Raw genomic sequence first — 57,671 nt, 5'->3', positions numbered from 1 at the left:
GAGATATTGAAAATCATCCTGGTGCCGGGCATTTCCCTGCTGGTCATGGTGCCTGCCGTCTATCTGGTATTTGGCCCGGTGGGCATTTACATTGGAAATGCAATCAATTACGTGTATACGGGCATGATGGCCTTAAGCCCGGCCCTATGCGGGGCTTTCATCGGCGGGATGTGGTGCGTGTTCGTCATATTCGGCGCCCACCGCGCCCTGGTCCCCATTGGGATTAATGATGTGGCGCGGTTAGGACGGCAGAACCTGCTGGCCTTTGCAGGGGCGGCTAACTTTTCCCAGGGCGGCGCTGCCCTGGGGGTGATGCTGAGGACAAAGGACAGGAACCTGAAAGCAATTGCCGCCTCCGCGTCCCTGACCGCCTGGGTGTGCGGGATTACGGAGCCTGCGATTTATGGCTGCAACTTACGGCTTAAGAAGCCCATGGTATACGCCGTTATCTGCGGTGCGGCGGGAGGGGCAGTCATGGGGATTGGCGGCGTGTATGGGGATGCATTTGCAAATAATGGCGTGCTTACGCTGGCAACCTATGGGGCGTTCGGAATGAGGAATTTCCTCTTCTATCTGCTGGGAATCAGCATTTCCTTTTTTGGGGCGGCATTGCTGACATGGGTGTTGGGATTTGAGGAATTGGATGAAGGGGAGAATAGAGGATGAGGACAATAGAGGATGAGGACAATGAAAAGGAGGATTCCATGAGTAAAAAAAGCGCGGATGGAACAGCAGGTTCCGTCAGACGTCCAACCCTATTCCCGGAACATTTCCTCTGGGGCGCATCCTCCTCCGCATTCCAGATAGAGGGCGGATGGGATGAGGGGAAGAAAGGCATGACCGTGGCGGATTACAATTCCTTCCGGCGTTCCGGTATCCAGGCAGACACCAGGACGGCCAGTGATTTTTATCACCGCTGGAGGGAGGACATCGGGCTGATGAAGGAACTGGGGCTTAAGATGTACCGCTTTTCCATGTCCTGGGCCAGGATCATACCGGATGGGGACGGGGATGTGAATCAGGATGGAATCAGGTTCTACCACCAGGTCATTGACTGTCTTTTGGAACAGGGCATTAAACCCTTTGTGACCCTGTATCACTTTGACCTTCCCTATGCCTTGGTGGAAAAATACAATGGCTGGGAATCCAGGCAATGTGTGGCTGCCTTTGAGCGGTATGCCGGAATCGTATTCCGTGAATTTGGTGACAAGGTGATGTACTGGCAGGTCCACAATGAGCAGAACCTGATGGTCAGGGTGGATGAACGGATGAATATCAAGGCCGGGGATGCGTGGGAGGGCGACCGTCTCAGGGCGCAGATGGATTATCACATGTTCCTGGCCCATGCCCTTGCCGTAAAGGCGTGCCATGAACTGGTTCCCGGGGGAAGGATAGGCCCGGCGGTTTCCTCCACCTGCACCTATCCCCTGACCAACCGGCCGGAGGACGTGTGGGCTGCCAGGATGAATGACTGGTTCAAGACGGATTATTGTCTGGACATGTACTATGACGGTGAATATCCGGGATATTATATGAGATATTTAGAGGAACGGGGCATTGTGCCGAAGACAGGGCCTGACGACAGGGAGATACTGATGGGCGCGCGGATGGATTATATTGCCGTCAACTATTACAGGACGCTCTGCGTTTCACATCTTCCGGCAACCGAGGGGCATGCGCCTGGGGAACGGTCATTTCCAATCAACGAGGTGGATTTTGACCAGTATGGATATTTCCGGCATGTTAAGAATGAATATCTGGAAACCAGCGCATACGGCGCGCAGATTGACCCTATGGGGCTTAGGACGGTGCTCAATCTGTACTACCGCAGATACAGGCTCCCCCTCATTGTCACGGAAAATGGTCTTGGGGCCGGGGACGTGCTCACGGAAAACGGCAAGGTCCACGACTACTACAGGATAGACTATCTCAGACAGCATATTGAGGCATGTTCCCAGGCCATCGGGGACGGCGTGGATCTGTTCGGATATTCCCCCTGGTCTTTTATGGACCTGCTCAGTTCCCGTCAGGGCTTCCGGAAACGGTATGGTTTTGTGTATGTGAACCGGGATGAACATGACTTAAAGGACCTGGCTCGCATTAAAAAGGACAGCTTTTACTGGTACCGCAGGGTAATTGAGACCAATGGGAGGGAACTATAACCGGGAGCTGTAATCGGGGACTGACCGGCCTGTCTGAAGGCCGCAAATGGAGTGGTGTGGACTGGGATTATATGGTAGAATAGACTGTATGATTGAAGCTGATGCACTGAATCATCCGGTGGGTCAGAAGAAGAAAAAATCGGGGAGGAATATCCGTGAAGCTGAAGGTCAACATCAAAAAGATAGGAAAAAGCAAACACCAGGTCCAAGAAGCCGTATATGAGATTCCCGGACATCCGGGGAACGTCAGGGAACTGATTGAAGCCGTGACCACTGCATGTGTGACGCTCTATAACCAGAGGATGGATGATAAGGAGCTGCTGCGCTGCCTGACCAGCGATGAAATCAATGACCAGGCAGCTTCCGGCAGGGTGGGCTTTGGCGTGAATTACGGGGACAGGAAGGCTGATCCGGAATCGGCCGTGAATCATGCAATCCAGTCCTTTGAGGACGGTATATACAGGATTTTCCTGGATGACAGGGCGCTTGAACAGCTGGAAGAGAAGATATTGCTGACAGAAGGGAGCAGCCTTACATTTGTCAGGCTGACCATGCTGGCGGGAAGGATGTGGTGACATGGCTGATTATGATTACAATACCAGAAGGAAGATTACGGAGCTGAGGGACAGGAAGCTGGATGCCAGGACCGGGAAGCTTAAGGGGGATGAGAAGAAGCTGGCAGAGGAGATAAAGTCCTTAGGCAGGGGATACAGGAACGGTGACATACCAATGATTGACAGGGCAGTAAACGGGTACTATGCCGACGATGATAAAAAACCCGGCCAGTGGTTTGAAAAGAAGGGGCTGATACTGCAAAAAAGGGCCCATGGAGGGATTCTGGACGCGTTTGTACTAAAGGAGTACCAGGATTCTTATCTTTACATTATTGATAAGCTGAACCAGTTCCCCTATTCCACGGGGTGGAACCGCAGGACGGTGCGCACCCGCGGGTACGGGCCGCAGATGCGCCGCGCCATAGGACTGCTGAATACATATGAACGGATGTTTTACTGCGGCGTGGACATCCGTTGTCTGATGTTAAGGCAGTTGGATCCGGAGATGCTGGACTACATAAAATCAGAATCTTGTTTCATGAATGGATTTGACCTGGTATACGCGGCTGAAATCGACCGCGGGAACCAGAAGGTCATAGAAACCCTGAAGGAACTAATCCTCAGTGATAATAACACGGCGTACCTGGACCGCCAGATGATACTGGGTATCCTGCGCTCGGATCATGAAGGGCTTCATAAGCTGCTGGCAGACCTTTTGGTTGCTGCAAGATTACAGGAAGGCCTGCGCCAGGCCATCTGCGAGTCCATGGATGAAGGAACCATCCCCGCGTTCCTGCTGCTTCTAAAGACCATAGAGGACAATGACCTGATCCGCTTTGCCTCTGTTAAACGGGCGGTATCCACCTGGATCGGCATATTTGACGAGAACAGTGCGGACCGCATAAACAGTAAGCTGCTGGGGCTTATGGGAAGCTGCCTGAGGGACCCGCGGTCCTGTGACGGACTGCTTAAGACCAATGACGCTGTCGCCATCAGCGTGGCATTGTGGGCAAAGGGATTCCGGGAAATCCATGATGCCATGGATACCATGAAGGCGCTCATTGACCATGGCACGAAACCACAGAAGCTGGCCGCGTCATTTTACAACCAGTCCATGCAGGATGACAGCTATAAAAGCCAGGCCGCGAAAAAGGCAATCCTTGAGCAGGGGGAGGACCTGGAACTGGCTGCCTGTTTCATGCCTGCATTTACCGGCAGGTTTAACAGTGATTTGACCAGGATGTTCACGGACAGCAGCCTTTACGGACGGGAGCTGCTGACACCCAGGAAGCCGGTGCCGGATGACATCTGTGAAAGCAGGGAAGAAGCGGAAAAACTGTATGCCGTGTTTCTGGATATTTATAAAAGGATGCCAAAAAAGGGGCTGGTTTACGAACCCGGCATCTTTCCGTGGTATAAGGTGGAATTAAGCCCGGGACCGGTTCTTAGCCAGCTTGCCCTTCTGGCGTATATCCTGCAGGACGAAGAAAAGATAACATACATGGCAGGCCTTTTAGGGGAAATTACCAGCGCAGGCGGGTATTCCTACAGGAGCCGGCTTATTAACCTGTTGTTATATGAACCAAGGAACCGGAAGCAGAGGGACATCCTCCTGGGATATGTGGGCAATGCAGAAGAATACACAGCCCAAAGGGCTTACGCCATCGTAAGGAAACTGAAGCTTGAGGAAGCGGATTACATGGTCCTTGAGGATATGCTGCGGTATAAGCGCAGCGGACTGAGGGGAAGGCTGATTGACCTTTTGATGGAACAGGATGATGCAGGGCTAAAGGCTTCCCTGACCCGTCTGATGTCTGACAAAAGGGAAGAAAAGCGCACGGCTGCCCTGGACATGATGCTGCGGCTGGGCAAGGCAAAGGACAAGGACCGGCTGTACCAGGAAATAAGGGAACTGCCCCTTGCCATCCAGGCGCCCACGGACAAGGAAAAAATCCTCATAGAGGAACTGACAGGAAAGGCAGGGGACAGGACAGATATATCCAGGGAAAATGGCTATGGGCTGTACAATCCTGCTGCCGGCGCGGTGCTTCCTGTGGGTACCCCGGACCCTCAGGTACTGGGACAGTGCCTTCCCCTTAAGGAAAAGGACGTCATCCTCATCCTTAAGAAGCTGGACAGCCTGGTTGGACAGTATAGGGACTATGAGTACCTTGACAGGAGCGGCGAGGCACGGCTTCTTGGGAACGGATACCATTTCTTAAAGGATGCAAAGGACTATTCCTATCATTTGGAGAATTACCCCCTGGCAAAGGAACTTAGGGAATTCTATGAAACTGAAATCAAAAGCCATGAGGTCCTGATGGAGATGGAAGCGCTGCTTTTCATCCAGGGCCGTGCTTATGATGCAGGAGCCGTATTCTACCGCGCCGTATGGGGAAAGCCCCCGTTTAAGCCGGAGCCTCTGTCCCTCATGTACATGGACCAGGTCAGGTCCATACGCCTGAACTACAGGACGGATTATCTGGACAGGGCCGGCCTGTTTAAGGAGAGCCTGGCAGTCATCCAGGCCCTGTCTGCAGTGGTAAACCAGAAGAACAAGAAGGTCACATACCAGTACAGGGGATGGAACAACAATATGTATGACACCTCCTGCTATATGAACCGCCTGCCTCTTCTGGACCGTTATTTTGAGGGCCTAAGATACTGGCAGACAGACCCGGAATTCAGGCTGGCATTTGAAACAGCATATGGTTTTGAGTTGAAATGCCGTGATTCCTCAGATACCGGCCAGTTCCTCACAGACCGCCGGGAACCCATGACACCCATTGGCATGTCCTGGTTCATGAAGGCGTATCTCATGTCCATGATACCCATGGATATCCTGATCAGGGCAGTCTTTGAATACCTGGACACCACCAGGATTCTTCAGGTATTGACCCAGTTCGTCCACGGCGAATGTGTCATGACAAGGAATAAGTGGAGCGCCATCCGGTTCTTCGGCGAGGAATATTTTGCGAGGATGCAGGAAAAGGGCAATGCCTACATGCTGGAACACACAGAAGAAGGCCGTCTCTGCATGGAGCTTTATGACAGAATCGTGCCTCAGATGGTGGATGTGGAGCTGCGCCGGGGGGACAGCGAAACATGTTATTCCAGGTTCATGGGCGGAATCACCTATATCTGCGGGGCGCGGTACCTGGTCCGTATCCTCATGGCCCTGGGTAAGGACACGCTGGACCGGAATTCCTACTATGGATGGTATGGCGGCAGCCGGATATATACCAAGAAGGAAGTGCTCAGCGGCCTTTTAAAAGCCTGTTATCCGGCCAAAGACGATACGCCAAAGACCCTGGGCCAGCTGCTGGGCGGCACGAAAATCAGGGAAAGCCGTCTGGTGGAGGTGGCCATGTACGCGCCACAGTGGATTGAAATCATAGAAGAATATCTTGGCTGGAAGGGATTGAAATGCGGATGCTATTATTTCATGGCCCATATGGATGAGAATTTTGATGACAGGAAAAAGGCAATTTTCGCAAAATATACCCCCTTAAGCCCGGAGGAGCTTCAGAACGGCGCATTTGACGTCAACTGGTTCAGGGAAGCCTACGGCCAGCTGGGAGAAGAGCATTTTGGCCTGCTTTATGATGCGGCCAAGTATATTTCAGACGGACAGAAGCATTCCAGGGCCAGGAAGTATGCGGACGCGGCAGCGGGACGCGTGGGGGTGGAGGAACTGAAACAGGAGATTGGGGCCAGGCGCAACAAGGACCTTCTGATGAGTCTGGGACTTGTTCCCTTTGGTAAAGACGGGAACCGGGACATGGCAGACCGCTACCAGTATATCCAGCAGTTCTTAAAGGAAAGCCGCCAGTTCGGGGCCCAGAGGCGGGCCAGCGAGGCAAAGGCAGCAGAGACAGCCCTGACCAATCTAAGCGTTAACGCGGGATTTGCGGATGTGATCCGGCTGACCCTTAACATGGAGACCCGGCTCATGGAACAGTTCAGGGAATATATGGAATGGAAACAGGTGGACGATGTACTGGTGAAGCTGGAAGTCGGGGAGGATGGGAAGAGCGGGATCCTTTGCCGCAAGGCAGCGGCGCCAGGGGCAGATACAGGTAAGGCCGCCGGTATGAATCCTGGCCAGGGCAAGGCCCTAAAATCCATCCCTTCCAGGCTGGGTAAGGATACATATATGATGGAGCTGAAGGCTGTCCACAAAAAGCTGAAGGACCAGTATTCCAGGACCAGGAAAATGATGGAGGAATCCATGGAAAGCCAGACACTATTCACTGTGGATGAGGTGTCCATGCTTTATACAAACCCGGTGGCCAGGGCCATCTTGGCGCCCCTTGTGTTTGTGTCCGGGGATAAGATTGGATTCATGGAAGCACAGGAACATGCGGCGCAGGAACCTGGGGCACAGGAACCTGAGGTGCAGAACCGGCCGGTGGACCCAGGCACCTGCCTGGTGTCTTATGATGGGACACGTACGCCCCTGAGGGGAACAGACCTTCTGCGGATTGCCCATCCCCTGGATTTATACCGCCAGGGCGTATGGCATGAGTACCAGAAGCATCTGTTTGACAACCGTATCAGACAGCCCTTTAAGCAGGTATTCAGGGAGCTGTACGTGAAGCTGCCTGAGGAGAAGGGGCAGAAATACTCCAGGATGTTTGCAGGCAACCAAATCCAGCCACAGAAAACAGTGGCCGTGCTCCGGGGAAGGCGCTGGATAGCGGATTATGAGGAAGGGCTTCAGAAGGTCTATTATAAAGAGGACATCATAGCCAGGATATACGCCCTGGCCGATTGGTTCTCGCCCAGTGATGTGGAAGCGCCTGCCCTGGAATGGGTGGAGTTCTCGGACCGGAAAACATTTGAATCCCTTGAGATTGAAAAGGTGCCGGACCTTATATACAGCGAGGTCATGAGGGATGTGGACCTGGCGGTCAGCGTGGCCCATGCAGGCGGCGTGGACCCGGAGACCAGCCATTCCACCATAGAGATGCGCAGGGCAATCGTGGAATTCAACCTGCCTCTCTTTGGCATTTCCAATGTAACATTAAAGGACAGCCATGCAATGATAAAAGGCGCCAGGGGAGAATACACGGTCCATCTTGGCAGCGGCGTCATCCACCAGGCAGGCGGGGCCATGCTCAACATCCTTCCGGTCCACAGCCAGTCCCGGGGCAGGCTGTTCCTTCCGTTTGTGGATGAGGACCCCAAGACAGCAGAAATCATGTCCAAAATCGTGCTGCTGGCAGAGGACAGGAAGATTAAGGATCCTGCCATATTGGAGCAGATTGTCTAAGACTCTATCCGGCCAGGATGGATGTCAGGACACACCTTAGAGCGTGTCTGAAAATTGCTTTCTGCCAGATGTGCGTCCCAATGAATTGTATTTATTTGCCAGCCCCAAATGTCGAAAAACGTCGGAAAGAGTCTTGACTATATCATACAGATACTATAAACTTTAATACATAGTATTGAATACCAGATAATAAGTCCAGGGAGATTGATATGGTCAAGATCATTACAGATTCATCAACACTTTATACAATGCAGGAAGGGCGGGACGCAGGGATAGAGTCCATCCCGCTCTGTGTCAGCATCGGGGACAGTCATGGACGGGACCTTCAGATGGATATGCAGGATTTTTACAGGCGGATTGAAGAAGGGCAGATACCCACCTCATCCCAGCCGCCCATTGGGGATGTGTTGGATGCCTACGAGCAGTACAAGGGCCGCCCCATCCTGAATATATCCATGGCAGACGGCCTTTCCGGCACCTATCAAAGTGCCCAAAGCGCCAGGGAGATGGCGGAAAACAGGGATGATATCATGGTCTTTAACAGCAGGACACTGTGCGGCCCCCACCGTTACATGGTGGACCAGGCCAGGAAGATGGCAGAGGAGGGCAGGACCAGGGATGAAATCCTGACCTGGCTTAAGGCGGCTGCACATAAGACGGAATCCTTCCTGATTCCCCAGGATTTTTCCTTCCTGAGACGTGGCGGCAGACTGACGCCCGTGGCAGCGGCCGTGGGTTCCCTTTTAAAGCTGAAGCCCATTGTCAAGCTGACAGAAGATGGGAAGAAACTGGATAAATTCGGTGTAAAGCGGACCATGTCAGGGGCAGTGGACAGCATCATCAGACATCTGCAGGATAAGAAACTGGGCGCGCGGCACCTGCTGTATATATCCCACGCCGTGGCAGCAGAGGAGGCCTGCCGGATTAAGGACCTGTTTGCAAAAGCCTTCCCCGGTCTGGAAATACACATCCTGGAGCTGAGTCCTGTGTTTGTGGCCCAGGGAGGGCCCAGGTGTGTGGCAATCCAGTATATTGAGAGGTAATGTAATCTGCAAAGCCCTGGGAATGCTCTAAATATGGGGAAATTGACTGAACCACAATTATGATGTAAGATATTAAAAGCATTGGCATGCGCAGATTAAAAATAAAGGAGGGGGTTACGATGTTTGATTTAGGAAAATGCATCCTGGTCACCAACAATGACCGGGCCGCGGAAAAGTGGGGGGGAAGCGTGGACCAGGTGTTCATGATGGATTCCTATGAGGCGGTGCTCAAGAAGGCCAGGGATTTAATCCACAGGGGGCATAAGCTTCTGACCCATCCCCAGGCGTCCAGCTTAAAGCCCAACCAGACGCCCTACAGGACAATACTGCTGTACGGCGGATCCGGGGCCGCTGACGGGGAGGATGTATGTCTCATAGAAAAGGCGGTTGAGACCTATGAGAAATGGAATTCCATTAAGAAAGTCCCTGAGTATGACGAAAAGATAGCCTATGACTACAAGACCATTGACTTATCAATGATTGAAAATGTCATCCCCAGGCTGTAGGGACGGACAGGGAGGGGAGTGTGAGGGAACGATGAAGAAGAAATCAGGAACGTCCTATTTTAAGGATTTAAGCAGAAAAGATTATGTGGAATTGGCCAGCAGGATCATCAAGGAAGAAGGAGTGGGAGCGGTCAGCATACGCCGTATGGCAGCGGAACTTGGATGTTCATCCGCCAGTATGTACCGGTATTTTGACAATCTGGACGAGCTTTTGTTCTATGCACAGCTGGATGCCCTGAATGAATACATCCTGGACCTTTCCATCCGGGAAAAGGAATGGAAGGACATATGGGATGTACATTTCGGCATATGGCGTTCCTATGCAACCGAGGCTTTCCGCAATCCGGAAGCCTTTGAGTCCGTGTTCTACCGCAATATCAACCGGGACCTGGGAGAGGCGCTGAAGGAATATTATGAAATGTTCCCGGATGCCATCATACGCGTCAGCCCCATGATAAAGGAAATGCTGGAAATCCCAGGGTATTATGACCGCGACTACTATGTCTGCAGGCGTATTGTAAAAGAGGGGAAGATTACAGAGGAAAATGCAAGGAGGCTGAATCATATTCTTTGCACCCTGTTTCTGGGATATTTTAAATTTGTCCAGGAGCATGGGGTGGAACCTGAAACAATTCCGGGACTGGTGGACCGGTTCATATCGGAAAGCAAGGAGATAACCCAGCTTTATGCCAGCGATTTTATCCCCAGATAGACCCAATGGTAAATATGTACAAAAACAATGTCAAAAATATAACAAAATGACGAAAAAGAGGAATACTACAAAAAGTAACAAAAGGTTTCAATAAAACCATTGATAATCGCGATAACATATGCTATATTATAGCCATAAGTTATCGCGATTACTACTTTAAATGTATCATTTTTACACAAACACTAAAATTGTCAATTGTAAAAATGCTGTCATTTCGCCGGAGTGGGTGAAGTAATGCCGGCGGGCGGCAGTAAAATATAAAGAAGTGGGAGGTATTTCATATGAAGCTTGAATTGGGAAAAATCTTTATAAAAGATATCCGATTCGACGACAAGACTCACGTGAAGGACGGGGTCCTTTATGTCAGCAAAGAGGAAGTTGAAAAGCTTGTACTGGAAGACGACAAGCTGGCTGGCTGCCATGTTGACATTGCAAGGCCAGGCGAGTCGGTGAGGATTACACCGGTAAAGGATGTGATTGAGCCAAGGGTAAAGGTCAGCGGAGGCGGAGAGATTTTTCCAGGTGTGATTGGGAAGGTAAGCCCTCAGGTGGGCAGCGGACGGACCCATGCACTGGAGGGATGCTGTGTCATAACCGCTGGTAAGATTGTTGGATTCCAGGAAGGCGTGATTGACATGAGCGGTCCTGCCGCGGATTACTGCCCGTTCTCCAAGACCAATAACCTCTGCGTGGTGGTGGAACCGGCCGACGGCCTGGAGACACATGTGTACGAGAAGGCGGCGCGCATGGCCGGGTTAAAGGTAGCGGCTTATATCGGGGAAGCCGGAAGGAACTTGGAACCGGACGAGATCATTACCTATGAGACAAGGCCGGTTTTTGAACAGGCCGCCATGTATCCGGACCTTCCCAAGGTGGGATATATCCATATGCTGCAGTCCCAGGGGCTTCTTCACGATACATACTATTACGGAGTGGACGCCAAGCAGTTCATACCCACCTTCATGTATCCAACGGAAATCATGGACGGAGCCATTGTTTCCGGCAACTGCGTGGCGCCCTGCGACAAGGTTACCACCTACCACCATTTCCACAATCCGGTCATTGAGGACTGCTTCAAACACCACGGCAAGGATATCAACTTCATGGGCGTCATCCTGACCAATGAGAATGTGTTCCTTGCCGATAAGGAGCGCCATTCCGATATGGTTGCCAAGCTGTGTAACTGGATGGGACTGGACGGTGTCCTGATTACGGAAGAGGGATACGGCAATCCTGATACGGACCTGATGATGAACTGCCGCAAGGTGGAGAATGCAGGAACCAAGGTGGTCCTGATTACCGATGAGTTCCCGGGCAAGGACGGCAAGTCCCAGTCCCTGGCGGATGTGTGCCAGGAAGCGGACGCGCTGGCATCCTGCGGCCAGGGCAATGCAACCCTCATGTTCCCGGCCATGGATAAGGTCATCGGCACCCAGGAATTCATCGAGATGCAGATTGGGGGCTGGGACGGCTGTAAGAACCAGGACGGCAGCTTTGAGGCAGAGCTTCAGATCATCATAGCCTCCACCATTGCCAATGGCTTTAACAAGCTGGCGGCAAGAGGATATTAAATCAATCAAAGGAGATGGAAACATGGCGAAATATAAAGTCGTACATTATATTAACCAGTTCTTTGCCGGTATTGGCGGCGAGGAAAAAGCCGACCACATGCCTGAAGTCCGTGAAGGCGCCGTAGGGCCCGGCATGGGGCTTAAGGCTGCATTGGGAAGCGATTATGAAATTGCGGCCACCGTTATCTGCGGTGACAACTATTTCGGGGAAAACCTGGACGCGGCAACAGACGCAGTCATAGAGATGGTAAAGAAGTATGGACCGGATGTGTTCGTGGCCGGGCCTGCATTTAACGCGGGACGTTACGGCGTGGCCTGCGGCACGATCTGTAAGGCCGTGGAGGAACGCCTCATGATACCGGTCCTCACCGGAATGTATGAGGAGAACCCGGGCGTGGATATGTTCCGCAAGGACCTTATCATTGTGGGAACCCCTAATTCCGCAGCAGGCATGCCAAAGGTGCTTCCTGTGATGTCAGCCCTGATTAAGAAGCTGGCTGAGGGACAGGAAATCCTGGGACCTTCAGAGGAGGGGTATCTTGAACGGGGAATCCGCGTCAACTACTTTGCTGAGAAGAGAGGTTCTGAGCGCGCGGTTGAGATGCTGGTCAAGAAATTAAAAGGCGAGCCATTTGAGACAGACCTGCCCATGCCGAAGTTTGACCGGGTAGAGCCTGCCGCTCCCATCATGGATATAAGGAAAGCCAAAATAGCGGTTGTTACCTCGGGCGGTATCGTGCCCACAGGCAACCCTGACCATATCGAATCAAGTAATGCCACCAAGTGGGGCAAATATGATATTACCGGTATGGACCGGCTTTCAGCCGATGATTTCACATCCATCCACGGCGGATATGACCGCCAGTTTGCCATCGCGGACCCCAATGTGGTGGTTCCGCTGGATGCGCTCAGAGAGCTGGAAAAAGAAGGCGAGTTCGGCGAACTTGTCAACTATTTCTGCGCTACTACCGGTACCGGGACAGCAACCGCGTCAGCGGCCAGGTTCGGGACCGAGATTGGAAAAATGTTTGTTGATGAACATGTGGACGGGGTCATCCTCGTCTCCACCTGAGGGACCTGTACTCGTTGCGGTGCAACGATGGTTAAAGGTATCGAAAAGTATGGCCTTCCTGTAGTTCATATGGCAACCGTTGTTCCTATCTCCCTGACAATCGGTGCCAACCGTATCATCCCTGGCATAGGTATCCCCTACCCACTGGGCGACCCGCCCCAGGGTGAGACTGACAGCTACAAACTCCGCTTAGCCATGGTGAGGAGGGCGTTAAAGGCCCTGCAGACACCGGTGGAAGGACAGACAGTGTTTGAAAAATAATTGCTGAAGGCTGCTGCGGCGTGGCAGGAAGCAATGTTCAGACACGCTCCCGGGCACGGTCAAGGCAGCCGTGCCCCGGGAACTGCCGTGCCCCTGCGGCAGCCAGGTCTGCTAAGAGGAGAAGGCATATGGAAAATGAGAATAAAGTTAACTGGGGCCGGGTAATGATACTTGCGGGGGCAGTCATTGCATTTACCATCGGCTCAGGATTTGCCACAGGACAGGAAATCATCCAATATTTTACTGCATACGGGGTGCAGGGAATTCTGACGGTATTACTATTTGCTGTCTGCTTTGTCTATTACAATTATAATTTTGCAAAGGCAGGCGCAGAGGAAAGATTTGAAAAAGGGAATGACGTTTACAAATTCTATTGCGGAACATACATTGGGACATTCATGGATTATTATTCAACTGTTTTCTGTTATATGTCATTCTTTGTCATGGTAGGCGGGGCTGCGTCCACCCTGAACCAGCAGTATGGCCTTCCCTTTGTGGTGGGAGGCGTGATCCTGGCAGCCCTGGCCATCTTTACCGTGGTAGGCGGGCTGAATTCGCTGGTAGACAAGATTGGTATGGTAGGACCGGCCATTGTTGTACTTTGTATCGGAATCGGTGTGGTAACCCTATTAAGGGACGGCGGCCAGGTTGGCGCCGGGCTGGATATCATACACAGCGGCGCCTTTGCACAGGCGGGCGGCGAAACCATCAAGAACGCAGGACCTAACTGGATGATTTCCGGTCTGTCCTATGCGGGATTCGTGCTTTTGTGGTTTGCCAGCTTTACGGCGGCCCTGGGGGCCAACAATAAAAAGAAAGATTTGGAATACGGAGTTTATCTGGGGACACTGGCTGTCTGTGTGGCCATCATCCTGATCATGTTTGCCCAGATTGCCAATATCAATACCTCCGGCATCAGCAACAACGGGATTTTTGTTTGGAATGCAGATATCCCCAACCTGATTCTGGCAGAACGGATCTGGAAACCATTTGCCTCCATATTCGCGGTCGTGGTATTTGCAGGCATTTATACGACAGCAGTCCCTCTTTTATATAACCCATGCGCCAGGTTTGCCAAAGAAGGAACTGCCTGGTTTAAGGTTTTAACGGTTATTTTAGGCGTTGCAGGGCTTCTTGTGGGACTCTTCCTCCCGTTCAGGGTCCTGGTCAATGTGATTTACGTGCTCAATGGATATGTGGGCGCGGTATTGATTTTATTCATGTTGTGGAAGAATATAAAAGATACGTTCATACATAAAAAATGAAAATCTATCTGATAGACTGCGACAGTTATTCGCGCAGGGAACTGACCCGTATGATTGAAGGGGAGGCGTTGGGGGAGGTGGCCGGCGTATCAGCGGGCTGGGACGATGCGTGCAGGCGGATTCCCGGAATACGCCCGGATGTGATCCTGGCGGACTTACCCCTTCCCGAACTGAAGGTCATCACATGTATTTGCAGGATAAAGGAGGCGCTTCCGGCAGCGTCCATCATCATGCTGTCACAGGCCCATGATATGGAAACCGTCCAGAGGGCGTATGAGGGAGGCGCTGAACTGCTTCTTCACAAACCGGTGAACATGGCGGAAATCAGGAACACCCTGCGCAGCATGGAAATGGTAAAGAACATGCAGTGGATCCTTAAACAGGCCAGGAGCGGCGTCATGGGGACCCCGGACCCGGACGGGGAGGCAGGACGGTCAGGAGCGCCCGGCAGCGCAGTAAGCTTAAGCCTTTCCATCAGGCATCTGAAGGAAATCCTACAGGCAATCGGAATCCTCAATGAGGCCGGAAGCAAGGATATCATCCGGATTGTCAGCCATATGATTGAACAGGAGCTGGAGTTTGGGGATATTACAATCCGGGAACTGTGCACAAGGATGAAACAGAATTCCAAAAGCGTGGAGCAGCGCATCCGCAGGGCTGCCTCGGAGGGCATGTACAACCTGGCCCTCAGGGGGCTGGACGATTATGCGGACCCTGTATTCAATGAATTTGCAGGAAGGCTTTACAGCTTTGAACAGATGAAAAAAGAAATGAACTATATCCGCGGGAAAAGTGAGAAGCATGGCAATGTCCGGATCAGGAACTTCCTTGGAGGCCTGCTGGAATGCTGCCGGGAAATGTAGGGCAGGCATGCTGCCCATACATTTGGGATAAGATTCCGGTCCCGGGGCGGCGGACAAAGGTCATATGACCATGACCGGATGACCGCAATCCCGCTCCACATGCCCTATGGCAGCGGCCTGAGGGCATACCTTAAGGATGGCTTCCATGACGCGTCCTGCTTCTGGACGGGCAACGCTGTATAGCAGGCCGCCGGATGTCTGCGGGTCAAAGAGCAGGTCGTGGATGTTGGCGGCAAGACGGTCTGGAAGGGAGACCTTTTCCTTCAGGTATCCCATGTTCTGGTAAGCGGCGGCAGGAACCAGTCCCATGGACGCAAAGGTATCCGCCCCGGGGAGCAGGGGTACCCTGGAGCTGTCTATGACAGCGGTAAGTCCCGTGCCCGCGCACATCTCGAAGCTGTGTCCCAGCAGGGAAAAACCAGTGACATCCGTACATGCATGGATACCGCCGAGACTGCGCACTGCGTCCGCAGCATACTTGTTCAGGGCGGCCATGGATTCCACCATGGAATGGCGCGCTGCCCGGCTTAAAAGGCCGCCCCGGTCAGCGGTTGTCAGGATACCGGTGCCCAGGGGTTTTGTGAGGATCAGCACGTCCCCTTCCCGTACCGTGTCGTTGCGGAGGATACGGCTGGGCGAGACCAGGCCCGAGACACAAAGGCCATACTTGGGTATGTCATCCTTTAACGTGTGGCCGCCCACCAGGATGGCCCCGGCCTCGGCCACCTTATCACATCCGCCCCGTAGTATGGCATTGACTGCCTGGGGAGGAAGGGAATCCGGAAACATCAATACGTTCATGCACAGCCGGGGTTCCCCGCCCATGGCCCATACATCGGACAACGAGTTGGCGGCTGCAATCAGGCCGTATTCGTAAGGGTCGTCCACGGCCGGGGGAAAGATATCCACGGTCTGGATCAAGGCCAAATCAGGGGAAAGCTCATAGACAGCGGCATCATCCGCAGTGTCATACCCCACTAACAGCCGTTTATCGTGAAAGGTTGGTAAACCGCGCAGGACCTGCGCGAGGGCGTCTGGCCCTATCTTGGACGCTCAGCCGCCGCAGGAGCCGGTGAGCTCTGTAAGTTTAATGTCTGTCATGGGCAGTACTCCTTATGTTTTGTTAATATCTGTCGAATGCTGGCAGATTCTATTTTCTATCATATTCGATTCCGGCATTTTGTCAAGGACATTTGTCTGGATTACATTAAGTTTCAGGAGGCAGGGAAAAATGGGAACCATATATGATTTAATCATCCTGGGCGCAGGACCTGCAGGTCTTGCGGCAGGCCTTTACGGCGGCAGGTACCGTCTGGACACCCTTTTGATTGAGAAAAGCCAGGACGGGGGGCAGATTGCCATCACATCGGATATTGAGAATTATCCGGGCCAGATGGTTGAGGAGGAGGAATCCGGGGCAACCCTGATCCGGCGCATGACAAAGCAGGTGGAGAAATTCGGCGTGCACAGGGTCAGCGCTGCCATTGAAAAGACGGAGCTTGAAGGACCGGTAAAACGGCTGATTGATTCCAAGGGCAATGTCTATGAAGGGAAGACCGTGATTATTGCAACCGGTGCCCATCCAAGGCCCATTGGCTGTAAGAATGAAAAGGATTTCCTGGGCAAAGGCATTTCCTTCTGCGCCACCTGCGACGCCAATTTCTACGAGGATATGGAGGTCTATGTGGTGGGCGGCGGCGACTCAGCCATTGAGGAAGCCATTTATCTGACGAAATTCGCCAGGAAGGTAACGGTGATCCACAGAAGGGACCAGCTCAGGGCTGCCCAGTCCATCCAGGAAAAGGCATTCAGGAATGAGAAGCTACATTTCATGTGGGACAGTGTGGTGGACGAGGTAAGCGGCGACGGAATCCTTGACAGGATGGTGGTAAGGAATGTGAAGACCGGCCGGCTCACCGAGGTCCTTGCAGACCCGGATGACGGGATGTTCGGGCTTTTCGGCTTCATCGGATATCTGCCCAACACCGGACTTTTAGAGGATAGCGGACTGGCCATGGAAAATGGATACATCCGGACGAATGAAGACATGCATACCAATATTGAGGGAGTGTATGCGGCCGGCGACGTAAGGGTGAAATCCCTGCGCCAGGTGGTGACGGCTGCAGCTGACGGCGCCATAGCGGCATGTCAGGCCGAGCACTATGTGGCTGATATGCAGTAATGGATGGGATTGGTGGAAAATCTGCGGAAGTACTTGATTAAACACGGATGTCCATGTATAATATAGACAAAAGTTATCGCGATTACATATAAACGGTATCAATGCAGCTGAATGATATGAATGCAGTGCAGACTGAAAAAGGAGGATATGAACGTGACCGATTTGACAAAGGAAAATTTTGAGGAAGAAGTGCTGAAGGCAGAAGGATATATCCTGGTGGATTTTTACGGCGACGGGTGCGTGCCCTGCGCAGCCCTTATGCCCCATATCCATGGATTTGAAGAGGTGTATGGCAGTACAATTAAGTTCTGCTCCTTAAACACCACAAAGGCAAGAAGGCTTGCCATATCCCAGAAGGTCCTGGGACTTCCGGTCATCGCCATCTATAAGGATGGACTGATGATTGACTCCAGGGTAAAGGAGGATGCAACACCTGATTCCTGTGAGGAAATGATTAAAAAGTATGCTTAAAGCCAGCAAAGGCTTATGCATAAATAAAATGAAATAGGAGGAAATGATATGGCAGTTTTAAAAGACAAGTACGCGATTATCATCGGTGACCGTGACGGCGTACCGGGACCGGCCATAGAAGAGTGTGCGAAAACAGCCGGCGCAAAGATAGCCTACTCCTCTACGGAATGCTTTGTCTGAACGTCCGCGGGTGCTATGGATCTGGAAAACCAGAAAAGGGTTTTAAAGTTAAGTGAGGAATACGGACCGGAGAACATCGTTGTTCTTCTGGGCGCTGCAGAAGCAGAGGCAGCCGGCCTGGCCGCTGAAACCGTTACGGCAGGCGACCCCACTTACGCAGGTCCTTTAGCAGGAGTCCAGTTGGGACTAAATGTATATCACATTTGCGAAGATGAAGTAAAGGCAGAGGCAGACCCTTCTGTTTATGATGAACAGGTGGGAATGATGGAGATGGTTATGGACGTTCCGGCAATCCATGAGGAAGTGGAGAAAATCCGCAAGGACTACGGAAAATACTGATCCGCAGCCTGTCTGAGGATTGCAGGAGCGTATCCGGAACAGGACGCGCCGCGAAAGATTGCGGCGCCAGCCTGTTCCCATCCCGACGGGCGCTGCCTTGCTGGCGCCTGTATCATACAGGAGTCAGGGAAGGGACAGGACGGTCGGTACACAGGTTGTTCATGAAAATTGGGGGACTTACAGAATGAAAGGTTATCCGGTTATTAAGGGGACCAGCTATACATTGGCTGCCACCCCGGATATGGTTATATATAACGGCACCACGCAGACAACCGAGCGGGTTGTGAACCCGGACTCCGGGTATCTGGTGGAACTGCCGGAACACCTGAGGGAATATGAGGACGTGCTTTCCTATATCCCAAACCAGGTTTACATAGGGAATGCGTCCCATGAGGAACTGGGGAAAACACCGTTCCCATATTATGATAAAAAGTGGAATGAGCCAAAGGAAGAAGGTCCTTTTGGCTGCATACTCCCTGAAGATGAATTTTACGGGGTCATGCACATCTGTGATGTGTTCGAACTGGTCATGCTGGAGGAAGGGTTCGCGCGGACTGTGAAGGATAAGCTGGAAAAGCGCGGCATGTTCACACAGCAGCAGCTGGAAGGGCTTCTTAAGAATAACGGGCCAAGGGAAGAACTGGAACGCCTTGTAAGGGAAGAGCATTCCGAGGGGCTTTATATCCACAGGAAAGAACTGGCAGGCGTTGTAAAGCGCGCCCATGATGTGGATGTGAACCTGTCCGCCCATGTGATGCTGGAAAACCTGGTGTCCAAGGCGTCCAACGTCCTCTCCCTGATTGAACTGAAGCTTAAGAACGGGTTCAATCCCGATGATGTGGAATATGTGATTGACTGCTGCGAGGAAGCCTGCGGGGACATGAACCAGAGGGGCGGGGGAAACTTTGCCAAGGCATCGGCTGAGATAGCCGGATATAAAAATGCCACGGGCTCCGATGTGCGCGGTTTCTGCGCAGGACCCGCCCATGCCATGATACATGCAGCTGCCCTGGTCAAATCAGGCACATTTAAAAATGTCATTGTCACGGCCGGCGGATGTACCGCCAAGCTGGGCATGAACGGCAAGGACCATGTGAAGAAAGGACTTCCAATCCTGGAAGACTGTATTGCAGGATTTTCCGTACTGGTATCCGAGGACGACGGAATCCATCCCCGGATACGCACGGATATAGTGGGATGCCATAAAATCGGAACCGGCTCAGCGCCTCAGATGGTCATCAGCTCCCTGGTGGCGGAACCCCTTGAAAAGGCTGGGCTTAAATTCACGGATATTGACAAGTATGCGCCGGAACTTCAGAACCCGGACATCACCAAACCCGCGGGGGCAGGGGATGTGCCGGAAGCCAACTATAAGATGATTGCTGCCCTGGCTGTCATGAAAAAGCAGATTGAACGGGCCGATATCCCGTCCTTTGTAAAAAAACACGGAATGACCGGCTGGGCGCCCACCCAGGGCCACATTCCATCCGGAGTCCCGTACCTGGGGCCTCTTGTAAAGGAATGTATGGAGGGCAGGACGAAACGCGCCATGATTGTGGGCAAGGGCTCCCTGTTCCTGGGCCGCATGACCAACCTGTTTGACGGGGTATCCTTTGTGGTGGAAGCCAATGAGGGGAATTGTACAGCAGGGGGCGTGAAGGACAAACGTGCAGACGCCGGGGATATAAATACCTGGGAAGCAAAAACAGGAGAAGTGAAGGCCGGGGAAGTAAGGGCGGAACGTACGCAATCCGCATTGGCACGGGCTGTGTCCTGCTGCGGCGCAAAGGTGGTATTTGCACTGGAGGGCAGCGAGCACGGGCGGGAGGACATGGATCTGGCCCTTGACCTGGCTGCCAGGAAGGGGATTGAGGTAAGGGTCTGTGACGGCCCGGATGCCCACAAGGACATGGAAGAGGCCCTGGCGTCAGGAGATGCCCAGGCAGCCGTGACCATGCACTATCCATTCCCCATCGGTGTGTCAACCGTGGGCAAGGTAATAACCCCTGCAAAGGGAAAGCCCATGTATATTGCCAATACCACAGGGACCTCGGACACGGACCGGGTATCTGCCCTGGTCAGGAATGCCATTGCAGGAATCATTGCAGCCAAGGCTGACGGTGTCCCAAACCCGACGGTGGGGATTGCCAACATAGACGGCGCCAGGGCATGTGAAAAGATTTTAAAGGCCCTTAAGGAAAATGGATATGATATCCGGCTGGCAGAATCCGCAAGGGCGGACAAGGGCGTGGAGATGAGGGGCAACGACCTTTTGATGGGCACTGCGGATGTGGTTGTGATGGATTCCCTTACCGGAAACCTGATGATGAAGATGTTTTCCTCCTACACCACCGGCGGCCAGTATGAGGCATCCGGATATGGCTACGGACCGGGCATCGGCGAAGATTATGACAAGCTGGTCATGATTGTATCCAGGGCTTCCGGCGCGCCTGTGGTCGCAGGGGCCATGGAATATGCGGCCAGCCTGATCGCAGGCGGCTGGAGGGAGGTTGCGGCCGCGGAATATGCGGCTGCCAGAAAGGCCGGACTGGATACCCTCTTAGCCAAGAACGCCCCGGCCAAGCAGGAGGAGGCAGGGGAAGCGGCCTGCCCGCCCAAGGAAGTGGTGACAGCGGCCATCCCGGGAATCGAGGTCATGGATCTGGATGACGCGGTGAGGGCGCTCTGGAAGGAAGGCATCTATGCGGAAAGCGGCATGGGATGCACAGGACCCATTGTCCAGATGTCCCAGGCCAACCTGGAAAAGGCAGCAGGGATATTGAAGAAAGCAGGATATATAGATTGATTTAAGGTTCATGGGATGTGTGGGGGAGAGGGCGCCATTCCCCCGCCCGCCACATTTCCCATGGACCGCATCCCATGGAGGATTTTTAATTATCAGGGAGAAAGTTGGGTAGCTGGTGCGCCCCGCGGTCTTCAAAACCGTTGTGTGGAGTTAGGAGCTTCACGGGTGGGTTCGATTCCCACCATCTCCGTTTGGGTGTGTTTTGCCTTAAGTGGGCGCATCCATGTCAAAGTATACAACTGAATCATATCGCTTTATAATTGGGAGGAAGTTGGGTAGCTGGTGCGCCCCGCGGTCTTCAAAACCGTTGTGTGGAGTTAAGAGCTTCACGGGTGGGTTCGATTCCCACCACCTCCGTTTTGCTAATTATGCAGCAGGTGCCGTGGACGGGCAGGACTCAGCCCGTGTTCAGGTACAACCAAGGAGGTAGACCGATGGAAGACAGACAAGTGCTTCTGCGCGGGCTTCCTAAAGTGGACGAGGTGCTGCAGGATAAGCGCCTCGTCTTATTTTATGAAACCATGCCAAGGCCATTGATTGTGGAAACAGTAAGGGATGCAGTGGGGGACATGAGGACGGCCGTTCTGAAGGGGACAATTGACAGGGTCCTGAGCCGGGACGAGATCATGGACAGGATAACCGCCATACTGGCGGAAAAGAAGAAAAAGCCCTTAAGACGGATACTCAATGCAACAGGGGTAGTGCTCCATACCAATCTGGGGCGGGCCAGGCTCAGCAGGGAGGCGTCACAGGCAGTGGCGGATGTGATGGATGCATACTGTACCCTGGAATATGATCTGAAGTCAGGGACAAGGGGAAGCCGCCACCTGATTGTGGAGGACATTGTAAAAAAGGTGACAGGGGCCGAGGCAGCCATGGCCGTGAACAATAACGCGGCAGCCACCATGCTGGTCCTGGCAGCCATGGCCAGGGGAAAGGAAGTGGTTGTCTCCAGGGGGGAACTGGTGGAAGTGGGAGGTTCCTTCCGGATTCCCGATGTGATGGGAGAGTCCGGCGCCATCCTCAGGGAGGTGGGGGCCACCAACAAGACCAGGATATCCGATTATCGGAATGCATATGAAGAAGGGGTGACCGGCTGTTTCATGAAGGTCCACACATCCAATTACCGGATAGTGGGATTCACGGAGGATGTGGGTCTTAAGCAGATGTCGGTCCTGGGAAAGGAACTGGGCCTTCCTGTGATTTATGATATGGGCAGCGGGCTTATGACGGATTTAAGATGGTATGGGCTGGATGAGCCGACGGTGACGGATGCCCTTAAGGATGGGGCGGATGTGGTCCTGTTCTCCGGCGACAAGCTCTTAGGCGGCCCCCAGGCAGGCATCATCATCGGGAAAAAGGAATACATAGACAGAATGAAGGAACACCCTCTTGCCAGGGCATTCCGGGTGGATAAGATGACCCTGGCAGCCCTGGAGGCAACCTTTTCACAGTACATTGACCAGGAGGCGGCGGTAAAGGAAATACCGGTGCTTAAGATGATCTGCGCGCGGCCCCATGAACTGAAGGAAAGGGCCGGACAGCTGGCCGACATGCTAAAAGCCGCATGCCCGGGTTTTCATTATGAGATAGAATCCTGTACGGACCAGGTGGGCGGGGGGAGCGCCCCTGCCTGCGTGCTTAAGGGATATGGGATTGGGGTATGGAAGGAAGACCTGCCTGCCCAGAAGCTGGAGCGGAAGCTGAGGAAGGCCCCTGTCCCCCTGATTGTGCGCGTAAACCATGACAGGGTGCTGGTGGATGTGCGGACCCTTGCGGATGAGGAATTTCCTCTGGTGACCGAGGCCTTTCTGTGGGCGGCAGAGGGCGCGCCGGCCGATGGGGCAGGGATTTTTCCTCACATGAAAGGCGGTGAAGGGTAATGCAGAATATCATTGTGGGGACAGCAGGCCATGTGGACCATGGAAAGACCTGCCTGATAAAGGCGCTTTCCGGCTTTGACACAGACAGGCTGAAAGAAGAAAAAAAGAGGGGGATTACAATTGACCTGGGATTTGCCAATCTGCCCAATGATGCCGGACTTCACATCGGGATCATTGATGTGCCGGGCCATGAGAAATTCGTGAAGAACATGCTTGCAGGTATTGGGGGAATCGACCTGGTACTGATGGTCATTGCAATGGACGAGGGGGTCATGCCCCAGACCACGGAACATTTTGAGATATTAAAAATGCTCCACATCCCACAGGGAATCCTGGTACTGACAAAAAGCGATATGGTAAATGAGGAGTGGGCTGAAATGGTGGAGGCGGATGTGGAGGACATGGTCCGGGGCAGCTTCCTGGAACATGCCCCGGTCATCCGGGTTTCATCCTATACAGGGGAGAACATTGAGCTTCTCCATGATACAATCATCCGTATGGTCTCAGACCTGGGAAGCCGGAGCACGGAACCGGAACTGTTCCGCCTTCCCGTGGACCGGGTGTTCACAACAGAAGGGTTTGGGACCGTGATTACAGGAACCCTGCAGGAAGGGATGGTACAGACAGGACAGGAGGTCATGCTCTATCCACGGGAACGCCTGATTAAAATCAGGGGAATCCAGTCCCATGGCTGCCGGGAAGACGCTGCATATGCGGGACAGCGCACGGCCCTGAACCTTTTGAATGTTAAGAAGGAGGAACTGAAAAGAGGGGATGTACTGGCCTATCCAGGCTCCCTTGTGACGTCCACGCTGGCGGATGTGAAGCTGTCCATTTTCCAGACCAGCGACAGGGAGCTTAAGTCCGGGGACAGGATTCATCTGAACTATGGCGCGGCACAGACCATTGCCAAAGCGGTCCTGATGGACAAGGACCGTGTCGGGCCAGGGGAAAGCGCCTATGCCCAGATCCGGTTTGACGAGCCGGTGGTGCTTAAGAGGAATGACCGGTTCATCATCCGGTTCCTTTCTCCTGTGGAGACATTCGGAGGCGGCATTGTGCTGGATGCGTCCCCTTATAAACACAGAAGGGGGGATGAGGAGGCCATAGGATCCCTGCATAAAAAGGAAACAGGCACGGACCAGGAGGTCATGGAGCTGATGATTAAGGAAGAGAGCAGGCGTTTCCCGTCCGTGGACCGGATAGCGGCAGATATGGATATGCCAAAATCCCGGGCCTGTCATATGATCGGCGCCTTAAAGGACAGTAAGCGTATCCTGCTATTGTCCGATGAGTCCGTCATCCATATGGATTACTGGAAAACAATCGCGGATTATGCGGACGGTCTGCTGTCAGGGTATCACAGGGAGAACCCAATCAACGAAGGCATGGATAAGGAGGAATTCAAATCCAGGCTCAGCGAGGAATTCCGGCTGAATGACATGAGGAAGGGCGCCGTGCTGCTGGCAGAGCTGGTCAAGCGCATGGTGGTCAAGACACAGGGGGCCTATGTATCCGGCAAGGATTTTTCCACCCAGTATTCCAGGGAGTTAAAAGGCATGCTGGAGCAGATAGGGACCATATACGCCCAGGCCGGAATCGAAGCGCCCCTTACCGTGGATGTGCTGAATCAGTTCAAGGATAAGAACCGGGCAAAGCAGATTATTGCCGATATGCATAAGAACGGGCGGCTGGTGAAGCTGAACCCGGCGTCCTATATGGACAGCGCTGCCTATGGACAGGTGCTTGCAAGGCTTAAGGATTATCTTGCGGCGAATGGGGAGATATCCCTGGGCGAGTTCCGGGACATGTGCGGCACATCCCGTAAATACGCGGTGCAGATGCTGGAGTTCATGGATAAGAAAAAGATAACAAAGATGATGGGGGAGAAACGGGTCCTGATATCCTGAGATTGTAACCTTACCGGATATCCGCAGCGAAAGGAGACAGGAAAATGATTTATCTGGATAACGGGGCAACCACTTACCATAAGCCTGAGGCAGTCATCCAGGCAGTGGCGGATGCCATGCGCCATATGGGAAATTCGGGCAGGGGAAGCCATCAGGCATCCCTGGGAGCCTCCAGGACCATATATGATACAAGGGTCCTTGTGTCGGAGCTGTTCGGCCTTGGCAATCCCCTTCAGGTGGCATTTACGGCCAACTCAACCGCCAGCCTGAACATGGCTGTCCAGGGCATCTTTTCACCGGGCGACCATGTGATTACCACCATGCTGGAACACAATTCCGTGCTCCGTCCCCTGTATAGGATGAGGGAAAACGGCGTGGAGCTGACCATTGTCAGGGCCGACAGACTGGGCAATATACGGTATGAGGACATGGAGGCAGCCATCCGGCCAAACACAAAGGGGATTATATGCACCCATGCCTCCAACCTCACAGGAAACCTGGTGGATATTGCCAGGGTGGGGGAAATCTGCAGGCGGGCATCCCTGGTGTTCATACTGGACGCATCCCAGACAGCAGGGGTATTTGACATAGATATGGGGATGATGGGGATTGACGTGCTCTGCTTTACCGGCCACAAAAGCCTGATGGGCCCCCAGGGGACAGGAGGGATATGTGTAAGGGAAGGCATTTCCATACGTCCCCTGATGGCTGGCGGGAGCGGAACCCACAGCTATTCGGAACTCCATCCCTCAGACATGCCGGAAGCGCTGGAGGCAGGCACGGTGAACGGACATGGCATTGCAGGGCTTCACGCGGCCCTGGAATTTATAAAAGAAACCGGGATGGAGTCCATCCGGAACAGGGAACAGTTGCTGATGAGACGTTTCTACCAAGGGGTTTCGGATATCCGGGGAGTCACCGTGTACGGGGATTTTTCCCGTATGGACCTTCATGCGCCGGTGGTGGCGCTGAATATCCGGGACCATGATTCAGGTGAGGTATCGGACGGACTTGCAATGGATTATGGGATTTATACCAGGGCAGGAGCCCACTGCGCGCCGCTGATGCACCAGGCGCTGGGAACCGTGGAGCAGGGGGCTGTCCGTTTCTCCATGTCCTATTATAACACGGAGGAAGAGATGGACCAGGCTGTGCTGGCAGTGAGGGAAATGGCTGAATCAATATAAATCTCAAATCATAAAATAGGGGGATATATACCATGGGTAACATTGATTCCAAAAGAAAACTGATGATGTTTGGCGGAGTGCTGGGAGTGTTTGGGGCGCTGCTGGCATGGATGGGAAATCCAAAAAATATGGCAATCTGCATCGCCTGTTTCATACGTGATACGGCAGGGGCCATGAAGCTCCATCAGGCAGCGGCTGTGCAGTACGTAAGGCCGGAAATCGCAGGCATTGTGCTGGGGGCGTTCATCCTATCCCTGGTAACAAGAGAATACCGCTCCACAGCCGGTTCTTCCCCCATGATACGGTTCCTGTTGGGAGTCATCATGATGATAGGTTCCCTGGCGTTCCTGGGATGTCCCTTAAGGATGGTCATCCGTATGGCCGCCGGCGACCTGAACGCATATGTTGCGCTTATAGGCTTTGGGCTTGGGACTGTTACCGGCACCCTGGCCTTAAAGCGGGGATTCAGCCTGGGGCGCGCTTATGGGACAAGGTCGTACAGCGGTTATATCCTGCCCTCTATCCTGGTGGTAATCCTGATTGCCAGCATTGTCACGGGAGCCATGGCGGTCAGTGAGAAGGGACCGGGAAGCATGCATGCGCCGGTACTGATATCCCTTGCAGGAGGCCTGGCATTCGGTATGGTGTCACAGCGCTGCCGGACCTGCTTTGCAGGCGGTTTCAGGGATTTATTCCTGATGAGGAATTATGACCTGCTTACCATCATTGGCGGTTTTTTTGTGGTCATGCTAATCTACAACATGGCATCAGGCGGATTCAAACTGTCCTTTGACGGCCAGCCGGTGGCGCATTCACAGCATCTGTGGAACATCCTGGGAATGTATGCAGTGGGGTTTGCAGCGGTATTGGCAGGCGGATGTCCCTTAAGGCAGCTGATCCTGGCAGGACAGGGTTCCTCGGATTCCGCAGTGACATTCTTAGGGCTTTTTGTGGGGGCTGCCTGCTGTCATAACTTTGGTTTTGCAGCGGCAGCGGCTGCCACAGAGTCATCCCCGGCAGTGGCAGGAGGACTTCAGGGCGCGGGAAAAGCAGCAGTCATCCTATGCATTGCAGTCCTGTTTGCAATCGGGTTTGTGCCAAGGAAAGAACAGATATAGGAAAGGGGACGTTATTATGATGTATGAAGTAGATGCAAGAGGCTTATCCTGTCCGGAACCCGTCCTTCTGACAGCCAATGCCCTGAAAACCCATGGCAGCGGACCAATCCAGGTCCTGGTAAGCGAAAACCACACAAAAGAAAATGTGAGGAAATACGGAATCAGCCAGGGCAAAAAGGTAACGGTGGAACAGGACGGACTGGGATTCAGGCTGATCATTGAGTAGATGCCGGTGCCATCCGGCACCGGGAAACCGGAGTGAAGCATATGAGGAAAAAAGAACTGAGACTGGTAATAACATTCCATACAACGGCAGAGGCCATTGCCATGGAGACGGTCTGCCGCAAAGAGGATGTTCCGGGACGCCTGATACCGGTGCCGAGGCAGATATCCGCCGGCTGCGGCCTGTCCTGGAGCATGCCTCCTGCATGGCGTGAACACGTGACGGGGATCATGGGCAGGCAGGGATTGGGGTATCAGACCATGGGGGAATATCTGATATAGGGGAAAGTTGTGGGGGGAAAGCTGTAAGGGAAAGGCTGTAAGGGAAAGGCTGTAAGGGAAAAACTGTAAAGGAAAAACTGTAAGGGAAAAACTGTAAAGGAAAAACTGTAAAGGAAAAACTGTAAAGGAAAAACTGTAAAGGAAAAACTGTAAAGGAATGTTTCAATTGTTAAAAGCCGCCGGGAGGCGGCTTTTAACAATTGAAAACTGAACTTATCAGATAGGGCGGGATTACATATATGTTTATAAATATGGAACATCATTCCTTTGAATTTATATGGTATGAATAACCTGAATCGAATTAACAACATTCATTATCAGAAGAAGATGACGGCAGCAGCAGGGTTCCTGAAATCCGGTATATAAAGGGATACATCACAGAAGTGGAATCGGTGCGCTGCCGCGCCCAAGGCCATTTTTCAGATAATATGCCCACAATCAGCCTGTCAACGGGTTATTACAATGTGAAACAAAAAAATCTCGGTTTTATAAATGAATATTTAATATTTCAAGTACTATCATATTGCACGATTATATTTTATAATTCTTATATCACTTACCAATTAGTTGAAGAAAATCCTTATATAGAGAGTTAAATATGTATTCGCTGGTATTATTTCAATGTTAAAAAATAAAGCATCATCATCCGTTAGCAGCGGAGGTGGACCAACAATGGTTTTTGAGATAGGAGGAATGGAATATGACAACATCCAATATTAAGGCTGTTATCCAATGCGACATCCACCAAGTATGGGAAACCGTATCAGCAGTTGAGCGCTATCATACATGGCGAAGTGATGTGGGCAAAACAGAGTTCCTAGATGAAAAACAGTTTATCGAATATTCCCCTAATGGCTATCCCACTACATTTACAATTACTGCGGTTGAACAGTACAGGCGTTGGGAGCTTGATGTAAGGAACAGCCATACAAAAGGACACTGGACCATTGTATTTGCGTCCAAAGGCAATGAAACAGAAATCGACTTTACAGCGTGTGTAACAGCGGAAATGCTTTCCATGAGACCAGTTGGCAAAAGTGTATTTGAACAAACGTATTTGAAGAAGGCGCAGACACAATTTGTGACAGATTTAAAGAAATTTCTCCAATGACAATGTTTGGTTTTAAACGATATGTATATGGGGAACTACTGACTATTAAGTATGAAGTTAGTAGTTCCCTATATTTATAACTAACATTTTGCAGCCTGCATTTTTATGTGAAGGCTATGACCTGATTCCTGCTTTTAGGCCAGCAGGGCCTGGGTGATGGCTGTCTGCGGATGCATGCGGTTTTTCTATTTGCTGAATATCCAGCCAGGTCTGTTCAGTCCTGCTTTCCCGTCCTTTCCTATATTGGGTTTCCCGTGGTATCCCGGATTGTTCCTCCGGTTTATCCGGTATGGTCCAAAATGCATGCTCCAAAAAGAGGCCCTTTTCTGAAGTTGGATTTTTCCAGAACCGGGCGTCCTTTCCATATTGAATTCCCTTCTTAAACCAGGTCTGTCTTCATTTGCAAAAGGCCATACCAAAATACAGGTAAATGTGAAATTAAGATTTCTTAAGATTTCCATGAGGTAATTTCACCGGGATTATTTTTTATCATAGACCCATGGAAAGAGGGATGGAAAAATGAGGGAACATGGAAAACCAATCATATATGTTAAGGATGTGCGGAAGGTTTACCAGATGGGGGACGAGGAAGTGGTGGCCCTTAAAAGGATTAACCTGAAGATTTATAAAGGCGAGGTCTGCTGTATCTTCGGCACGTCTGGTTCGGGAAAAAGCACGCTTTTGAACCAGTTGGCCGGAATGGAGAAACCTACGCAGGGACAGGTGTTCATCCGCGGGAAAAGTATTTCCCGCATGGGTGAGGAGGAATTGGCTGCCTTCCGGCAGGAGCACATGAGCTTTATCTTTCAGTCCTATAATCTGCTGCCGTCCATGACAGCAGTTGAAAATGTGGCCATGCCCCTGATGTTTAAGGGAGTGGAGCGGAAGAAGCGGGAGGCCATGGCAGAAAACCTGTTGAGACGCGTAGGACTTTCACACAGGCTTCACCACTATCCCTCCCAGATGTCCGGAGGACAGCAGCAGAGGGCGGGGATAGCCCGGGCGTTTGTGTCCAGGCCTGAGGTAGTGTTTGCAGATGAACCTACGGGTAATCTGGATACAAAAACAACAGCGGAAATCATGGACATGGTCATGGGGTTTGCCAGAAGATTCAACCAGACCATCATACTGGTGACCCATGACCCGGGCATGTCCAGGTATGCGGACCGGATTGTGACGCTGGTGGATGGAGTCATAACGGGAGATGAAAGGAAAGGACAGTGAGGATGGAGATGAAAGGATTGATAAAAAGAACAGTGGCAGCGGTGATGGCAGCCATTTTGATAATAGGGATGTGCGGCCGCGTCATGGCAGAGGAAACGGACAGCCCGGCGCTACGGGGAAATATAGCCGCCGAAGGAGCCGCTGAAAGGGAAGGGGGCGGAGGGACAGTAGGAATGGAATCCGAAGGAACGGGAGCCGGAGGCGCGGGAACAGCAGGAATGGAATCCGAAGGAACAGTAGGAACGGAATCCGGGGGAACGGGAGCCAGAGGAGCGGGAACAGAAGGAACGGGAACAGAAGGAACGGAAACCGGAGGTGCAGGAGCCGGAACAGGTACAGGAAACGCCGGAAGCGCCGGAACAGGCACAGGAAACGCCGGAACAGGCACAGGAAGCGCCGGAGCAGGTACCGGTGCAGCAACACCGCGGCCAGACAGGGAGATGGGCACTTCAGGCTCTGATTCCGGCGGCGGGGTCCAGAGCGGCGGGGTCCAGGGCGGCGGGGTCCAGGGCGGCAGCGGCCAGGGCGGCGGGTCCCAGAGCGGCGGGTCCCAGGGCGGAGGGTCCCAGGGCGGAAGCGGGGGAGACAACGGCAAACCGGAAGGCTCCCATGACCCGGACCATGAAGACCCAGGAAGCGGCAGCCTGTGGGTGGGCGGATATGATGTTTTTGCACTGGGCGGTTCAAAGGATACCCTGGATGTGCTGCGCAAAGGGCGCCAGGCAAAAGTGGTGGTCAATCTAAGAAGCAATGGAATCAAGACAAGCGAGGTGGGGAAACGGGGGGTAACCGTGACCAAGATGAGTGACAGCTTCCGGAACGGGGAAAACCCAAAGGTGAAAATCACATCAGACAAGGAGGATGACCTGGAGCTGACAGTGACATTTTCAAAGCTTACTTATACGGGAAAGGGGGATATCCTGAGGCTGAAGGTGGGATTTAAGAGTTCGGGAATCCCTCCGGAACAGCTGGAGGTGAACATTTCGGAATGTGAGGAGTCTGCGCCCAGGGAAAATAGGGATACAGGGAGCACCACAGGGCAGCCAATCATAAGAGTCAGGCGGATTTCACCCCAGACCCCTGTGGGACCTGGGGACCACTTCACCCTGGAAGTGGAACTTGAGAACACCAGTAAAGATGCGGACATCGAGGATATGGTGGTAAACGTATCGCCGGGAACCTCGCTGTTTATAGGCGACGATACTAACGCGAGAATCGTCAGCCGTCTGGATACGGGAAAAACTGAGAACGTGAAATTTAACCTGATTGCGGGACAGGATATATCCGGTCCCAGCCAGCTCATTGATTTGGAACTAAAATATAATTACTATTCAGGAGGGCAATTGACGCCGGCCGCCTCTGCCCAGAAAGTCCTTCTGCCTGTCAAAGGAGGCACGGCCACAGGCCAGCCCGTACTGCGGATAGACAGGGGCCCCATGGGCCCGGTTAATTCCGGCCAGTCGTTCCAGATCCTCTTAAAGATTCAAAATACCGACACAGTCAAAGGCATTCGGAATCTTACCGCTGCCTTTGAACCAAATGACCAGATATCCCTTCTGGAGGCAACGGATACACGGCAGATTGGGGAGATAGGCCCGGGGCAGTCCGTGGATGTGCCAGTGAGCCTTAAGGCCGGATACGAGCTGTCATCCGCTGCATCCCAGCTTATGGGGGTCACATTGAAATTCGACTATGATATGGATAAAGGAACCGCCCAGGGCACGTATTCGGAACGGATTGTGGTGCCGACCAATGGCAGGACGGCCACGCCGGGAGCCCCCACGCCTAATATCATACTGACCAATTATACATATGGAGATAAAGTCTCGGCGGGACAGGTGTTTCCTCTGAACATGGAGTTCATGAATACCAGCCAGGGAACGCCCATTGAAAATGTGGTCATTTCCCTGGAAACAGGAGAAGGACTGTCCATTAATTCATCTTCCAATACATTCTATGTCCCAAAGATGGGGCCGGGGGAGAGGAAAAACCAGCAGGTGGATGTCCAGGCATTGTTCCAGACAAAGGATTCCAAGGTGCAGTCCCCTAAGATAACCATATCGTGCAAATACGAGTATATTGACAAGACAGAGAGAAAACAGTCCACGGCAGCTGAAACCATCGCGGTGCCGGTTTACCAGCCTGACCGGTTCCAGGTAAGCCCGCCTTCTTTTGTGGAAGAAATCCGCCAGAATGAAGAGACTACCATCTCCCTTCCCTATGTGAACAAGGGCAGGGGTCAGGTGTACAATGTAGAAGCCAGCCTGGAAGGTGATATCCAGGTCATTGACAGAAGCATGAACCTGGGGAACTTTGATGCCGGAAAGAGCGGAACCATTGATTTTATCGCAACCCCGAAAAAAGCAGGAACCTTTGAAGGCAAAGTGAAGGTGACATATGAGGACGAGGCCATGGAGGTAAGGACAATGGAAATTCCCGTGACATTTGAGGTAAAGGAGGGAGCTGCCGAGGAAACGTCCGGCTTTGATGGAATGGATGGGGAAATGGACGGAGGAAGAGGGGGAGACTGGAAATTGCCGGCGGGTATTCTTACCGCAGCGCTGCTGGCAGGGGTTTTGTGGATAAAGAGGAAGAAATCCAGGGGATTGAACGGCCAGGACAGGAGCCAGGGACAGAATGGATGGGATCTGCTGGAGAGCGGCCAGGAACCGGATGACTGGGATCTGCTGGAGGACGGCCAGGAACCGGATGACCGGGATCTGCTGGAGGACGGCCAGGAACCGGATGACCGGGATGAACCAAAGGATACCCGGTCAGGGGACCGGATTTCAGGAAATGAGGAAGATTAGCCATGAAAACAAAGGACTTACTCACCATATGTATCCAGAATCTGACCCGACACAAGAGCAGGACCTTTCTCACTGTATTGGGAGTCATCATAGGCTGCTGTTCCGTGGTCATCATGATATCCATTGGAATCGGAATGAAGGAGGCGCAGAAGAACATGCTGGCCCAGATGGGGGACCTGACCATCATTAATGTATATCCGGCGGGCAAAGGGAGCCGCTCGGCAAAGCTGGATAACAAGGCAATCCGGCGCTTAAAGGAAATGCAGTCAGTGGAAGCGGTCACTCCAAAACTAACGGCAGAAAACATACCCATTACCCTGTATGCAGGAAGAAACCGCCGGTACAGGTCCACCTACACCACCATTGTGGGCATTGACGTGAAGGCGGCCGGAGCAATGGGATATAAGCTGACAGAGGGTTCGTGGGACAAGGCGGGAAGGGACGGCGTCTTTGTGGGTGAGAATTTTGCCTATATGTTTGAGGATACCAAGAGGCCTTCCGGCAGGAATACGGTTGATATGTACAGCGGATATGATGACCTGGATGAAAGGGGGATGCCTGTGAAGCCCCAGCCGTATTTTGACGCCTTGAACACATCCTATACATTGGATGTCAGCAGCGATAAGGAGGATGATAAGAAAATCACGCGCCAGCTGGAAGCCGCCGGAAGAATGAAGGAGGATTACGGAAAAGGGGAGGAGACGTCCATGGGACTTGTCATGGACCTGGAAATGCTTAAGACCATATTGGACCAGCAGGCCAGGCTGAGCGGTAAGAAGCCGGAGTGGAAAAAAGGGTATTCAGGCGCCCTGGTTAAGGTTAAGGATATGAATCAGGTGGCAGCGGTGGAGGCGGAAATAAAACGTATGGGATTTCGGACCAGTTCCATGGAAACCATCCGCAAACCCATGGAGCAGGAGGCCAGGCAGAAGCAGATGATGTTAGGCGGCCTGGGTGCGATTTCCCTGTTCGTGGCAGCCCTGGGTATCACCAATACCATGATTATGTCCATATCTGAGCGGACCAGGGAAATCGGTGTCATGAAATCCCTGGGATGCTTTGTCAGGGACATAAGGAAGATATTCCTGCTGGAAGCAGGCTTTATCGGATTTTTGGGAGGAGTGACAGGGACTGTATTCAGTTATGCCATATCTTTTATCATGAACATGACTTCAGGAGGCATGGCATCCTCATCCATGGTCATGGGAGGCGCCATGGACGCGGACATGGCGGGCGCTCCTTCCAGGCTGTCCGTGATACCATGGTGGCTGTCCCTGTTTGCGGTCCTGTTTTCCATTGCGGTGGGCGTGGGGGCAGGTTATTATCCGGCCAGCAAGGCAGTGAGGATTTCAGCGCTGGAGGCAATCAAACATGACTGACAGGCAGGAAATAAGGACAGGAAAACTCAGAACGAAATAGCGGGATGAAACAGCCGGATGCATCTGACTGTTTTGGTGGAAGAGACAGCGTATCTGAGCTATAATGGAAGATAGTTTACCAAGACAGGACATCCATGCCAGGAACATGGATACATAATATGCGGATTATGGAGCGTGGTTATGAACCGCAATTATGAAGAGCGGTTATACAGCGGGATTATGAAGAATGGATAGGAAGAGAGGTGCCAGGTTGGACAGGCGGAAGATATTATTTGCAGATGACGATCCGGAAATACGGGAGGTGGTGAGGATCCTGCTGGAGAGCGAGGGGTACCAGGTTATGGAGGCGGAGAACGGGGAGCAGGCAGCGTCCATGGCAGACGATACATTTGACCTGATCATACTGGATGTGATGATGCCGGGACGAAACGGATTCTCAGCCTGCGCAGAGATACGGAGAAAGTTAAATACCCCCATCCTGTTCCTCACGGCCCGTACCCAGGATTCGGACAAGACCATGGGATTCGGGGCAGGAGGTGATGACTATCTGTCAAAGCCATTTTCCTATGCAGAGTTGGCGGCCAGGGTAAAGGCCATGATACGGCGGTACCATGTCTATAAAGGAAAGGAGGAGGACGGAGAGGAATCCATAGCTGTCAAGGACCTGGTGATTCAGAAATCATTTAACGAGGTCATGAAAAACGGCCGGGAAATCCTTCTCACGGATCTGGAATACCGCATCCTTTTACTGCTGGCGTCCAACCGGGGTAAATTGTTTACCATTGAGAACATCTATGAGAGCGTTTGGGGGGAAGCCTATTATTACAGCGCCAATAATACGGTGATGGTCCATATCAGGAATCTCCGCAGGAAACTGGAGGCTGACCCGAAGAATCCCAAGTATATTGTCAATGTTTGGGGAAAGGGGTACCGGATTGAGTAGGAGAAGAAATTTCAGCAGGCTGGGGACAGAGCTTGCCTTGGCGGCAGTGGTGTCGGCCCTTGTTTCACTGGCTCTCTACATGGCCCTTAATGCATTGTTTTTTGGAATCCTGGACAGGGCGTTTTTCAGTGAAGCCAGGATAATCATGAGGGAACAGGCGTGTGTGGGGCGGCTTCAGGCATATGTGACGGAAAACGGACTGTCCACAGATGACAGTAAGATGCTGGACAAGTGGGCGTCAGGAGAGAAAAACCTTCTCATAACCATTTATAAAGACGGCAGGTTCAGGTACAGCAATGACGCCAAGGTGATGGTGATGGTCCCGGAAATGAATGAATGGGAAGATACTTCATGGCTCTATGAGGTGAGATTTGCAGACGGGACAGCCCAGGCAGGAGTCAGTTATTATGCGGAGTACGGCTACTATACTGTGGCCAGTGTGCTGGGCGGCGTCATATCCATGGCAGCATTTGCCCTGATCCTGGTCATGATGATCCGCGGGAAAATCAGGTACATAGATTTGATGGAACAGGAGATACAGATACTGAAAGGAGGGGACCTGGATTACCGGATTACAGTGAAGGGAAAGGATGAGCTTGCCTCCCTGGCATCGGAAATCGATGCCATGCGCTGTGCCATTAAGGAACGGCAGCAGAAGGAGGAGGAAGCGGGAAAGGCCAACCGTGAACTGGTCACTGCCATGTCCCATGACCTGCGCACCCCCCTGACTTCCTTGTTGGGATATGTGGACATTCTTCAGATGGGGAAGGAGGAAGACAGCAAAAAGCAGGAAAAGTATCTGAATTCCATCCGGGATAAGGCATACCGGATTAAAGAACTTTCTGATCAGTTGTTTGAGTACTTCATTGTGTACGGAAGAGAGCGGGAGGCGCTTGAGAAAGAGGAGGTCAATGGGGCTGAATTCCTGGGCCAAATCGTGGAAGAGAGTCTTTTTGACATGGAGAGCGGGGGCTTTGACATCAGGCGCAGTTCCAATGAAATCAATTGCAGGCTTTTGGCGGACATCAATCTGTGCCGCCGGGTATTCGGGAATATTTTTTCCAATCTGTTAAAATACGCGGACAGGAACCGGCCGGTGACCGTATCCTATGAACAGCGGGAAGATTGTCTTATCATCTGTTTTGGCAACTATGTGGCAGAGGATGCAGAGGCAAAGGAGAGTACCGGAATCGGCCTTAAGACCTGCGCCAAAATCATTGAGGACCACGGCGGAAGCTTTTACAGCGGACAGAAGGATGGATTTTTCCTGACACAGATAAGCTTTCCGTTCATCCATTCCAAAAAAGGGCCGGAAAATTAAGTTCGTCCAACCTTATTAAGTATGTCCAACTCCATTTTTCGCGGCCCTACGGCATGTCGATGTTCAGTTTTTGCAAAACCCCTGGCGGGGCATCCTGTAACTTAAATCAGAATGGGTTCCGGCCTCACTCCGCGTACGGCAGATCCACAACTGTATAGGGATGTCCCATGGCAGGCAGTATTTTATCAACTAAATCCCTGGTGCGCAGCAAAATGCTGGACGTATTCATACAGGGATGGCAGCCAAAGAACCCGCTGTCCAGTACATCCTTATCAATCAGCAGCCGGACCCGGTTTTCCTTATCGTTCATCAGGCCCAGGACCGTGACGGAACCAGGCGTAAGGTCCATGAACTGTTCCATGAAATCAGGTTCCCCAAAGGAAAGGCGGGCGCTTCCAATCTGTTTGGAAAGCACGGCGGTCTTGAACTTTTTATTCCCTGGCATGAGAAGCAGGTAGAACTCGGTTTTCTGTGCATTGCGCAGGAACAGGTTCTTGCAGATTTCAGCGCCCAGAAGCCGGTCCACCTCCAGACATGCCTCAATGGTGGGAAGGGCATCATGGTCCACCCGGGTATAAGGCACGCCAAGGGAATCCAGCAGGTCATATGCGCGGATTTCTTTCTCCAGACGGCCGGAAAGGTCAGCCGGACGGCCCTGGTATAATGTATGGTCAATGTGATAGAGCGGGAGTGATTCCGCGGTTTTATTGGTATCTGTCATTTCTGCACCTCTTATTATATGGATTATATGGATATTAGGTTATTTCAGTTGAATGTAAGGACGCAAAAAATCAGTATCATTATAGCACCGGAGGATATGGATGTCCATAAAAACAGAGGAAAAAACAACGTATTTCCAATTGTCCTTGCAGACAGGCGGCATATCTGCTATAATGAATACAGTTGAATGTGAACGCGATAACATAACAAATGCAGGAGGAGGTATTTTAACATGGACATCATCAGTACAGAGAAGGCGCCGGGCGCAATCGGACCGTATTCCCAGGGCTTTGAGGTGAACGGCCTGGTTTATACGTCGGGGCAGATCCCGGTGGATCCGGCTGACCAAACCATCCCTCAGGGAATCGAAGCACAGGCAGAACAGAGCTGCAGGAACGTGGGCGCCATCCTGGAAGCAGCGGGCAGCGGTTTTGATAAGGTATTTAAGACCACCTGTTTCCTTGCGGACATGGATGATTTTGCAGCCTTTAACCAGGTGTATGCAGGTTATTTTGTGTCCAAGCCGGCCAGGAGCTGTGTGGCTGTAAAGACATTGCCAAAGGGCGTGCTCTGTGAGATTGAAGCCATTGCAGTAAAATAGTATAAATAAAAAGGGGTGTTGCAGGATGGCAGCCTCCACCGCGGAATCAGTACCTGCCATGTGGCAGATAAAGCGCAGTGTGGAAGGACCGCCTTTTGCAACACCCTATTTTGGCATATGGATACTATGCAGGGGTCATTTATTTGTGATAATAATCATAACACAGGCCGTAGGGCTGGCATTTCTGCCATTGTCCCCCTCCCTGTCCGCCAACGAACACACCATTTTGGGCCACCAGCCTGCCGCGCAGATATACCTGTTCAGGGCGTCCCTGGATTTCAAATCCTTCAAATGGCTCATAATCAATTCCATGAAGGCTGTCCTTGTTGGTAATCACGCCCTTCCATTCAGGGTCGAAGATGACAATGTCCGCATCAGCGCCCACCCGCAGTTCGCCTTTGCCGGGAAGCCCCACCACCTTGGCGGGATTGGTTGCAAATAATTCCACGAATTTCTGGCGTGTAATCTTTCCCGCACACACACCATAGGTCCACAGCAGGGCCAGACGGTCCTGGACACCGGGGCAGCCATTGGGGACATTGGAGAAATTGGTTCCCTTTTTCTTGGCCCCTTCATAACCGCCGTCCAGGGCGCAATGGTCGGAACCCACGGCAGTAAGCCATCCTTCGCGCACGGCATGCCACATGGCGTCCACGTGCTCCTGGGGCCGCAGAGGCGGCGAACATATGTATTTGGCGCCTTCAAAGCCAGGCTTGTCAAGATAATCAGTGGTAAGGGTCAGATAATGGGTACAGGTTTCTCCAAAGATGGGCCAACCCTGGTTGTGTGCTTCACGGATTGCCTCCATGGCTTCCTTAGCGCTTACGTGAACCACGAAAAGGGGGCAGTCAGCGGCCTTGGCCAGTGCGATTGCACGGCCGGTTGCCTCTTCCTCCGCAATGGGAGGCCGCGCATGATAGTGGTAGACAGGGGATGTTTTTCCCTGGCTTAAATAATGGTTTGTCAGGATGGTTATGATATCTGCATTTTCCGCGTGGACCATCATGGTTACACCCGCTTCTTTGGCGCGCATCATGGCGTTTAAGATTGCCTCGTCGTCGCAGTAAAAAGAAGTGCCTTTGTATGCCATGAACAGTTTCAGTGTGGCCACGCCCACTTCCGGCAGATGCCTGACTTCCTCAAAAACAGATTCCTTGGGGTCCATGATGACTGCATGAAATGCAAAATCCACAGAGGAGATATGCTCCGCCTTTGCGGCCTGCCGCCGGATGGCGTCCAAAAGAGGCACATCCTTTTCCTGCGGTGCAAAGTCCACAATGGTTGTGGTCCCGCCCACGGCCGCTGCCTCGGCGGTTTCAAAAAGCCGTCCTCCAAAGGAGCCGTAGTGGACATGTTCATCCACGCCTCCCGGCAGTATGTATCTGCCTGTGGCATCCACAATCCGGTCAGCATCCGCCTTTAGGTTGTATCCAATCTGTTGGATGGTTTCTCCTTCAATGTAGAGGTCGCCTGTGAATTCGCTGGTAGCTGTGAGAATGGTTCCATTTTTAATCAGAAGGCTCATGTTAACTCCTTTCATGGATGCATGATGCGCCAGGAATCAATCATTACTGGTCCAAGGACCGTTCGTGTTTGGTGTATACGCTGGAATCAATTCCTTCCAGATACCTGACCACCTCGTCAATAGGAACCACGTCCGCAAATTTTGCTTCCATATCAAACAGGTTCCACTCAATCACACCCGGAACACGGTCGCCCACGGTTCCTTCGGGTATAATGGTCTTAAACCCATAACCGGTGGAATCCATGACCGTGTGGCGCACACAGGCACAGGAAGTTGCACCCATGACAATCAGGGTGTCCACGCCCAGGAAATTAAGGGTCTGGGCAAGATGGGTCCCGAAGAAATTCGACGCGTATTTCTTATGGATGACCGGCTCCTCGGGAAGAGGTTTCAGTTTGGGGTCAATCTCCAGCCATTCGGAGTTGATATCCAGGGCGCTCATGGGGATTTTCTCGTCCCAGCGCGGAAGGTCCCACTGCTGTTTTCCGATATATCCTGTGGTAGTATGGAAAATGGGGACGCCAGACTTACGCCCGGCTTCCAATACCTTAAGGGCATTGGCGCAGACCTCTTCGGAATGGTCGCAGGTAAATGGATGACCTTCACTCATCCATGCCCTTGCCATGTCCACGGTGGTGATGGCAGGCGCCTTTCCAAATCCCATCTTGCGCATGAAACCACGCTCTTTATAGATTTTACGTGCCTCAGCAAATGCCTTTTTAAGAAGTTCCTCATCAAACTCATAATGGTCCACAAACTTATAATCCTTATTTTCTGCCATGTAGTATGTACTCCTTTCTTTTTGGGTGCATAGTATTGACACATATCTTTTAACATATATTTTTCACAGATGACTGGCGCGGTGCCTGTTCCGGACCAGGCGCACATGTGGTAAAAATAACGAATAAAAGCCGTTGTATGAATAACGTTTTGTGCATATCGCCGTCATGTCTATAGTATAACAATGTGAAATTCATTTGAAAAGGGATTTAAGGCTTTTGTCAGGCCCTGTACCGTGACAGCTGTCTGCCATGTGAAAACAAAAATATCATGAGGAGGAAATTACCATGACCGAAAAGAAACTGTCAACCCTGGGGTATCTTATGGACAGGCTGGGCCTTTCCACGGCAGGCCTGGCGCGCAGGCTTCATGTGGATGCCAGCCTGGTCAGCAAATGGCGCAGCGGGAACCGCCGCCTGCATGTAAAGTCCGTGTATTTCGAGGATATCTGTGAGATGTTCCTGGAGCAGGACAGGGCAGCCCTGTGCGATGCCCTGCGTTCCCTGATTCCCCTGGAGGAGGCAAAGGCGCCCATGGATACGGCAATCCTCTTAAGGCGGGTCCTGACTGACCGTCATTTTACCGTACCCAGGGCATTTACCCTTAGGACAGAGGCGGTATGTACGGCGGAAATAGCTGTCTATACCAGCACGGAAGGAAGACGGCAGGCAATATCCGACCTCCTGGATGTGGCCGAGGCCATGGAGGAGCCTGGCGAGATGTTATATGTGGATTCTGAACAGAGCCGGTGGCTGCTGGAAGATACTGCCTATGCCAGGACCTGGGTCAGACGGATGCTTAAGCTCTTGGACCGGGGATTTACATTCCGGGCAGCATTGCACTTTTCCGTTTCCGTTGACAGGTTTGTATCATTTTTCCAGATGTGCAGCCCGCTTATATTCCATCGCAATGCGCATTGGTATTATCATCAGTATTATGATGAAAACATATACTGGTTTTCCTTTTTCATCCTGGAACATGCAATGAGTGTTACCGGGATGTCAATGGCCACGGACCAGACCTCCACCACGGTCTTTACGGATGCATATTCCATCCTACAGCACAGGAACGTGTTCCATATGGTGCTCACCAGCTGCCGCCCCATGTTCACGGAACTGACCATTGATATGGAACATGAGACAATCAGCGGCCTGGACTGCCTGGCCCGGGAAGGGGAAAAGCTTTTATCCTATCTCCCGGCGCCTGCATTCATGACAGTGGAAGAATCCCTGATGAATGATATCCTCCAGGAAAATGGGATATCAGGACTGGCCGCGCTGCGGTGCAGGCAGGTGAACCGGTTCCTTCGCCGGATGACGCAAGGGCAGCTGGCGGGGGGACATCCGGCAGCAGGGCGGGGGGAGGAAGGATGCCTGGCAGAAGGGCAGTTGGAGGGCGGGTTTTTGCCGACTCATCCGCCGGGAACAGGGGAGGAAATCATCCAGATCCTGCAGCTGGGTGAAATGAAACGCCGTATCCGGACACGTTTTGTAAGCACCAGCCTGTCACTTATCTGCGGCCGCCAGGTGGTTATTTCCCCGCTTCATTATGCCAGGGGGCTGGAGGAATTAGCCGGCCGTATGGAACAATTCCCTTCCTACCGTCTGTTTCTTGCGGACGGGACGGATGATATCTGCCTGCCGGACATAAACTGCTGGTGCCACGGCACTTCGTGGATGGTCCAGATGGATGCGCAGGGATTTAGGGTCTGCCGCGAGTCCACCCTGTCCGGCGCAGCCTATATCACCCTGGAACAGGGATGGCGCAGGGTCCCGCCTGCCCGCAAGGACAGGGATGCCGTGCTGTCTGTCCTTCGGTCATTGATTGGCTACATTAAGGATTGCTTTTTATAATGCATACTGTTATAATAAGTAGTAATCAATACTACATGTTAAAAACATGGAAAAGAAACCGGAGGACTTTTGTATGACCTACAAAATAATTGGAGACAGCTGTCTTGACCTGACAGACGAGTTAAAGAAGGATTCCAGATTCCAGATGATACCGCTTACACTGCAGGTGGGCACTGCCACCGTGGTGGATGATGAGACATTTAATCAGAAGAAATTCATAGATATGGTAAAGGCCTGCCCGGAATGCCCGAAGACAGCGTGCCCTTCACCGGAGACATTTAAGGAAGCATATGAGGCAGCGGATGCAGAGGGCGTGTTTGTGATTACCCTGTCCGGACATCTGAGCGGCAGTTATAATTCAGCGGCGTTGGCCAAGAAGCTGTATGAGGAAGAGCAGGCGGAAAAAGGCGAACAGGCACAGAAAAAGCAGGTAGCTGTCATAGACTCCTTATCCGCGTCCTCAGGTGAACTTAATATCGGGCTGTTCATCCAAAGCCTTTGTGAAGCCGGGCTGGAATTCAGCCAGGTCCTTGAGAAAGCCCTTGGGTTCAGGGACAGGATGCATACCTATTTTGTCCTGGAGAGCCTGGATACACTGCGCAAGAACGGAAGGCTTTCAGGACTGCAGGCATTTTTCGCAACCGCACTTAATATCAAGCCGGTCATGGGCGCTGATTCAGGCGTCATCATCAAGCTGGACCAGGCCAGGGGAATCAATAAGGCGCTTCAGCGCATGTGTGATATCGCGGTAAAAGAGGCAGGCGATACAAAGGATAAGGTGGCGGTGGTCTGCCATGTGAACAACGCGGAGCGGGCAGAGTATACAAGGGCAGAACTTATGAAGAGAGGGCAGTTTAAGGATGTGCTGATTACAACCGCAGCCGGGGTGGCCACTGTCTATGCCAATGACGGGGGAATCATCCTGGCAATTTAACGCAAGAGGTTTTGAATGGACAAAAGGAACATAATGCTGACAGCTGTGATTATCCTAGGAATCATGCTGGCAGGAATAACAGGATATCTTGTGTGGAGCACTGTACATGACAGATACGTGAAGGCAGAGGATATAGGCGCCTTTAAAGACAGCGCGCCGGATATGGGAGTACCCGGCGGATCAGGGCATGGGGGCCTGGCAGAGGGCAGGCCGGAAGATGGGGACAGCCTGCATGGAAACCGGGGCGGGAACGAACCCTGGGACAGCAGCGGGCCATGGGACCCTGCATCGGACGGACAGCCGGCAGATGCAGGGGACGGACAGGGGCCCGGAACGGCCGGGGATTCCCTGGAAAATGGTTTGGGAACAGCCGGGAGCGGGCAGGACATGGGCGATAAGGGCGCTGGTGCGGATGGGACAGATGATTCCACCATCCATTTTGTATTTGCCGGGGACATACTATTATCAGATCATGTGCTGGGCGCCTATAACAAGGCTGGGGATATAAGCGGTGTGGTGGATGGGACATTCCGTTCCGTCATTGACAGCAGCGATGTATTTATGGCTAATGAGGAATTTCCCTTCAGCAGCAGGGGGACGGCTGCTGCGGATAAGCAGTTTACGTTCCGTCTGCCACCTGAGAAGGTATCCATATTCCAGGAATTGGGAATTGATATCGTGACCCTTGCCAATAACCATGCCCTGGATTTTGGGACCGATGCCCTGTTGGATACATGCCATACATTGGACCAGGCCGGAATATACAGGGTAGGTGCAGGCGCCAACCTGGATGAGGCCAAAAGGCCGGTCATCATGGAAATAAAAGGAAAGAAAATTGGATTCCTGGGGGCATCCAGGGTAATCCCCGTGGGGTCGTGGAATGCAACTGCCAATGGTCCGGGCATGCTGACCACCTATGATCCGGCCCTTCTGCTGGAAGAGATAAGGAAAGCCAAAGAAGAATGTGATTTTGTTATCGTGTACGTGCATTGGGGAATCGAGCGGGATGAACGCCCCCAGGACTACCAGAGGACCATGGGAAAGCAGTATATCGATGCAGGAGCCGACATGGTAATCGGCAGCCACCCCCATGTGCTTCAGGGAATGGAATATTATAAAGGGAAGCCAATCATATACAGTCTTGGCAATTTCATATTTGGCAGCAGCATCCCCAGGACAGCGCTTCTTAAGGCTGACTGGGACGGCGTGACCCTTTCCCTTGAACTGGTGCCCGGCACTTCCTCAGGCGGATATACGCGCGCCATGACCGATGATGCAGAAAAGCAGGGGTTTTACCAGTATATGACCAGCATATCGTATGATGTGGCGGTGGATGAGGAAACAGGGACATTATCCGGAGAATAGTCCGGGAAGCAGTGTTCCCGGAGCAGTCCGGGGGTAGGAAGGCAGTCCTATCCCCGGACTGTTGTCTTGCATCCCGGTCCATTGCTTTCTGTCTCCGTAGGGTTGTTTTGTATGAAAGGAACGTTCGTTTGGTCCGTGATGTGTCCGGGCCTTTTTATTTTGTTCAGGTTTCCCAATCCACTTTCTGACACTATTCTTTCAATTTCATTAAATCCATAGACAGGATCCCTGCATAAGATTACAATGGAAAGGCTGGTCTAGGGTCTGTTTGAAAATTCATTCCCGCCATCTGCGCGCCCCACTTCGCGGCATATTTGGTCCCAATTCGGTCAACGTAGCCCGCTACGCCTCCCTCATCGGGACCAAATCTCCCACAAAGTGGGACGCACAGCTGACGGAAAGCAATTTTCAAACACACCCTAAAGCAGCATGAATTTTATGAATGTGAAACTTTTTGGCATCTAATTCCGTCTAATAAAGTAAAGTGATTAAATTACCCTGTACAGGAGATAAATATAGATGATTTACAACACAAAAAAAAGGGCAGATAAACATGCCGGTGCAAAATCCTTATATAAGAAAAGGCCTGCCGGCTTCAAAACCAGGAGGCGGCCAGGCAGGACACGCCGTGTCGGCATGGGCAGGGAAGGCTTCCATTCAACCCTGCGGTTTGGTGGAACCCTTGCCATTGTTCTGGTGGCAGTGTTCTGTATGGTGCAGTTGTTATATTATGGAAAAAATTTATATGCCGGTAACCGTGGCCTTGCCACATCCGGCTGGACAGCTGTGATTGGGGCAGGCAGGAACAAGGGGGAAGGAACTGGCGGAAACGGGGCTGCAGGGCCGGGTGGAAGCGGTGAGGACAGGAATGGCGGTCCTGACGGAGAAAAGGATATAAATCAGACAGATCCATATGGCGGTGGTTCAGACAGCGATGGTTCAGGCAGCGGCGGTTCAGACAGCACGTATGTAAAAAACGAAGGTCCGTCAGATGGCAGGGGCAATTCCCCGGAACAGGCAGAGCTCACAGGTCCTGGACAGAATCAGACCCTTCCGTCGGTTCCCGGCGTCCTCCAGGGAAACGCTGTTTCAGATGGCGCAGGGAAAGCCCTGGCACCGGACCCTAAGACCATTGAGCCGCTGGGAGGATTGGGCAGTGAAAGCGGGCCGGCCGTGGCCGCAGGCCCGCCGGCAGCCGCATCCTCGGCAGGAAGCGTTGATATGGCAGGAAAACTGTCATCCATTCCAGGGCCTGTGGATGGGACAAAACCCATGATTGCATTTACCTTTGACGACGGTCCTTTTACCAAGGTGGATCAGAGAATCCTGGATGTATTGGATACGTATGGAGGAAGGGCCACGTTCTTCATTGTGGGAAGCCGTGTCAATGATTATAAAGATACCCTGAAACGGATCCACGATTCCGGGTCCGAGATCGGTAATCATACATATAACCATAAAAACCTGGAAAATCTGGCTCCGGAGGAAGTCATTTCCCAGATTGAGATGACCAATGACGCAGTGGAGGCAGTGACCGGCTTTCGGCCCAAACTGGTCCGGGTGCCTTACGGCGCATTTAAGGGCCAGGTATCAGGGCTTGTATCCTATCCCATGATTCAGTGGAATATTGATACGGAAGACTGGTCCAGTAAGGATAAGGATGCCATTCTTTCCGCCTTGTTATCCCAGGCAAGGGATGGAAGCATCATACTGATGCATGACCTTTATCCCTCAACGGCGGAAGCATTTGAGGCCGCAATCCCCCAACTGGCTGCCCAGGGTTACCAGTTTGTAACGGTCAGCGAGATGTATGCTGCAAAAGGTATTCCCCTGGAAGCCGGGCAGGTATATTTTAATATTCATAAATAGGAAGTATATGGAAAACAGGAGGCCGCTGCAGGCCTCCTGTCCATTTTCAAACAAATCCTAGGCATCACCTATTCCTGTCCATCTAAAAACTGTTCCCCGTAACCATAATGTTCAACCACATAATCAATATCCTTGTCGCCCCTGCCGCTTAAGCATACCAGGATGGAGCCCTGCCTCATTTCCTTTGCCCTGCGCATGGCGTAGGCAACGGCGTGGGAGCTTTCAATGGCCGGGATGATTCCTTCGTACCGGGATAATTTGAAAAATGCTTCCATGGCTTCCTCATCACTGACCGTCTCATATCTCACCCGTCCCAGGTCATGGAGGAATGCGTGCTCCGGTCCAACGGAGGGGTAATCCAGGCCGCTGGCAATGGAGTAAACCGGGGCAGGCTCGCCATTTTCATCTTTCAGCATGATGCTTTCAAAGCCGTGCATGATGCCTTTTTCGCCAAACTTCATGGAGGCTGCGTGGTCGCCCAGCTTTTCGCCTCTTCCCAGAGGCTCGATTCCGGTAATGTCAACCGGGTCGTCTAAAAATGGGATGAACATACCGATGGAATTGCTGCCTCCTCCCACGCAGGCGCATACTTCATCCGGTTGCATGCCTGTCATCTCGTAGAACTGGTCCCTGGCCTCATATCCCACAACTGACTGGAAATCCCGCACCATCAGTGGGAATGGATGGGGACCTAAGGCGGAACCGATGCAGTAGATGGAGTCCTTATAGTTTTTGGCATAAGATTCAAATGCCGAATCCACTGCTTCCTTTAAGGTTTTAAGGCCATGGGTGACCGGTACCACCTTTGCGCCCAGGATCCTCATCCTGGTAACATTGGGCGCCTGCTTTGCAATGTCCACCTCGCCCATGTGTATCTCGCATTCCAGGCCAAAGAAGGCGGCGGCCGTTGCCAGGGCCACGCCGTGCTGTCCGGCGCCGGTCTCTGCAATCAGACGCTTCTTGCCCATGAATTTGGCAAGAAGGCCCTCGCCCATACAGTGGTTCAGCTTGTGGGCGCCGGTGTGGTTAAGGTCCTCCCGCTTCAGGTAAATCTGGCAGTTCCCGATTTTCTTGGACAGCCGCTCGCAGTGGTAAACCGGTGTGGGCCTGCCCTGGAACTCCTTGCGTATCCTGCGCAGTTCATTGATGAATTGGGAAGAGTGGCAGATGGTCTGGTAGGCGTCTGCAATCTCCTCAAAAGCAGGGACCAGCTCATCGGTCAGGTAAGCGCCCCCATAAGGGCCAAAACGGCCGTCCTTATCGGGATAGTTCTTTAAATATGTCCTGTAATCCATATCTTTCTCCTTTAACGTATGGTGATGTTATCCATTATAACTTTATTTAGGGGACATTTCAATCGCATTTCAGCTTGAAAACAACTCCTGTCAGTAGTATCCTTTTATATATAAGCATAAACAGCCTTATTTCCGGCATGGTCAGCCAATCATGACCGCCCGTCCGGATAGAGGCGTGTCTGACAATGGCTTTTAGCTGCATGCAAGGTCTGCAGGGCAGGATCAAAGGAGGTATATGCCATGAAAAAACTAGGGCTGGTGGGCGGAATGGGACCGGAATCCACTGTTCCCTATTACCGGGGGATCATCTATGGGGTGCGTGAGAGGATGGGCAGCAATGTACTGCCTTTTCTTTCCTTGGAAAGTGTGGATGTGTTTCACATCCAGAGGTTCTGCAATGAAGGGCGGTACGATGAACTGACCGGGTATCTGCTGGCAGCAGTCAGGAATCTGGCGGCGGCAGGGGCAGAGTTTGCCGCATTGTCTGCCAATACGCCGCATATTGTCTTTGACCAGTTAAAGCAGCAAACGCCCATTCCGCTGGTAAGTATTATTGAGGCTGCCTGCGAGGAAGCGGAAAGACGGGGACTGTCAAGACTGGGGCTGATGGGGACTATATTTACCATGAAAGGAAGCTTTTTTAAAAAGCCCTTTGAGGAAAAGGGAATCCAGGTCATAAGCCCCAGGGAAGAGGAGATGGCATATATCAATGAGAAGATATATACGGAGCTGGAATTTGCGGATGTCAGGGAAGGGACCCGGGAAGGGCTTGTGAGGATCATAAGAAGAATGGTGGAGGAAGATGGGATACAGGCCATCATCCTGGGCTGCACCGAACTGCCGCTGGCCCTGGATGACCGGATTTGCCCGGTGCCTTGCCTGGATACCATGAAGATACATGTGCAGGCGCTGGTGGAGGAGATAATCATTGGGTAGGAACCGGGAGACAGCCGGAATATAAATAAAGCCAGAGGATGGAGGCATTTATAATCACAGTCCCCGATTCAGGCAGAGGCCAGATAGAGGAAATACTGTCCGGGATAACGGGGGTTTAGGGGGACGGGATGTGAGGCAATGTTATAGGGATGGAAATAATGAGCTGTGCGTGCCTGAATATGCTAAAAACAGCAAAATTGAGGGAAGTAATAATCTCTCTTTTATCAATAAGGAGGTATCTATGAAAAGAATCATCCTGGCTGCATTATTAACAATCAGTATGAGTTTCACTGCATTTGCCGGACAGTGGCAAAAGGACGCCAATGGCTGGTGGTATCAATATTATGATGGCTCTTATCCATATGATGAATGGATTATAATACAATCCGAATGCTACTATTTTGATCATAATGGATATATGCTTTCTGACACAATAACCCCGGATGGATACCAGGTGGACGAGGATGGAAAATGTAATGCAGAGCCCAAAGTAATCAGTAATAATGGCATACGGTGCTGGAATGAAAACGCATCCATAGCGATTGAAGGCGAGCCGGTTCCTCTCTATGAAAGTGAATACCATCATGGTAAACTGTGTTATATTTTAGATGACAGTGTAGGCACATTCCACTTGCCCAGTTCAAAATGTAATATTAATCCTGACGGTCATGAGATATGGCTTCGCGGCATAATATATCCAGATGGTCAAATCATGTCCTTGAAGGAGACTGTGGTTTATCCACTTGAATACGATAGGGAGTACAATATGGATTTTACCGGGGAAGGCTTATCTGCTTATGAGCTGTCACAATTTTGCAACAATCATGATGTTACCATTTGGATTGAAGTGGTGGATAAAGAAACTGAAATTCCTATGGGATATTGCAGTCAGAGGATTGTTCTTAGATACGCTTCTCCGGCAAGTATTCCGACAGGTGCTATTGGGTGAACCAGGCGCCGCCCTCAGTGCTAAAGCGTCTGTATCTCTGTATAGCAATAGGTGGGGAGTATCTTTCAAACTAAGAACAGTGTGCCTGGCTGATATAATATCCATACGCCATGCACACTGTTTTATTATTTTTAATTTAATTTGATAATTACCAATATCTATAGCCTGCGCGCAATCGCCTTTATAAAGTCCCCGCTGTTCAGCACCACCGGATTGGGATTGGTGGTTATCAGGGCCAGGTCCTTGGTCATCTCACCTTCCTCAATGGTATCCAGGGTAGCCTTCTCCAGCCTGTCGGCAAATTCCATCAGTTCCCGGTTGCCGTCCAGCTCCCCGCGCTTGCGCAGGGCGCCTGTCCATGCGAAGATGGTGGCAACGGAGTTGGTGGAGGTCTCCTCGCCCTTTAAGTGCTTGTAGTAATGACGCTGCACGGTTCCGTGGGCAGCCTCATACTCAAAGTTACCGTCCGGTGACACCAGGACAGAGGTCATCATGGCCAGGGAACCGAAGGCTGAGGAAATCATATCACTCATCACATCGCCGTCATAGTTCTTGCAGGCCCAGATATAACCTCCCTCGGACTTCATGACACGGGCAACCGCATCATCAATCAGGGTGTAGAAATAGGTGATTCCCGCATCCTCAAATTTCTTTGTGTATTCCGCATCAAAGATATCCTGGAAAATATCCTTGAAGGTATGGTCATACTTTTTGGAAATGGTATCCTTGGTGGCAAACCACAGGTCCTGTTTGGTATCAAGGGCATAGTTGAAGCAGCTTCTGGCAAAGCTTTCAATGGACTTGTTCACATTATGCATGCCCTGTACGATGCCCGGGCAGTTAAAGCTGTGTACCAGTTCACGGCTCTCTGTTCCATCCTCAGCCGTGTATACCAGTTCTACCTTTCCGGGTCCCGGAATCCTCATCTCAGATGCCTTATAGACATCGCCGTAAGCATGTCTTGCAATGGTGATGGGCTTTTTCCAGCATTTCACACAAGGTTCAATCCCCTTTACCACAATGGGGGCGCGGAACACGGTGCCGTCCAGGATGGCACGGATGGTGGCGTTTGGACTTTTCCACATTTCCTTCAGATGATATTCCTCCACACGGGCAGCATTGGGGGTGATGGTGGCGCACTTGACAGCCACACCGTACTTCTTGGTGGCGTTGGCGGAATCAATGGTTACCTGGTCATCGGTTTCATCCCTGTATTCCAGGCCCAGGTCGTAGTACTCTGTCTTCAGGTCTATGTATGGCAGAAGCAGGTTGTCCTTAATCATCTGCCAGAGAATCCTTGTCATCTCATCGCCATCCATCTCCACGATGGGGGTGGTCATCTTAATTTTGTCCATACTGTGTCCTCCTGATTTTTCGCATTATGTTATAGTATACGACGAATTGCTTTTCAACACAAGAGCTTCGTTCCCTAAAAATTGGGATTTATAAAGGAAAATGCTTACCCTGCCACGTATTCCTTTCCTTAAATCTCCGGTGAAGGCTGTTGAGGACCAGTCGCTTGTTCCTGCTCCACAAGGGAGAGAGCAGAAGCTTTTTGGGACCGTCCCCTGTAATCCGGTGAATGGTCATGTCAGGGGGAAGCAGTTCCACGCAGTCAATCACAAGGTCAAGGTATTCCTCCATGGCAAGTACCGGAAAGGGCGTATCACGGTAAATCCTGGCCAGGTCAGTGCCTTCCAGGATGTGGAGCAGCTGAAGCTTTATGCCGTCAGCTGTCGGTCCGCGGTTCCGGCTGCTGCCGTCGTTGCCGCTGCTGTTCCAACTGCTGCCGTCGTTGCCGCTGCTGTTCCAGCTGCTGCCATCGTTGCCGCTGCCAGCCATATCGCTCCAGCCGTCTGCATCCCTCATATTCCCCGCCAGATACCGCACCGTATCAAGCATCATTTCCCTGGTTTCCCCGGGAAGCCCCAGGATGACGTGGACTATGACCGTAATCCCGGCCTCCTTAAGCCGGCGAAGGGCGGATTCGTAGACAGGCAGGGTATAACCCCTGCGGATGAACCGGGCTGTGGACTCATGGATGGTCTGCAGGCCAAGCTCCACCCATACCGGTTTTATTTGATTAAGTTCCCTCAGCAGGTCCACCACGTCAGGCCCCAGGCAGTCCGGTCTGGTTGCAATGGACAGGGCCGCTGTGTCAGGGTGGAGGACAGCGTCCGTAAACACAGTCCTGAGATGGGAGAGAGGGGCATAGGTGTTGGTATAGGACTGGAAGTAGGCGATATAGGAGCCAGGGCCGGACATTTTCCTTTGTACCTGTAACTTGGCAGCCTCAATCTGTTCATGGACGGAATCCATCACAGGCGCTGCAAAGTCCCCGGAACCTCCTGCGCTGCAGAAGATACATCCGCCTCTGCCAAGGGTCCCGTCCCGGTTAGGGCAGGTCATGCCGCCGTTTAATGAAAGCTTGTATACTTTATGTCCGAATTGTTTTTTTAGCTCATAATCCAGGGAGTGATAAGGTTTGCCGTTCCAGTCCATACCAGGTGCACCGCCTTTTTGGTTTTCTCATTTTTGGATTATAGCAGGAAACCAGGGGCATTTCCATAAAAATTAATACAAAGCCATAAAATATCCTATTGTGGGCAAAGGCCATGCTGTGATAAACTAATCCCATACAGGGGTGGCATCCCCTGATTTTGTGTATGATAAAGGAGAGGTAAGGCATGAAGGTAAATGAGACCATTCAGATGATGGAAAGTGAAGGCGCTAAAACACTTCTGGCTAAATTATACGGAGAGGATGCCGTGGCAGGGAACGTGGCGCGGTATCAGGAACTGCTGAAAGGGTATGAAAAGGCCTTTGGGGACAGCGGTGACGTCCTTTTATTTTCCTCACCGGGACGCACGGAAATCAGCGGAAACCATACGGACCACAATCACGGCAAGGTGCTGGCGGGAAGCATTAACCTGGATTGCGTGGGCGTTGCCGCAAAGAACAGCTCCAGCCATGTACATATTGTAAGCGAGACTTATAACCAGGACTTTACCATTGACCTGAACCATCTGGAACCCAGTGAGAAAAAGGCAGGGACAGTGGACCTGGTAAAAGGCCTTTTAAAGGGGTTTGAGGAATCCGGATATTCGGTCGGAGGATTTAACGCATATATAACAAGCAATGTCATCAGTGCGGCAGGCGTCAGTTCATCCGCATCCTTTGAGATGCTTCTGTGCTCCATGCTGAATACATTTTTTAATGAGGGCCGTATGGATACCGTGGCTTATGCACATATTGGCAAATACTCCGAGAATAACTACTGGGACAAGGCTTCCGGCCTTTTGGACCAGATGGCCTGCGCGGTGGGCGGACTGATAACCATTGATTTTGTGGAACCAAGCGCGCCAGCAGTGGAGAAGATTGATTTTGACTTTGGTTCCCAGAACCACAGCCTGATCATCGTACAGACAGGAAAAGGCCATGCGGACCTGAGCGCGGATTATTCTTCTGTTCCGATTGAAATGAAGAAGGTGGCCCAGTTCTTTGGCAAGGAAGTGCTGTCACAGGTGACGGAGGAAGAGGTGATTGGCAACCTTTCAGAGGTGCGCCGGTTTGCCGGTGACCGTTCCGTGCTCCGCGCCCTGCATTTCTTTGAGGAGAACAAAAGGGTGGAAGCAGAGGTGTCTGCCTTAAAGGAGAACCGCTTTGGCGATTTCCTGGCCAATATCACGGCTTCCGGCAATTCCTCCTGGAAATGGCTCCAGAACTGCTTTACAAACAGCAATTATCAGGAACAGGGAATCACCGTGACCCTGGCCCTTACGGAACTGTTCATTGCCGAGAAACAGAAAGGCGCCTGCCGGGTCCACGGAGGCGGGTTCGCCGGTGTCATCATGGCCATGCTGCCCAATGAACTGGTGGATGAATACATCGGTTACATTGAAGGATGCACGGGCAAGGGAAGCGCATTCAGGATGGGCATCCGTCCTTACGGAGCCATCTGCGTCAATGAATACATAAAATAAAAGGCAGTCCTGTCCGCGGATTTTGTCGATGAAAGGGCGGTAAATATTGTAAAATCAAGTGGTCACCAGGGGGACATTGCGGTATAATGAGACTCAGGAATGATATAGGGAGGAGAATCGGTATGATAGGTAAGGAAACATTGGAACTCCTGAAAGAAGCATTGTCTGAGAGCAGTTATACGGTAGCTGTCTGCGGTTCCGGAATGCTGGAGGAAGGCGGTATCCTTGGACTTAAACAGGAGGGACGTGCCTGTGAGATTGAGCAGGAGTATGGGCAATCCCCGGAGGAACTGTTCCACATATCCTGTTTTTCCAGGAGACCGGAACTGTTCTATGATTTTTACAGGCGTGAGATATTGGAAAAGATACCAAGGATGACCCCGTCCGTGGAGGCGCTGACAGAGATGGAAAGGCGGGGGATGCTCCAGTGTATTGTGACCACCAGCATTTACGACCTGCCCAGGTCCGCTGAGACAAAGAATGTAATATACCTCCATGGGGGGATATATGAAAATACATGCACCCATTGCGGGAAGCATTATTCCATGGAATACATAAAGAATTCAAAGCACGTTCCCCTGTGTGGGGACTGCGGCCATATTGTCCGCCCCGGAACATTCCTGTACGGGGAAATGGTGGACAGCCAGATGGTGAGCCGCACCACACAGGAGATATCCAGGGCCGACGTACTCCTTGTACTGGGAACAAGCCTGCGCTCCGATGTATACAGTCATTATATCCGGTATTTCCAGGGAAAGAAGATGATTATCATCCACAGGTTGCCCAGGCCGCTGGATGAGAGGGCAGATATGGTGGTTTATGACCTTCCCCAGAATGTGCTGCCGTTGTTGGTGGGGGAAGGGTAACGATTAGACTATATGGAGTATTCGCCTTAGGCGGACAAGGCGCAATCGGCAATCGACGTTTGTGAGGAAAGTAAAGAAATGCTCAGCACAAAAAAATTTGCTATTTTTTTAGTTGGCATTATTAGCGCTGTCAGCTTGATAGCGTGTCAAAAAGCCAATGCTAATCAATCAAATACATCAGATACCGAGGAAACACAAAAAACCGTTCTTGAAATGGAAATGAATGAAAATTACAGTAATTCAGATCCTTTTGAGAATGGACGCCTATTTTGTGTGTCCGAGGATACAGAAACTTTAGACGCAGAGGTTTATTTTCAGATGGATGGCGAAAGTGGTATTGTGGAAATAAAAGACAGAAATGCAGACGAGGTCTTATGGAGCAATACATGGGTTGAAAACGCTAGTGGTGATACCGTTACAGTTTCGTTCAATCATCTACAAAAAGGGAAAGAGTACGATGTACGGTTTACTGGAACTAAAATAAAACATGCTGTTGTAAAAGTTACTTTTGAAAGTGGATTGGTTCAAGAAAAATCAAGGCCTTCAAAATAAGCTTCCCGTTTATAGGGCTGATTAAACTTCGCCTTATTGGTAAAATGCACAGATACGGATACAGGTAATACAATAGCGGCAGGCAGGGTAACCCACCTATACCCTCAGAAAAGGGTTTCCCTGTATAAAAAATAGGTAATTGGCCTTTCACTTGCGCCCTAATGGACATTTTCGCTATTCTGTTATGGCTTGTCCCCCCTGTTAGGGGACATGTCAAAATGGGTATTTGCTCATTGGCGGCCCTCCACCAGCCGCATAAAAACAGCGGTCTCGATTTTGAAAGCCGCTGTACCTATAAAGGCATAAAACATATCCGCTGTACGACGGCTTTTTTTCTTTTGCCGTCGTGCGGCAGATAATAAATGATTAGATTTTAATATTGATTAACAATTAAAGAAATAGAGCAACAGCGCAATAAATAAGTAAAAGGGCCATAATGGTATTTACCAGCCTTGTATGTTTGGAGAAGAATTTACAAAATGCCGCTCCGGACAGCGCCCATACAAAAGAACCAGAAGCTCCAATTAGAGTTAGTATGACAGTAAATCCGACAAGCGCCGCAACAGAATGATAAACTGGAAGAATATAAAGTGACATAGCTGTAATGGCATAAATATAAATTTTAGGATTGGCAAATTGTAATACCATACCTGAAAGAAAACTGGCCTCCTTGCCGCCGTCAGCGCTTAAATCTGAAGAACTTTTCCAGACTTTCCATGCAAGGTACAGCATATATGCAGCCCCTAATATCTGCATGACAATCTTTACTTTAGGGAGAAACGAATAGAGCGTTGCGCTAAAGGCGGTGCAAACAGACATAATGACTGCAAATCCGGCCAGTATGCCGAGATTAAAACGAATACTCCGACGGAATCCCAGCCGTATTGCATTGCTCATGGAAAGCAGATTATTTGCGCCCGGTGTGTAAGCCGTAATAAAGCAATAAATCAGAAAATCATATAAATGAAACATAGTAACCTCTTTCTATTTCAACAATGATAAATAACCACTTATGAAAATTACAAGTACAATAATTGGCAGGATATAGCTGATGTACTTTCTTGCAAAGCCCGGATATGGCAAGCCTTTTCCGATAGCTGTTTCTTTATGGAAATTATCCCACCCCCACCCACAACGCCGGGTACAAAATAGGAGGAATACCAAACTTCCCAGCGGTTCAAAACTTTTCCAAATGTTAAATCCAAACACGCAAGGTAATGGCAGCAGTAACAGCAATACAAGATTGACGGCAGCTGATTTTTTTCTGCTGCATCCCGTTAAATCCATTCCATGGGTAACGATATTTTCAATTACTGCAATGACAGTGGAAATAGCTGCAAATATACATTCCGGCACTCCATTTTTTTGCATGGTTCCAAAGTCGGGATAGAGGTAGTAGCCCAATCCTATTTCCGCATTGGGGAGCATGACAGACCTGACGGCTAAGACAATTAAAAGGCAGAACAATAAGGACATCATAATTTTGGTTACACGTTCCACACCTTTTTGTAAACCGATTGCACAAATAGCAAATGAAACGACAATCACAACAAACGAGCAAACAATCATGTCATTAGGGTTTCCCAGTAAATCAGAGAATACGTTAGCAACTTCGTTTGAAGTAAGTCCTTGAAACCTGCCCTTTACCATTTCTACAAAGTAGTAAAGCAGCCACCCACTGATTACCGTATAAAACATCATCAGCAAATAGTTTCCAATGATTGTTGCATACTTAAACCAGTGCCATTTTGTGCCTTTTGGTTCCAGAATATTAAATGACAGTGCTGCGCTGACTGGCCCGGCCCACCGCAAATTCCATTACCACATATAGCTCCTTTCCTCTTTACAAACCTATATTGAAATTGTATAATGGTACAAAACGATTATTATATCGTACAAGTACGATACAATAATACATCTAGTGCATTATAATGTCAAGAGAAAGGAGCGATTTTTTTGGATTCAATGAATTTGATAGTCGCTAAAAACATTAAGCGGTTGCGTGAAGAAAATAAATTAAGCATGGACGAGCTTGCAAAGTTGAGCGGCGTTAGTAAGAGTATGCTTGCACAAATTGAACGCGGTGATGGGAATCCAACTATATCCACATTATGGAAGATTTCAAATGGAATGAAAGTGCCATTTGACGCTTTAACCGTTCGTCCCAAAAGTCCGTATGAGATTGTCAAAACATCAGAAATTCAGCCCTTACTTGAAGATGGCGGAAAAGTAAAAAACTATTCTATTTTCCCGGATAATGATAACCGTAGATTTGCAGTTTACTATCTGGAATTGGACGAGGGGAGTTATTGGGAATCCGAACCACATTTAAAGGGAACCACTGAATTTATAACCATCTTCACGGGCCAAATTGAGATTCATGCTAACGGCCAAAGGTTTGTTGTTGAAAAGGGCGAAAGCATACGAATTAGAGCCGATACCGTTCATTCATACAAAAATATTGGAAATGAATCTGCAATATTGCACATGATTCTTTTTAATCCCTAATTATGTTTCAGAGGGAGCAATTCCCAATGCAGCAGTGTCTTTTTTAGAGAGATTTGTCTATTGTGAATAGGGGCTTTTTCCGCTAAAACAATAGCGGCAAGCAGGGTGCAGGGGGAGAAAACACAGACTTTCCCCGCCTGCTTGCAAATGGGCGCATTTCCCCCTATAATGAAACTATCGGATTTATGTGCCGTCCTACTCGGCCAATCCTCTATGGTGTTGTCAAAGTCCGGCAGGAACGAAAAAGGGTTCTATACTGAATGTTGGGGTGTACTGAAAAGCA

49 protein-coding genes, 2 tRNA genes and 1 pseudogene (1 of these 52 running past the window's edge) are annotated in these 57,671 nt (G+C 51.3%); 41 read left to right on the top strand and 11 right to left on the bottom strand.

Features of this window, described 5'->3' with window-relative positions; genetic code table 11:
* The 4 genes from DWX59_RS06585 to DWX59_RS06570 form a co-directional block, all read left to right on the top strand.
* On the top strand, positions 1-666 hold the end of the coding sequence (locus tag DWX59_RS06585) for a PTS transporter subunit EIIC (RefSeq protein WP_117557393.1). Its footprint begins 762 nt before the window's first position; 666 of the gene's 1,428 nt are visible here — the last part of the coding sequence; its start codon lies beyond the left edge, outside the window; it ends in the stop codon at positions 664-666.
* 38 nt (positions 667-704) lie between these two features.
* Positions 705-2,162 (top strand): glycoside hydrolase family 1 protein, encoded by a 1,458-nt coding sequence (locus tag DWX59_RS06580; protein WP_117557969.1) that lies wholly within the window; start codon positions 705-707, stop codon positions 2,160-2,162.
* A 155-nt stretch (positions 2,163-2,317) separates the two neighbouring features.
* The gene (locus DWX59_RS06575; RefSeq protein ID WP_117557391.1) at positions 2,318-2,737 is read left to right on the top strand and encodes a hypothetical protein; all 420 of its coding nucleotides are present in this window, start codon (positions 2,318-2,320) and stop codon (positions 2,735-2,737) included.
* A 1-nt stretch (position 2,738) separates the two neighbouring features.
* A complete protein-coding gene (locus tag DWX59_RS06570; RefSeq protein WP_117557389.1) occupies positions 2,739-7,991 on the top strand; it encodes a DUF4132 domain-containing protein in 5,253 nt (1,750 codons plus the stop codon).
* Here the strand turns inward: DWX59_RS06570 and DWX59_RS29845 are convergent.
* Positions 7,988-8,077 carry a DUF6783 domain-containing protein gene (locus DWX59_RS29845; RefSeq protein WP_353626692.1) on the bottom strand — a complete coding sequence of 30 codons (90 nt, stop codon included), beginning with the start codon at positions 8,075-8,077 and terminating at the stop codon, positions 7,988-7,990. The genes DWX59_RS06570 and DWX59_RS29845 overlap by 4 nt on opposite strands.
* 123 nt (positions 8,078-8,200) lie before the next feature.
* On the opposite strand from DWX59_RS29845, the gene DWX59_RS06565 reads away from it, so the two are divergent.
* The 7 genes from DWX59_RS06565 (at position 8,201) to DWX59_RS06535 (ending at position 15,284) form a co-directional block, all read left to right on the top strand.
* On the top strand, positions 8,201-9,034 hold the full coding sequence (locus DWX59_RS06565; RefSeq protein ID WP_117557387.1) for a DegV family protein: 834 nt from the start codon (positions 8,201-8,203) through the stop codon (positions 9,032-9,034).
* Positions 9,035-9,153: 119 nt separating this feature from the next.
* A complete protein-coding gene (locus DWX59_RS06560) occupies positions 9,154-9,540 on the top strand; it encodes a GrdX family protein (protein ID WP_117557385.1) in 387 nt (128 codons plus the stop codon).
* Between the two features lie 31 nt (positions 9,541-9,571).
* Positions 9,572-10,252, top strand: coding sequence for a TetR/AcrR family transcriptional regulator (locus DWX59_RS06555; protein WP_117557383.1), 681 nt, complete (start codon positions 9,572-9,574; stop codon positions 10,250-10,252).
* Between the two features lie 281 nt (positions 10,253-10,533).
* Positions 10,534-11,823: a sarcosine reductase complex component B subunit alpha gene (gene grdG / locus DWX59_RS06550; RefSeq protein ID WP_117557382.1), complete on the top strand. Its 1,290-nt coding sequence runs from the start codon at positions 10,534-10,536 to the stop codon at positions 11,821-11,823.
* 22 nt (positions 11,824-11,845) lie between these two features.
* The gene (grdF, locus tag DWX59_RS06545) at positions 11,846-13,156 is read left to right on the top strand and encodes a sarcosine reductase complex component B subunit beta (protein WP_117557381.1); all 1,311 of its coding nucleotides are present in this window, start codon (positions 11,846-11,848) and stop codon (positions 13,154-13,156) included.
* 128 nt (positions 13,157-13,284) lie between these two features.
* Entirely contained in the window at positions 13,285-14,421 is a 1,137-nt protein-coding gene (locus DWX59_RS06540; RefSeq protein ID WP_117557380.1) for a YkvI family membrane protein, read from the top strand.
* Positions 14,418-15,284 (top strand): DNA-binding domain-containing protein, encoded by an 867-nt coding sequence (locus tag DWX59_RS06535; RefSeq protein ID WP_117557379.1) that lies wholly within the window; start codon positions 14,418-14,420, stop codon positions 15,282-15,284. Before DWX59_RS06540 ends, DWX59_RS06535 begins: the two co-directional genes overlap by 4 nt.
* Before the next feature lie 60 nt (positions 15,285-15,344).
* On the opposite strand, the gene selD is transcribed toward DWX59_RS06535, so the two are convergent.
* Positions 15,345-16,328, bottom strand: a complete 984-nt coding sequence (gene selD / locus DWX59_RS06530; protein ID WP_117557378.1) for a selenide, water dikinase SelD — start codon at positions 16,326-16,328, stop codon at positions 15,345-15,347.
* Between the two features lie 187 nt (positions 16,329-16,515).
* Here selD and trxB point away from each other — a divergent pair, with 187 nt between their 5' ends.
* The 18 genes from trxB (at position 16,516) to DWX59_RS06435 (ending at position 36,652) form a co-directional block, all read left to right on the top strand.
* Complete coding sequence (gene trxB, locus DWX59_RS06525; RefSeq protein WP_117557377.1) at positions 16,516-17,466, top strand: thioredoxin-disulfide reductase; 951 nt, start codon at positions 16,516-16,518, stop codon at positions 17,464-17,466.
* A gap of 153 nt (positions 17,467-17,619) precedes the next feature.
* A complete protein-coding gene (gene trxA / locus DWX59_RS06520; RefSeq protein ID WP_117557967.1) occupies positions 17,620-17,937 on the top strand; it encodes a thioredoxin TrxA in 318 nt (105 codons plus the stop codon).
* Between the two features lie 48 nt (positions 17,938-17,985).
* Positions 17,986-18,456, top strand: coding sequence for a glycine/sarcosine/betaine reductase complex selenoprotein A (gene grdA, locus DWX59_RS06515; RefSeq protein ID WP_082173904.1), 471 nt, complete (start codon positions 17,986-17,988; stop codon positions 18,454-18,456).
* A 184-nt stretch (positions 18,457-18,640) separates the two neighbouring features.
* Entirely contained in the window at positions 18,641-21,262 is a 2,622-nt protein-coding gene (gene grdC / locus DWX59_RS06510; RefSeq protein WP_117557376.1) for a glycine/sarcosine/betaine reductase complex component C subunit beta, read from the top strand.
* Positions 21,263-21,358: 96 nt separating this feature from the next.
* A tRNA-Sec gene (locus tag DWX59_RS06505) sits at positions 21,359-21,452 on the top strand.
* A 73-nt stretch (positions 21,453-21,525) separates the two neighbouring features.
* Positions 21,526-21,619 (top strand) — tRNA-Sec (locus DWX59_RS06500).
* 77 nt (positions 21,620-21,696) lie between these two features.
* The gene (gene selA / locus DWX59_RS06495; protein WP_117557375.1) at positions 21,697-23,145 is read left to right on the top strand and encodes an L-seryl-tRNA(Sec) selenium transferase; all 1,449 of its coding nucleotides are present in this window, start codon (positions 21,697-21,699) and stop codon (positions 23,143-23,145) included.
* The gene (gene selB, locus DWX59_RS06490) at positions 23,145-25,055 is read left to right on the top strand and encodes a selenocysteine-specific translation elongation factor (protein WP_117557373.1); all 1,911 of its coding nucleotides are present in this window, start codon (positions 23,145-23,147) and stop codon (positions 25,053-25,055) included. The genes selA and selB overlap by 1 nt, the downstream gene beginning before the upstream one ends.
* 44 nt (positions 25,056-25,099) lie before the next feature.
* Entirely contained in the window at positions 25,100-26,242 is a 1,143-nt protein-coding gene (locus DWX59_RS06485; protein ID WP_117557371.1) for an aminotransferase class V-fold PLP-dependent enzyme, read from the top strand.
* Between the two features lie 32 nt (positions 26,243-26,274).
* On the top strand, positions 26,275-27,360 hold the full coding sequence (gene yedE, locus DWX59_RS06480; RefSeq protein WP_117557369.1) for a YedE family putative selenium transporter: 1,086 nt from the start codon (positions 26,275-26,277) through the stop codon (positions 27,358-27,360).
* A 19-nt stretch (positions 27,361-27,379) separates the two neighbouring features.
* Complete coding sequence (locus DWX59_RS06475; RefSeq protein ID WP_117557965.1) at positions 27,380-27,586, top strand: sulfurtransferase TusA family protein; 207 nt, start codon at positions 27,380-27,382, stop codon at positions 27,584-27,586.
* 41 nt (positions 27,587-27,627) lie between these two features.
* Positions 27,628-27,864: a putative Se/S carrier protein gene (locus DWX59_RS06470; RefSeq protein WP_117557367.1), complete on the top strand. Its 237-nt coding sequence runs from the start codon at positions 27,628-27,630 to the stop codon at positions 27,862-27,864.
* Between the two features lie 700 nt (positions 27,865-28,564).
* Positions 28,565-28,975 (top strand): SRPBCC family protein, encoded by a 411-nt coding sequence (locus DWX59_RS06465; RefSeq protein WP_117557365.1) that lies wholly within the window; start codon positions 28,565-28,567, stop codon positions 28,973-28,975.
* A gap of 519 nt (positions 28,976-29,494) precedes the next feature.
* Positions 29,495-30,199 (top strand): ABC transporter ATP-binding protein, encoded by a 705-nt coding sequence (locus DWX59_RS06455; RefSeq protein WP_117557361.1) that lies wholly within the window; start codon positions 29,495-29,497, stop codon positions 30,197-30,199.
* A gap of 17 nt (positions 30,200-30,216) precedes the next feature.
* Entirely contained in the window at positions 30,217-33,009 is a 2,793-nt protein-coding gene (locus DWX59_RS06450; RefSeq protein WP_459208979.1) for a COG1361 S-layer family protein, read from the top strand.
* Between the two features lie 2 nt (positions 33,010-33,011).
* A complete protein-coding gene (locus DWX59_RS06445; protein WP_117557357.1) occupies positions 33,012-34,388 on the top strand; it encodes an ABC transporter permease in 1,377 nt (458 codons plus the stop codon).
* A gap of 226 nt (positions 34,389-34,614) precedes the next feature.
* On the top strand, positions 34,615-35,331 hold the full coding sequence (locus tag DWX59_RS06440; protein ID WP_117557355.1) for a response regulator transcription factor: 717 nt from the start codon (positions 34,615-34,617) through the stop codon (positions 35,329-35,331).
* On the top strand, positions 35,324-36,652 hold the full coding sequence (locus DWX59_RS06435) for a sensor histidine kinase (protein ID WP_117557963.1): 1,329 nt from the start codon (positions 35,324-35,326) through the stop codon (positions 36,650-36,652). The genes DWX59_RS06440 and DWX59_RS06435 overlap by 8 nt, the downstream gene beginning before the upstream one ends.
* A 124-nt stretch (positions 36,653-36,776) precedes the next feature.
* On the opposite strand, the gene DWX59_RS06430 is transcribed toward DWX59_RS06435, so the two are convergent.
* Positions 36,777-37,373: a prolyl-tRNA synthetase associated domain-containing protein gene (locus tag DWX59_RS06430; RefSeq protein WP_117557353.1), complete on the bottom strand. Its 597-nt coding sequence runs from the start codon at positions 37,371-37,373 to the stop codon at positions 36,777-36,779.
* A gap of 231 nt (positions 37,374-37,604) precedes the next feature.
* Here DWX59_RS06430 and DWX59_RS06425 point away from each other — a divergent pair, with 231 nt between their 5' ends.
* A complete protein-coding gene (locus tag DWX59_RS06425; RefSeq protein WP_117557351.1) occupies positions 37,605-37,973 on the top strand; it encodes a RidA family protein in 369 nt (122 codons plus the stop codon).
* 139 nt (positions 37,974-38,112) lie between these two features.
* Here DWX59_RS06425 and hydA read toward each other — a convergent pair whose 3' ends face one another.
* Entirely contained in the window at positions 38,113-39,498 is a 1,386-nt protein-coding gene (gene hydA / locus DWX59_RS06420; RefSeq protein WP_117557349.1) for a dihydropyrimidinase, read from the bottom strand.
* 43 nt (positions 39,499-39,541) lie between these two features.
* Positions 39,542-40,279 (bottom strand): isochorismatase family protein, encoded by a 738-nt coding sequence (locus tag DWX59_RS06415; protein ID WP_117557347.1) that lies wholly within the window; start codon positions 40,277-40,279, stop codon positions 39,542-39,544.
* A 286-nt stretch (positions 40,280-40,565) separates the two neighbouring features.
* On the opposite strand from DWX59_RS06415, the gene DWX59_RS06410 reads away from it, so the two are divergent.
* From DWX59_RS06410 to DWX59_RS06400, 3 genes are all read left to right on the top strand, one after another.
* Positions 40,566-42,131, top strand: a complete 1,566-nt coding sequence (locus tag DWX59_RS06410) for a hypothetical protein (protein WP_117557345.1) — start codon at positions 40,566-40,568, stop codon at positions 42,129-42,131.
* A 73-nt stretch (positions 42,132-42,204) separates the two neighbouring features.
* A complete protein-coding gene (locus DWX59_RS06405; RefSeq protein ID WP_117557343.1) occupies positions 42,205-43,065 on the top strand; it encodes a DegV family protein in 861 nt (286 codons plus the stop codon).
* A 15-nt stretch (positions 43,066-43,080) separates the two neighbouring features.
* The gene (locus tag DWX59_RS06400; RefSeq protein WP_117557341.1) at positions 43,081-44,430 is read left to right on the top strand and encodes a CapA family protein; all 1,350 of its coding nucleotides are present in this window, start codon (positions 43,081-43,083) and stop codon (positions 44,428-44,430) included.
* Between the two features lie 238 nt (positions 44,431-44,668).
* Here DWX59_RS06400 and DWX59_RS29840 read toward each other — a convergent pair.
* Positions 44,669-44,782: pseudogene (locus tag DWX59_RS29840) on the bottom strand (DUF6783 domain-containing protein); the annotation flags it as partial.
* On the opposite strand from DWX59_RS29840, the gene DWX59_RS29835 reads away from it, so the two are divergent.
* On the top strand, positions 44,741-44,863 hold the full coding sequence (locus DWX59_RS29835) for a DUF6783 domain-containing protein (protein ID WP_329827522.1): 123 nt from the start codon (positions 44,741-44,743) through the stop codon (positions 44,861-44,863). The pseudogene DWX59_RS29840 and the gene DWX59_RS29835 sit on opposite strands and share 42 nt — an antisense overlap.
* 86 nt (positions 44,864-44,949) lie before the next feature.
* Positions 44,950-46,299 carry a polysaccharide deacetylase family protein gene (locus DWX59_RS06395; protein WP_117557339.1) on the top strand — a complete coding sequence of 450 codons (1,350 nt, stop codon included), beginning with the start codon at positions 44,950-44,952 and terminating at the stop codon, positions 46,297-46,299.
* A gap of 68 nt (positions 46,300-46,367) precedes the next feature.
* Here DWX59_RS06395 and trpB read toward each other — a convergent pair whose 3' ends face one another.
* A complete protein-coding gene (trpB, locus tag DWX59_RS06390; protein ID WP_117557337.1) occupies positions 46,368-47,594 on the bottom strand; it encodes a tryptophan synthase subunit beta in 1,227 nt (408 codons plus the stop codon).
* A 240-nt stretch (positions 47,595-47,834) separates the two neighbouring features.
* Between trpB and DWX59_RS06385 the strand changes: the two genes are divergently transcribed.
* Complete coding sequence (locus DWX59_RS06385; RefSeq protein WP_117557335.1) at positions 47,835-48,530, top strand: aspartate/glutamate racemase family protein; 696 nt, start codon at positions 47,835-47,837, stop codon at positions 48,528-48,530.
* A 130-nt stretch (positions 48,531-48,660) separates the two neighbouring features.
* Complete coding sequence (locus DWX59_RS28985) at positions 48,661-49,479, top strand: hypothetical protein (RefSeq protein WP_207660404.1); 819 nt, start codon at positions 48,661-48,663, stop codon at positions 49,477-49,479.
* A gap of 158 nt (positions 49,480-49,637) precedes the next feature.
* Here DWX59_RS28985 and DWX59_RS06375 read toward each other — a convergent pair whose 3' ends face one another.
* Complete coding sequence (locus tag DWX59_RS06375; protein WP_117557333.1) at positions 49,638-50,834, bottom strand: NADP-dependent isocitrate dehydrogenase; 1,197 nt, start codon at positions 50,832-50,834, stop codon at positions 49,638-49,640.
* 88 nt (positions 50,835-50,922) lie between these two features.
* Entirely contained in the window at positions 50,923-51,981 is a 1,059-nt protein-coding gene (locus tag DWX59_RS06370) for a tRNA modification radical SAM protein MnmL/YtqA (protein ID WP_117557330.1), read from the bottom strand.
* Positions 51,982-52,166: 185 nt separating this feature from the next.
* Between DWX59_RS06370 and DWX59_RS06365 the strand changes: the two genes are divergently transcribed.
* The 3 genes from DWX59_RS06365 to DWX59_RS06355 all read left to right on the top strand — a co-directional run bounded on the left by DWX59_RS06365 (position 52,167) and on the right by DWX59_RS06355 (position 54,880).
* The gene (locus tag DWX59_RS06365) at positions 52,167-53,462 is read left to right on the top strand and encodes a galactokinase (RefSeq protein ID WP_117557328.1); all 1,296 of its coding nucleotides are present in this window, start codon (positions 52,167-52,169) and stop codon (positions 53,460-53,462) included.
* A 122-nt stretch (positions 53,463-53,584) separates the two neighbouring features.
* Positions 53,585-54,328, top strand: coding sequence for an SIR2 family NAD-dependent protein deacylase (locus tag DWX59_RS06360; protein WP_117557326.1), 744 nt, complete (start codon positions 53,585-53,587; stop codon positions 54,326-54,328).
* Between the two features lie 78 nt (positions 54,329-54,406).
* Positions 54,407-54,880, top strand: a complete 474-nt coding sequence (locus tag DWX59_RS06355; protein ID WP_117557324.1) for a DUF4624 family lipoprotein — start codon at positions 54,407-54,409, stop codon at positions 54,878-54,880.
* 390 nt (positions 54,881-55,270) lie between these two features.
* Here DWX59_RS06355 and DWX59_RS06350 read toward each other — a convergent pair whose 3' ends face one another.
* Positions 55,271-55,852, bottom strand: a complete 582-nt coding sequence (locus DWX59_RS06350) for a LysE family transporter (protein ID WP_117557322.1) — start codon at positions 55,850-55,852, stop codon at positions 55,271-55,273.
* Positions 55,853-55,864: 12 nt separating this feature from the next.
* Positions 55,865-56,530, bottom strand: coding sequence for an SLC5/6 family protein (locus DWX59_RS06345; protein ID WP_207660403.1), 666 nt, complete (start codon positions 56,528-56,530; stop codon positions 55,865-55,867).
* Positions 56,531-56,836: 306 nt separating this feature from the next.
* Here DWX59_RS06345 and DWX59_RS06340 point away from each other — a divergent pair, with 306 nt between their 5' ends.
* Positions 56,837-57,388, top strand: coding sequence for a helix-turn-helix domain-containing protein (locus DWX59_RS06340; RefSeq protein WP_117557318.1), 552 nt, complete (start codon positions 56,837-56,839; stop codon positions 57,386-57,388).
* Positions 57,389-57,671 lie beyond the last annotated feature (283 nt).

The sequence above is a fragment of the Enterocloster aldenensis genome, from assembly GCF_003434055.1.
GTDB classification, from domain to species: domain Bacteria; phylum Bacillota; class Clostridia; order Lachnospirales; family Lachnospiraceae; genus Enterocloster; species Enterocloster aldenensis.
This window is presented reverse-complemented; position numbering and strand designations above follow the sequence as displayed.

Excerpts from the sequence above, each read along its gene's own strand:
- DWX59_RS06410 (WP_117557345.1), top strand. The coding sequence starts at position 40,566 with ATGACCGAAAAGAAACTGTCAACCCTGGGGTATCTTATGGACAGGCTG.
- DWX59_RS06355 (WP_117557324.1), top strand. The coding sequence starts at position 54,407 with ATGCTCAGCACAAAAAAATTTGCTATTTTTTTAGTTGGCATTATTAGC.
- DWX59_RS06485 (WP_117557371.1), top strand. The coding sequence starts at position 25,100 with ATGATTTATCTGGATAACGGGGCAACCACTTACCATAAGCCTGAGGCA.
- DWX59_RS06470 (WP_117557367.1), top strand. The coding sequence starts at position 27,628 with ATGAGGAAAAAAGAACTGAGACTGGTAATAACATTCCATACAACGGCA.
- DWX59_RS06560 (WP_117557385.1), top strand. The coding sequence starts at position 9,154 with ATGTTTGATTTAGGAAAATGCATCCTGGTCACCAACAATGACCGGGCC.
- DWX59_RS06400 (WP_117557341.1), top strand. The coding sequence starts at position 43,081 with ATGGACAAAAGGAACATAATGCTGACAGCTGTGATTATCCTAGGAATC.
- DWX59_RS06365 (WP_117557328.1), top strand. The coding sequence starts at position 52,167 with ATGAAGGTAAATGAGACCATTCAGATGATGGAAAGTGAAGGCGCTAAA.
- DWX59_RS06385 (WP_117557335.1), top strand. The coding sequence starts at position 47,835 with ATGAAAAAACTAGGGCTGGTGGGCGGAATGGGACCGGAATCCACTGTT.
- trpB (WP_117557337.1), bottom strand. The coding sequence starts at position 47,594 with ATGGATTACAGGACATATTTAAAGAACTATCCCGATAAGGACGGCCGT.
- yedE (WP_117557369.1), top strand. The coding sequence starts at position 26,275 with ATGGGTAACATTGATTCCAAAAGAAAACTGATGATGTTTGGCGGAGTG.
- DWX59_RS06555 (WP_117557383.1), top strand. The coding sequence starts at position 9,572 with ATGAAGAAGAAATCAGGAACGTCCTATTTTAAGGATTTAAGCAGAAAA.
- DWX59_RS06565 (WP_117557387.1), top strand. The coding sequence starts at position 8,201 with ATGGTCAAGATCATTACAGATTCATCAACACTTTATACAATGCAGGAA.
- selA (WP_117557375.1), top strand. The coding sequence starts at position 21,697 with ATGGAAGACAGACAAGTGCTTCTGCGCGGGCTTCCTAAAGTGGACGAG.
- DWX59_RS06465 (WP_117557365.1), top strand. The coding sequence starts at position 28,565 with ATGACAACATCCAATATTAAGGCTGTTATCCAATGCGACATCCACCAA.
- grdC (WP_117557376.1), top strand. The coding sequence starts at position 18,641 with ATGAAAGGTTATCCGGTTATTAAGGGGACCAGCTATACATTGGCTGCC.
- trxB (WP_117557377.1), top strand. The coding sequence starts at position 16,516 with ATGGGAACCATATATGATTTAATCATCCTGGGCGCAGGACCTGCAGGT.
- DWX59_RS06425 (WP_117557351.1), top strand. The coding sequence starts at position 37,605 with ATGGACATCATCAGTACAGAGAAGGCGCCGGGCGCAATCGGACCGTAT.
- DWX59_RS06440 (WP_117557355.1), top strand. The coding sequence starts at position 34,615 with ATGGATAGGAAGAGAGGTGCCAGGTTGGACAGGCGGAAGATATTATTT.
- hydA (WP_117557349.1), bottom strand. The coding sequence starts at position 39,498 with ATGAGCCTTCTGATTAAAAATGGAACCATTCTCACAGCTACCAGCGAA.
- DWX59_RS06405 (WP_117557343.1), top strand. The coding sequence starts at position 42,205 with ATGACCTACAAAATAATTGGAGACAGCTGTCTTGACCTGACAGACGAG.
- DWX59_RS06395 (WP_117557339.1), top strand. The coding sequence starts at position 44,950 with ATGATTTACAACACAAAAAAAAGGGCAGATAAACATGCCGGTGCAAAA.
- DWX59_RS06540 (WP_117557380.1), top strand. The coding sequence starts at position 13,285 with ATGGAAAATGAGAATAAAGTTAACTGGGGCCGGGTAATGATACTTGCG.
- DWX59_RS06580 (WP_117557969.1), top strand. The coding sequence starts at position 705 with ATGAGTAAAAAAAGCGCGGATGGAACAGCAGGTTCCGTCAGACGTCCA.
- DWX59_RS06375 (WP_117557333.1), bottom strand. The coding sequence starts at position 50,834 with ATGGACAAAATTAAGATGACCACCCCCATCGTGGAGATGGATGGCGAT.
- DWX59_RS06370 (WP_117557330.1), bottom strand. The coding sequence starts at position 51,981 with ATGGACTGGAACGGCAAACCTTATCACTCCCTGGATTATGAGCTAAAA.
- DWX59_RS06570 (WP_117557389.1), top strand. The coding sequence starts at position 2,739 with ATGGCTGATTATGATTACAATACCAGAAGGAAGATTACGGAGCTGAGG.
- DWX59_RS06415 (WP_117557347.1), bottom strand. The coding sequence starts at position 40,279 with ATGGCAGAAAATAAGGATTATAAGTTTGTGGACCATTATGAGTTTGAT.
- DWX59_RS06475 (WP_117557965.1), top strand. The coding sequence starts at position 27,380 with ATGTATGAAGTAGATGCAAGAGGCTTATCCTGTCCGGAACCCGTCCTT.
- DWX59_RS06360 (WP_117557326.1), top strand. The coding sequence starts at position 53,585 with ATGATAGGTAAGGAAACATTGGAACTCCTGAAAGAAGCATTGTCTGAG.
- DWX59_RS06350 (WP_117557322.1), bottom strand. The coding sequence starts at position 55,852 with ATGTTTCATTTATATGATTTTCTGATTTATTGCTTTATTACGGCTTAC.
- DWX59_RS06445 (WP_117557357.1), top strand. The coding sequence starts at position 33,012 with ATGAAAACAAAGGACTTACTCACCATATGTATCCAGAATCTGACCCGA.
- selB (WP_117557373.1), top strand. The coding sequence starts at position 23,145 with ATGCAGAATATCATTGTGGGGACAGCAGGCCATGTGGACCATGGAAAG.
- DWX59_RS06535 (WP_117557379.1), top strand. The coding sequence starts at position 14,418 with ATGAAAATCTATCTGATAGACTGCGACAGTTATTCGCGCAGGGAACTG.
- DWX59_RS06345 (WP_207660403.1), bottom strand. The coding sequence starts at position 56,530 with ATGGTAAAGGGCAGGTTTCAAGGACTTACTTCAAACGAAGTTGCTAAC.
- DWX59_RS06455 (WP_117557361.1), top strand. The coding sequence starts at position 29,495 with ATGAGGGAACATGGAAAACCAATCATATATGTTAAGGATGTGCGGAAG.
- grdG (WP_117557382.1), top strand. The coding sequence starts at position 10,534 with ATGAAGCTTGAATTGGGAAAAATCTTTATAAAAGATATCCGATTCGAC.
- DWX59_RS06430 (WP_117557353.1), bottom strand. The coding sequence starts at position 37,373 with ATGACAGATACCAATAAAACCGCGGAATCACTCCCGCTCTATCACATT.